At 69.0% G+C, this 57,500-nt stretch carries 53 protein-coding genes (1 of these 53 running past the window's edge); 28 read left to right on the plus strand and 25 right to left on the minus strand.

The annotated features are described in order from the left end of the window. The first annotated feature begins 112 nt into the window (after positions 1-112). Positions 113-1,570, plus strand: a complete 1,458-nt coding sequence (locus LR394_RS37095; protein WP_231449381.1) for a RelA/SpoT domain-containing protein — start codon at positions 113-115, stop codon at positions 1,568-1,570. A 47-nt stretch (positions 1,571-1,617) separates the two neighbouring features. Here the strand turns inward: LR394_RS37095 and LR394_RS37100 are convergent, their stop codons facing one another. Further along, entirely contained in the window at positions 1,618-2,352 is a 735-nt protein-coding gene (locus LR394_RS37100; protein WP_231449382.1) for a DUF7007 domain-containing protein, read from the minus strand. A gap of 535 nt (positions 2,353-2,887) precedes the next feature. On the opposite strand from LR394_RS37100, the gene LR394_RS37105 reads away from it, so the two are divergent. Next, complete coding sequence (locus tag LR394_RS37105) at positions 2,888-3,223, plus strand: antibiotic biosynthesis monooxygenase family protein (protein WP_231449383.1); 336 nt, start codon at positions 2,888-2,890, stop codon at positions 3,221-3,223. A 57-nt stretch (positions 3,224-3,280) separates the two neighbouring features. Here LR394_RS37105 and LR394_RS37110 read toward each other — a convergent pair whose 3' ends face one another. After that, the gene (locus LR394_RS37110) at positions 3,281-4,252 is read right to left on the minus strand and encodes a serine hydrolase domain-containing protein (protein WP_231449384.1); all 972 of its coding nucleotides are present in this window, start codon (positions 4,250-4,252) and stop codon (positions 3,281-3,283) included. 107 nt (positions 4,253-4,359) lie between these two features. Between LR394_RS37110 and LR394_RS37115 the strand changes: the two genes are divergently transcribed. From LR394_RS37115 to LR394_RS37140, 6 genes are all read left to right on the plus strand, one after another. Further along, positions 4,360-5,382 (plus strand): LacI family DNA-binding transcriptional regulator, encoded by a 1,023-nt coding sequence (locus tag LR394_RS37115; RefSeq protein ID WP_231449385.1) that lies wholly within the window; start codon positions 4,360-4,362, stop codon positions 5,380-5,382. 156 nt (positions 5,383-5,538) lie between these two features. Beyond that, complete coding sequence (locus tag LR394_RS37120; protein WP_231449386.1) at positions 5,539-6,870, plus strand: ABC transporter substrate-binding protein; 1,332 nt, start codon at positions 5,539-5,541, stop codon at positions 6,868-6,870. Continuing rightward, the gene (locus LR394_RS37125) at positions 6,867-7,814 is read left to right on the plus strand and encodes a carbohydrate ABC transporter permease (RefSeq protein ID WP_231449387.1); all 948 of its coding nucleotides are present in this window, start codon (positions 6,867-6,869) and stop codon (positions 7,812-7,814) included. The genes LR394_RS37120 and LR394_RS37125 overlap by 4 nt, the downstream gene beginning before the upstream one ends. Continuing rightward, on the plus strand, positions 7,811-8,698 hold the full coding sequence (locus LR394_RS37130; protein WP_231449388.1) for a carbohydrate ABC transporter permease: 888 nt from the start codon (positions 7,811-7,813) through the stop codon (positions 8,696-8,698). Before LR394_RS37125 ends, LR394_RS37130 begins: the two co-directional genes overlap by 4 nt. Positions 8,699-8,701: 3 nt before the next feature. Further along, a complete protein-coding gene (locus LR394_RS37135) occupies positions 8,702-10,012 on the plus strand; it encodes an L-fuconate dehydratase (RefSeq protein ID WP_231449389.1) in 1,311 nt (436 codons plus the stop codon). Further along, positions 10,009-10,845 (plus strand): amidohydrolase family protein, encoded by an 837-nt coding sequence (locus LR394_RS37140; protein WP_231449390.1) that lies wholly within the window; start codon positions 10,009-10,011, stop codon positions 10,843-10,845. The genes LR394_RS37135 and LR394_RS37140 overlap by 4 nt, the downstream gene beginning before the upstream one ends. Here LR394_RS37140 and LR394_RS37145 read toward each other — a convergent pair. Further along, positions 10,830-11,225 carry a hypothetical protein gene (locus LR394_RS37145; protein WP_231449391.1) on the minus strand — a complete coding sequence of 132 codons (396 nt, stop codon included), beginning with the start codon at positions 11,223-11,225 and terminating at the stop codon, positions 10,830-10,832. The two genes, LR394_RS37140 and LR394_RS37145, sit on opposite strands and share 16 nt — an antisense overlap. 88 nt (positions 11,226-11,313) lie before the next feature. Here LR394_RS37145 and LR394_RS37150 point away from each other — a divergent pair, with 88 nt between their 5' ends. Then, positions 11,314-11,769 carry a GNAT family N-acetyltransferase gene (locus LR394_RS37150; protein ID WP_231449392.1) on the plus strand — a complete coding sequence of 152 codons (456 nt, stop codon included), beginning with the start codon at positions 11,314-11,316 and terminating at the stop codon, positions 11,767-11,769. 30 nt (positions 11,770-11,799) lie between these two features. On the opposite strand, the gene LR394_RS37155 is transcribed toward LR394_RS37150, so the two are convergent. Next, complete coding sequence (locus LR394_RS37155; protein ID WP_231449393.1) at positions 11,800-13,107, minus strand: type III PLP-dependent enzyme domain-containing protein; 1,308 nt, start codon at positions 13,105-13,107, stop codon at positions 11,800-11,802. Between the two features lie 256 nt (positions 13,108-13,363). Between LR394_RS37155 and LR394_RS37160 the strand changes: the two genes are divergently transcribed. Then, positions 13,364-13,744 (plus strand): nuclear transport factor 2 family protein, encoded by a 381-nt coding sequence (locus tag LR394_RS37160; RefSeq protein WP_231449394.1) that lies wholly within the window; start codon positions 13,364-13,366, stop codon positions 13,742-13,744. Here the strand turns inward: LR394_RS37160 and LR394_RS37165 are convergent. Beyond that, a complete protein-coding gene (locus LR394_RS37165) occupies positions 13,741-14,448 on the minus strand; it encodes a GOLPH3/VPS74 family protein (protein WP_231449395.1) in 708 nt (235 codons plus the stop codon). The two genes, LR394_RS37160 and LR394_RS37165, sit on opposite strands and share 4 nt — an antisense overlap. An 80-nt stretch (positions 14,449-14,528) precedes the next feature. Then, a complete protein-coding gene (locus LR394_RS37170) occupies positions 14,529-15,962 on the minus strand; it encodes an AAA-type ATPase lid domain-containing protein (RefSeq protein ID WP_407937194.1) in 1,434 nt (477 codons plus the stop codon). A gap of 163 nt (positions 15,963-16,125) precedes the next feature. Here LR394_RS37170 and LR394_RS37175 point away from each other — a divergent pair, with 163 nt between their 5' ends. Genes LR394_RS37175 through LR394_RS37185 form a run of 3 tightly spaced genes read left to right on the plus strand, consistent with a single transcriptional unit; the run spans position 16,126 to position 18,928 of the window. After that, positions 16,126-17,151 (plus strand): amidohydrolase family protein, encoded by a 1,026-nt coding sequence (locus tag LR394_RS37175; protein ID WP_231449397.1) that lies wholly within the window; start codon positions 16,126-16,128, stop codon positions 17,149-17,151. Further along, positions 17,151-17,906, plus strand: a complete 756-nt coding sequence (locus LR394_RS37180; protein WP_231449398.1) for a metal-sulfur cluster assembly factor — start codon at positions 17,151-17,153, stop codon at positions 17,904-17,906. The genes LR394_RS37175 and LR394_RS37180 overlap by 1 nt, the downstream gene beginning before the upstream one ends. Continuing rightward, a complete protein-coding gene (locus tag LR394_RS37185; RefSeq protein WP_231449399.1) occupies positions 17,903-18,928 on the plus strand; it encodes an NAD(P)-dependent alcohol dehydrogenase in 1,026 nt (341 codons plus the stop codon). Before LR394_RS37180 ends, LR394_RS37185 begins: the two co-directional genes overlap by 4 nt. Before the next feature lie 222 nt (positions 18,929-19,150). On the opposite strand, the gene LR394_RS37190 is transcribed toward LR394_RS37185, so the two are convergent. Together LR394_RS37190 and LR394_RS37195 are read right to left on the minus strand one after the other, a co-directional pair. Continuing rightward, a complete protein-coding gene (locus tag LR394_RS37190) occupies positions 19,151-19,681 on the minus strand; it encodes an RNA 2'-phosphotransferase (protein ID WP_231449400.1) in 531 nt (176 codons plus the stop codon). Further along, a complete protein-coding gene (locus LR394_RS37195) occupies positions 19,678-20,526 on the minus strand; it encodes a LysR family transcriptional regulator (RefSeq protein ID WP_231449401.1) in 849 nt (282 codons plus the stop codon). The genes LR394_RS37190 and LR394_RS37195 overlap by 4 nt, the downstream gene beginning before the upstream one ends. A 100-nt stretch (positions 20,527-20,626) precedes the next feature. Between LR394_RS37195 and LR394_RS37200 the strand changes: the two genes are divergently transcribed. Genes LR394_RS37200 through LR394_RS37210 form a run of 3 tightly spaced genes read left to right on the plus strand, consistent with a single transcriptional unit; the run spans position 20,627 to position 21,939 of the window. Continuing rightward, complete coding sequence (locus LR394_RS37200; RefSeq protein WP_231449402.1) at positions 20,627-21,139, plus strand: hypothetical protein; 513 nt, start codon at positions 20,627-20,629, stop codon at positions 21,137-21,139. Further along, the gene (locus LR394_RS37205) at positions 21,117-21,557 is read left to right on the plus strand and encodes a hypothetical protein (protein ID WP_231449403.1); all 441 of its coding nucleotides are present in this window, start codon (positions 21,117-21,119) and stop codon (positions 21,555-21,557) included. Before LR394_RS37200 ends, LR394_RS37205 begins: the two co-directional genes overlap by 23 nt. Positions 21,558-21,615: 58 nt before the next feature. Further along, entirely contained in the window at positions 21,616-21,939 is a 324-nt protein-coding gene (locus LR394_RS37210) for a chorismate mutase (protein ID WP_231449404.1), read from the plus strand. A 13-nt stretch (positions 21,940-21,952) separates the two neighbouring features. Here LR394_RS37210 and LR394_RS37215 read toward each other — a convergent pair whose 3' ends face one another. Further along, positions 21,953-22,840 carry a tetratricopeptide repeat protein gene (locus LR394_RS37215; protein WP_231449405.1) on the minus strand — a complete coding sequence of 296 codons (888 nt, stop codon included), beginning with the start codon at positions 22,838-22,840 and terminating at the stop codon, positions 21,953-21,955. A 132-nt stretch (positions 22,841-22,972) separates the two neighbouring features. Here LR394_RS37215 and LR394_RS37220 point away from each other — a divergent pair, with 132 nt between their 5' ends. Beyond that, positions 22,973-23,488, plus strand: coding sequence for a hypothetical protein (locus LR394_RS37220; protein WP_231449406.1), 516 nt, complete (start codon positions 22,973-22,975; stop codon positions 23,486-23,488). Here LR394_RS37220 and LR394_RS37225 read toward each other — a convergent pair. Both LR394_RS37225 and LR394_RS37230 read right to left on the minus strand, forming a co-directional pair. Continuing rightward, on the minus strand, positions 23,485-24,141 hold the full coding sequence (locus LR394_RS37225) for a response regulator transcription factor (RefSeq protein WP_231449407.1): 657 nt from the start codon (positions 24,139-24,141) through the stop codon (positions 23,485-23,487). The genes LR394_RS37220 and LR394_RS37225 overlap by 4 nt on opposite strands. Continuing rightward, on the minus strand, positions 24,129-25,412 hold the full coding sequence (locus tag LR394_RS37230) for a sensor histidine kinase (RefSeq protein WP_231449408.1): 1,284 nt from the start codon (positions 25,410-25,412) through the stop codon (positions 24,129-24,131). Before LR394_RS37230 ends, LR394_RS37225 begins: the two co-directional genes overlap by 13 nt. Before the next feature lie 146 nt (positions 25,413-25,558). Between LR394_RS37230 and LR394_RS37235 the strand changes: the two genes are divergently transcribed. Together LR394_RS37235 and LR394_RS37240 are read left to right on the plus strand one after the other, a co-directional pair. Further along, entirely contained in the window at positions 25,559-25,813 is a 255-nt protein-coding gene (locus tag LR394_RS37235; RefSeq protein WP_231449409.1) for a hypothetical protein, read from the plus strand. A gap of 87 nt (positions 25,814-25,900) precedes the next feature. Then, positions 25,901-26,944, plus strand: coding sequence for a zinc-dependent alcohol dehydrogenase (locus LR394_RS37240; protein ID WP_231449410.1), 1,044 nt, complete (start codon positions 25,901-25,903; stop codon positions 26,942-26,944). Between the two features lie 63 nt (positions 26,945-27,007). Here the strand turns inward: LR394_RS37240 and eda are convergent, their stop codons facing one another. The 6 genes from eda to manD all read right to left on the minus strand — a co-directional run bounded on the left by eda (position 27,008) and on the right by manD (position 33,895). Beyond that, positions 27,008-27,634, minus strand: coding sequence for a bifunctional 4-hydroxy-2-oxoglutarate aldolase/2-dehydro-3-deoxy-phosphogluconate aldolase (eda, locus tag LR394_RS37245; RefSeq protein WP_231449411.1), 627 nt, complete (start codon positions 27,632-27,634; stop codon positions 27,008-27,010). A 32-nt stretch (positions 27,635-27,666) separates the two neighbouring features. Beyond that, on the minus strand, positions 27,667-28,668 hold the full coding sequence (locus LR394_RS37250) for a sugar kinase (protein WP_231449412.1): 1,002 nt from the start codon (positions 28,666-28,668) through the stop codon (positions 27,667-27,669). 35 nt (positions 28,669-28,703) lie between these two features. Further along, positions 28,704-29,729, minus strand: coding sequence for an L-idonate 5-dehydrogenase (locus LR394_RS37255; protein WP_231449413.1), 1,026 nt, complete (start codon positions 29,727-29,729; stop codon positions 28,704-28,706). After that, positions 29,726-31,102: an MFS transporter gene (locus tag LR394_RS37260; RefSeq protein ID WP_231449414.1), complete on the minus strand. Its 1,377-nt coding sequence runs from the start codon at positions 31,100-31,102 to the stop codon at positions 29,726-29,728. Before LR394_RS37260 ends, LR394_RS37255 begins: the two co-directional genes overlap by 4 nt. Before the next feature lie 112 nt (positions 31,103-31,214). Next, on the minus strand, positions 31,215-32,690 hold the full coding sequence (locus tag LR394_RS37265) for a mannitol dehydrogenase family protein (protein ID WP_231449415.1): 1,476 nt from the start codon (positions 32,688-32,690) through the stop codon (positions 31,215-31,217). Then, a complete protein-coding gene (manD, locus tag LR394_RS37270; RefSeq protein ID WP_331283132.1) occupies positions 32,687-33,895 on the minus strand; it encodes a D-mannonate dehydratase ManD in 1,209 nt (402 codons plus the stop codon). Before manD ends, LR394_RS37265 begins: the two co-directional genes overlap by 4 nt. A 116-nt stretch (positions 33,896-34,011) precedes the next feature. Here manD and LR394_RS37275 point away from each other — a divergent pair, with 116 nt between their 5' ends. Beyond that, complete coding sequence (locus LR394_RS37275) at positions 34,012-34,728, plus strand: GntR family transcriptional regulator (RefSeq protein ID WP_231449416.1); 717 nt, start codon at positions 34,012-34,014, stop codon at positions 34,726-34,728. Between the two features lie 10 nt (positions 34,729-34,738). Here the strand turns inward: LR394_RS37275 and LR394_RS37280 are convergent, their stop codons facing one another. Further along, positions 34,739-35,020, minus strand: a complete 282-nt coding sequence (locus tag LR394_RS37280) for a hypothetical protein (RefSeq protein ID WP_231449417.1) — start codon at positions 35,018-35,020, stop codon at positions 34,739-34,741. Between the two features lie 2,276 nt (positions 35,021-37,296). Here LR394_RS37280 and LR394_RS37285 point away from each other — a divergent pair. Together LR394_RS37285 and LR394_RS37290 are read left to right on the plus strand one after the other, a co-directional pair. Beyond that, positions 37,297-38,217 (plus strand): hypothetical protein, encoded by a 921-nt coding sequence (locus LR394_RS37285; RefSeq protein ID WP_231449418.1) that lies wholly within the window; start codon positions 37,297-37,299, stop codon positions 38,215-38,217. 301 nt (positions 38,218-38,518) lie between these two features. After that, positions 38,519-41,194 carry an Lsr2 family DNA-binding protein gene (locus LR394_RS37290; protein ID WP_231449419.1) on the plus strand — a complete coding sequence of 892 codons (2,676 nt, stop codon included), beginning with the start codon at positions 38,519-38,521 and terminating at the stop codon, positions 41,192-41,194. Positions 41,195-41,256: 62 nt separating this feature from the next. On the opposite strand, the gene LR394_RS37295 is transcribed toward LR394_RS37290, so the two are convergent. Together LR394_RS37295 and LR394_RS37300 are read right to left on the minus strand one after the other, a co-directional pair. Then, on the minus strand, positions 41,257-42,372 hold the full coding sequence (locus LR394_RS37295) for a phosphotransferase family protein (protein WP_231449420.1): 1,116 nt from the start codon (positions 42,370-42,372) through the stop codon (positions 41,257-41,259). Beyond that, positions 42,369-43,757 carry a glycosyltransferase family 9 protein gene (locus LR394_RS37300; protein WP_231449421.1) on the minus strand — a complete coding sequence of 463 codons (1,389 nt, stop codon included), beginning with the start codon at positions 43,755-43,757 and terminating at the stop codon, positions 42,369-42,371. The genes LR394_RS37295 and LR394_RS37300 overlap by 4 nt, the downstream gene beginning before the upstream one ends. 84 nt (positions 43,758-43,841) lie before the next feature. Here LR394_RS37300 and LR394_RS37305 point away from each other — a divergent pair, with 84 nt between their 5' ends. From LR394_RS37305 to LR394_RS37315, 3 genes are all read left to right on the plus strand, one after another. Next, the gene (locus tag LR394_RS37305) at positions 43,842-44,729 is read left to right on the plus strand and encodes a hypothetical protein (RefSeq protein ID WP_231449422.1); all 888 of its coding nucleotides are present in this window, start codon (positions 43,842-43,844) and stop codon (positions 44,727-44,729) included. 118 nt (positions 44,730-44,847) lie between these two features. Further along, entirely contained in the window at positions 44,848-45,816 is a 969-nt protein-coding gene (gene pip / locus LR394_RS37310) for a prolyl aminopeptidase (RefSeq protein WP_231449423.1), read from the plus strand. After that, a complete protein-coding gene (locus tag LR394_RS37315) occupies positions 45,813-47,456 on the plus strand; it encodes a DUF885 domain-containing protein (protein WP_231449424.1) in 1,644 nt (547 codons plus the stop codon). The genes pip and LR394_RS37315 overlap by 4 nt, the downstream gene beginning before the upstream one ends. Before the next feature lie 5 nt (positions 47,457-47,461). On the opposite strand, the gene LR394_RS37320 is transcribed toward LR394_RS37315, so the two are convergent. From LR394_RS37320 to LR394_RS37335, 4 genes are read right to left on the minus strand one after another with little or no spacing between them, the layout of a single operon-like run. Then, a complete protein-coding gene (locus tag LR394_RS37320; protein ID WP_231449425.1) occupies positions 47,462-48,214 on the minus strand; it encodes a hypothetical protein in 753 nt (250 codons plus the stop codon). A gap of 35 nt (positions 48,215-48,249) precedes the next feature. Further along, a complete protein-coding gene (locus LR394_RS37325) occupies positions 48,250-48,774 on the minus strand; it encodes a SigE family RNA polymerase sigma factor (protein ID WP_231449426.1) in 525 nt (174 codons plus the stop codon). Beyond that, a complete protein-coding gene (locus tag LR394_RS37330) occupies positions 48,771-49,802 on the minus strand; it encodes a hypothetical protein (RefSeq protein ID WP_231449427.1) in 1,032 nt (343 codons plus the stop codon). The genes LR394_RS37325 and LR394_RS37330 overlap by 4 nt, the downstream gene beginning before the upstream one ends. Positions 49,803-49,856: 54 nt before the next feature. Continuing rightward, positions 49,857-50,855 carry a hypothetical protein gene (locus LR394_RS37335; RefSeq protein WP_231449428.1) on the minus strand — a complete coding sequence of 333 codons (999 nt, stop codon included), beginning with the start codon at positions 50,853-50,855 and terminating at the stop codon, positions 49,857-49,859. 370 nt (positions 50,856-51,225) lie between these two features. On the opposite strand from LR394_RS37335, the gene LR394_RS37340 reads away from it, so the two are divergent. Further along, positions 51,226-53,949, plus strand: a complete 2,724-nt coding sequence (locus tag LR394_RS37340) for an FAD/NAD(P)-binding protein (RefSeq protein WP_231449429.1) — start codon at positions 51,226-51,228, stop codon at positions 53,947-53,949. Positions 53,950-53,985: 36 nt separating this feature from the next. After that, on the plus strand, positions 53,986-54,639 hold the full coding sequence (locus LR394_RS37345) for a hypothetical protein (RefSeq protein WP_231449430.1): 654 nt from the start codon (positions 53,986-53,988) through the stop codon (positions 54,637-54,639). A 76-nt stretch (positions 54,640-54,715) separates the two neighbouring features. Here the strand turns inward: LR394_RS37345 and LR394_RS37350 are convergent, their stop codons facing one another. Further along, complete coding sequence (locus LR394_RS37350) at positions 54,716-57,040, minus strand: helix-turn-helix transcriptional regulator (protein ID WP_231449431.1); 2,325 nt, start codon at positions 57,038-57,040, stop codon at positions 54,716-54,718. A 238-nt stretch (positions 57,041-57,278) separates the two neighbouring features. Between LR394_RS37350 and LR394_RS37355 the strand changes: the two genes are divergently transcribed. Beyond that, on the plus strand, positions 57,279-57,500 hold the 5' portion of the coding sequence (locus LR394_RS37355) for a hypothetical protein (protein ID WP_231449432.1). The gene runs 315 nt beyond the window's last position; only the first 222 of its 537 coding nucleotides appear in the window; it begins with the start codon at positions 57,279-57,281; its stop codon lies off the right edge, out of view.

Consider the following 57,500-nt stretch of genomic DNA (forward strand, 5'->3'; position numbering starts at 1 on the left):
GGCCTTGACCCTGCGTCGCCGTCTGTACGCCGTGCGGGTAAATCCGAGAACCTGGAGCCGCCAGAATACCGGTTCTCTCAAGCTACTTTGAGCGCCGCCCGAAACTGCGGACATGACCCATGGGACGAGCCCGGACGCCGACACCCTGAGCCACGTCTCCGTCGCTCCCCACGTCCTGAACTACGCGGTAGATCAGCGATTCCTCGCCGACGTAGCCACCGAGACCAAGCAGTATCTCGAAGATCTGGCCAACGACCGTAGTATTCAGTTTCACCTGATCGAGGCACGGGCGAAGACTTTTGATTCGTACAGCGACAAGGCTGCGAAGATTGACGCCGCCGGACAATTGAAGTATCCGGAACCGCAACGTCAGATCACGGACTGCGTTGCAGCCCGGGTCATCGTCTTCACCGAGCGGGCACGAAAGGAGATCTCCGATCTCCTGGAACGCCGTTGCATCGTTTCGGAAATGCAGAATCCCGGTCATTCCAAGAACAACGGCTACGACAGCGATCACTTCATCATCACCGGCACGCAGGATCCCGCCGCGCTGCTGAGGTACTCCAACCTCGCCAAGTTCTTCCAAAAATATCCGGGCCTCGAAATACAGGTTCGTACGGTAGCGGGACACGCCTGGGCCGAGTACGAGCACGATGTCAAGTACAAGTCGAGCGATTACCGGGAACTGTCCCCCAGCAAGAAGGGCATCATCAATCAGCGTTTTGTCGAGTCCGGCGGTCTCCGTCGACTGATGGACCAAGTATTCAACGAGATCGACGACTTACTCTCGCCTGCCCCGGCAGCGGAGGCCACCGATGAGGACCAGGAGGGCTACGCCGCCGAGGGCGAGGATGCTGTAGATCCGGATCATGACCCGGACCCGCAACCGCTGATGCCTTACATGGTGGCCGAGCTGATCCGCAGCCGGTTCCCCGAGGACGCCGCGGACGATGCCGAAGCCATTCAGGAACTGACCAAACATTTGGAGGCGTTGAACGTCACCACGATTGGCCGACTCCGGTTGAAGCTCGCCGGTCTCAAAGAAGGCCAGGTCGCTCAGCGGATGGGCTACACGCCGGCGACCACCGGGATCCGGAAGTTCGACGACGAACTCCTAGCCATCTTCGCCGAGGCGTACGTGGAGCGAGCGGCAAGCGAAGATCGCCGGGAGACCTTGAGAATGAGGCTCCGAAGAGTCAAGGGCCAGTTCGCGATCTATTCGATCGAGGGTACCGCGGGAAGTGGAGCGAGCAACCCGATGACGGCCGCCGCGGCCGTGCGGGCGCTCGCCCGAATCGTCGCTATTCGGCTCGGACGCGAGAGCGCGCAGATTGAGAACGCGATCGCGATCAACAAATCCGCGATCTCGGCGGGCTCCAAAGCTCGCCAGGTCGACACCCCAAAGGGCCGCCTCTTCGTCAGCACGAACTTGACCCGCCAATATGCGGAGTCGCTGATGAGGACGCTGGTCACCAAACTGGCGGGCAGCAACGTCCAGGTCTTCAGGGCCGGAGACCTCATTCTTGAGGCGCCACCTACGCCACCCGTCCCACGCCCCGCCAGCGACTAGTTCATTGGGAATCCCAGCGGATAAAGGTCTTACGGACGACCTAGGGTTCAGGGGTGCTCGGGCCAGGCGCGGTGGCGTTCGGGGTCGACCGTGAAGCGGAATCCGGGGCGGGTGTTGTACTCACCTACCGGGATCAGGTGCCAGGTCAGGTCGTTGGGGTCCGCGTCGGGGGCGGCCTGCACTCCGACGAAGCCGGTCGGGACGCTGTCGTGCCATTCGCCCCAGACCTGGGTGGCAATCCGGCCGGCCTTGCGGGGGCCGATCGGGGTGCGGCGCACGGCTACGGCGGCGGAGGCGGTGGCCAGTTTCGCGGGGCCGGTGCTCGGGGCGGAGGCCGGGGCGAGCTGGGGTAGGCGGCGGGTCGGGAGCTGAGGGGCGGCAGTGACCGAGGTGAGGGCTTGCTCGACGGCTGCGGGGAGATCGGCCACGACGTCGGCGCCCGGGTTCTCGGCCTGGATCTGGCCTTCGGCCACGGCCGTGCGGTACTCGCTCGGGCGGGCCTGACGCTGCAGGGCGTGGGCGGCCTCGACGGTGCGGCGCGGGAACAGTTCGGGGAAGGTGATGACGACGATGGCCCAGTGGCCGTCGCGCTCGCCCTGGCCGTACCAGCCGGTGCGCACCCGCCAGGCGGGGTAGACCTTGTCGTTGGCCTGGCCCGGGATGAAGTACCCCTTGCTGGTGGCGGTACGTACGAGCAGGATGCCGTCCTCGCCCAGTTCCTCGCTCTCCTGGATGCTGCCCCAGGGGCTCCAGGCGGGGGTGAGGGTGCTCGGGCGTGACATGGTGCTGCCTCCTGCCGTCTTCGTAACCGGACCGTTGTGTTGTCCGGAGACCGCCCGGCTGTCCGTAACCGAGCGGATGTAGACGGTAACTGATGTTTGCCCGGAAGGGCAGGGGCTGCGTCCTCCCATTTCGAAAACCGTTCCGGCGTAAGCGCAGGTGAAGAGGGCCCCGTAGCCGCAGGGCGTGACCGAGAGCCCCGTCACGACGCCCGGTTCGGGCCGCTTCGCACCGGATGGGCATTACCGTTCGTGAACGGACCACCCTCGACGGGGCTGTGAAAAAATTTCAGTAGCAATGGACGTTCGGGTAGGCACCCGAGGCGTCCACACCGTCCGTTGCTGGTTCGGACCGAGTGCCGGCGGCGATCAGGCTGGCGCGCCGGTTGATTCGCGCGGGCAACATTCGCGAGAACAGGGCCATCAGCAACGCGAGCTTCGCCGGTGCCGACAACTCGCTGACTGGCGGAAGGACGAGGCCCGCACTTGTATGGCCGCGTTCACAGGCTTTGGGCCACTTCGGCCCTAGCATGACCAGATGCTCATTCAGCAGGTTCAGGTGGCCATCACGCCCGGTCAGCAGACCCGGTTCGAGACCGCTCTGCTCGAGGTCCGCCGGCTGGCCTTCCAGGCCCCGGGCTTCCGCCGCTTCGACGTGGCCCAGGGCGCCGACCAGCCCACCCAGTACCAGATCCAGGTCTTCTGGGAAACCGCCGAGGAGCTGGGCGATTACGTCACCTCGGACGCCTTCGAGCAGACCTGGGCGCCGGTGCACCCGTTCCTGACCAGACCGCTGCTGATCAACGTGTTCCTGGAACGCCCGAGCCTCGACTTCCAGGGCCCGGGCGTGCTGCCCGACGTGGTCGGCTACTGACCCGGTTTCCCGGCATCGCTGCTGACTCGGCCGAGGCAGCGGGAGTGCAGGAGGGATTCAGGCGCCGTGCTCGTCGAGCAGGCGGAAACCGGCCGCGTCCACCGAGGCCGAGGTGGCCGACAGGATCACGGCGCCGATGCCCGCCTCCCGGTCCATCCCCAGCCAGGTACGAAAGCCCCCGGTACCGCCGTTGTGCCAGGTGATCACCCGGCCCTTGTTCTCCAGGGTGATCCACGCGGCGCCGATCCGGGCCCCACTGCCCAGCGGAGCCACCGGGTCCAGGGCGTCCAGGCCGACCGTGCGCTCTTCCAGCAGCGCCCGGGCGAACTCAGCCATGTCACGGATGGTGGAGCGAATGCCCCCGGCCGGCGCCAGCGACTCCCCGGTCCAGGCCTCCCGCTTCCAGCCGCGCTTGGAGTGGCCGAGGAGCGAGGTGGGGCGCAGGTCGCCCGGGCTCGCCGCGATGTACCAGGACTTCAGGCCGAGTTTCGCCGCAATCCGTTCCTGCACCAGCTGCGGGTAGGTGGTGTTCTGGGCCCGGGCCACGGCGTGCCCGAGCAGTTCGAAGCCGAAGTTGGAGTAGCGCGGCCTGGGGTTGCCGACCTTGACCTCGGCGGCCTGCTCGATCGTCTCGTCCAGGGTTTCGCCGTAGGGGTTGCTGCCGTTCCACCACCACAGCGAACGGCGCAGGCCCAGCCGGGCGGGCGGCAGACTGGGCAGGCCGGAACGATGCTTGCTGAGGGCCTGCAGCTCGACACCGGCTACCGGGCAGTTCTTTTCCAGCGGCAGCAGCTCGCCGAGGGTGGTGCTGCCCTTCAGCACCCCGCGTTCCACCGCGTCACGGTAGAGCAGGCCGGTCACACCCTTGCTGATCGAGCCGATCTCGAAGTCGGCCTCCGCGGCGGCGCCCCACCCGCTGATGGCCACGTTGTCCCGGGCAACCGTGGCAACCGCCACGACGGGGTGCTTCTTACCCAGACTGCGCCGAACTCTCAGGGCCAGCGCAGTATCCCCCCACACGTCATTCACGGATACGCCCCCAGGAGACACCGGTCCATGGGCGCAATCCTGGCCGGACGGGCACCTCGCTGTCCACGCGCCACCGGCGAGCCCTCAGCGCGATTACAGTTCGGCGCATGGCCACCTTGGGGGACGTCGCCGCCCGCGCCGGCGTATCCATCTCTTCTGTCTCCAGGGTTCTCAGCAATCACCCGGCGGCCCGGATCAGCGAGGCCACCCGCCGCCGGATCGTCGAGGCCGCCGAGGAATTGCGCTATCGGCCGAATTTCGCCGGGCGGGCGCTGAAGTCGGCGCGCACCCAGGTGATCGGCCTGGTGCTGCCGGACCTGACCAACGCGCTGTCCACCGATCTGATGCACGGTGCGGAGGACGAGGCGCGTGAGCACGGATACACGATGCTGCTGGGGCGCTCGGATGCGCTGAGCCCGGTGAGCGAGGTGATCGCCCGGCTGATCGGTGAGGGCCGGGTGGACGGCATGGTTCTGCAGCTGGCGGACGGAGTGCCGGCGGCCGGGATCGGCGATCTCTTGGACACGGCGGCGCCGGTAGTGCTGCTGAACGAAACTCATCCCGGCCATGTCGGTTCAGTGGCGCTGGACGACGTGACCGGCGCCCGGATCGCCACGCAGCATCTGATCGAGCTCGGGCACGAGCGGATCGCCATGGTCAACGGCCTGCCCAGCTCGTTCACCGCGCAGCGCCGGCGCACCGGCTACCGCACCGCGATGAAGGCCGCCGGCCTGCGGGTACCGCGCGGCTACGAGACCCGGCTGGGCTACTTCGCGCCGGACGGCCGGGCCGCGCTGCGCCGGTTGATGACGTTGTCGCCGGCTCCGACCGCGGTGGTCGTGGCCAACGTCAATGCCGCGGTCGGTCTGCTGGCCGAGGCCCGGCAGGCCCGGATCGCCGTGCCCAGGCGCCTGTCGGTGATCTGTGTGCACGACTCCTGGACGGCCGAGAACACCTGGCCGCCGCTGACCGCGGTGCAGATGCAGTTCTACGCGATGGGCCGGGCGGCGGTGCGCAACGTGCTTGACCGGATCGAGAACGGCGTGCTGCGCGACGACGTGATCCTTGATCCGCCACCGCAACTCATCGTGCGCAACTCCACCGCCCGCCCACCGAGAGCGACCCGCTGACCAGCGCGGACGTCCGCAATCAGGCTCTCCCGGCCAGTCACCGACCGTGGTTTGTGAACCAGATCTCGTCAAACGATTGACCGCTGCCGAGGTCAGATCTAACGTTTGCGCAAGCCGGGCCGTGTGCACAGTGGAGTGCCGAAGGAGTCATCAGCGATGAAGTCCCGAACCCGAAAGCTTGCTCCCCGTACGGCGATCCTGGCGATCGCGGCGCTGGCCACGGCCGGCCTGGCCGCCTGCGGCGGTGACAGCGACAACGGTGACGCCCCCGCCCAGAGCGACTCCGGCGGCAAGATCACCGTCTGGGTGGACCCGCCTCGGGTGCCCGCCGCGCAGGCCTTCGAGAAGGCCCACCCGGAGATCGAGATCGAGATCAACCAGATCGACGGCACGGTCGGCGGCAAGACCTTGCAGCAGCAGTTCGCCCAGTTCAACCAGGCGGGCAAGGGCTGGCCGGACGCGATCTTCTTCCCCAGCAACGACGACATCGCCTGGGCCGCGGGCGCCCAGATCAACTGGGCCGCAGACCTTACCGAGCTTCTGCCCGAGGTGATCGAGGGCTACGACCCGGCCGTGCTGGCGCCCTGCGACATCGACGAGCGGATCCGCTGCCTGCGCAACGACGCCGCCCCGGACGTCTTCTGGTACAACGCGAAGTTCTTCGCGGAGAACAACTACGACCTGCCCACCACCTGGGAGGAGTACGCGTCGCTGGCGGTCACCATCGCCCAGGAACATCCGGGCAAGATCAGCGGCTTCACCGGCGACGCCTACGCCCCCGACCGCTACTTGTGGGCCAGCAACTGCCCGACCAACGCACGGCAGTCCGAGACCGAGGTGAAGATCGCCCTCGACGACCCCAACTGCTTGCGGGCCAAGGATCTGCTGGCCGAGATGTACGACGGCAAGGCCCTTTCCACCCTGGGCATCTTCGACGCGGACGCCGCCGAGGTGGGCAAGGAACTGGTGATGAGCCCGGGCGCTGCCTGGTGGGGCGACTACCTGTTCAACCAGACCTGGAAGATCCCAGCCGGCGAGATGACCGCGATCGAGCCGCTGAAGTGGGCGGGCGGCAGCGCTCCGGCCACCGGCAACGAAGGCGGCGGCCTGTGGGGCGTTTCCAACCACATCACCGGCAAACAACTGGAGAACACCCTTACCTTCGCCGAGTTCGTGGCCACCGACCCGGCCTGGCAGGTGGAACTCTCCACCGGTCTGCCGGCCTACGGCGGCGCCCAGGACGCGTGGGTGGAGAAGCAGTCCGCCGGCGAGTACTTCGCCGACAACGAGACGACTTTCGCGGCGATGAAGGCCGCGATCGGATACGTGCAGCCGGATCACGCGTACATGCTCTACAACACCGGCAGCGTCTGGACCGAGACGGTGGTGCCGGCCCTGGTCGACGGCAAGAGCATGGACGATGCGTGGTCGGCGTTCAGCACTGAACTCGTGAACCAGGCCAAGGCCATGGGGTACACGGTTCAGTGACCACCACGCTGAGCAAGCCTCTCCAGGCGGCGCCCAGCCAAGGGCGCCGAACCCGGGCGTCCTCCGAAACCCTGGGCGCCTGGACGCTGATGGCGCCCTACCTGGTGCTGCTGCTGATCGCCGGGGTCGTCCCGATCGGTTACGCGATCAAGACGTCACTGGAGCGCTCCCCCACGCCGCTCGACCCGTCCTCCGGTTTCGGTGGTCTGGACAGTTTCCGGACCGTCGTCACCGACTTCCGTTTCGTCGACACCTTCCTGAACATCGGTGCGGTGCTGGTGGTCTGGCTGCCGATCATGATGCTCGGGATCGTCGGCCTGGCCCTGCTGATCCACGCCAGCCCGGGTCGTTTCGGCGCCTCGATGCGGTTCGTCTACTTCATTCCCGGGGCGCTGGCCGGGATCGCGAACTTCGTGCTGTGGGTGTACCTGCTCAACCCCTCGCAGTCGCCGATCGAGTGGATCTGGGGCGTTCTCGGCGTGGACACGGTCAAGCAGGCCGTGGCCACGCCCGGGCACCTGCCGTTCGTGCTCGCCGCGATGATGTTCTTCCAGGGGGTGGGCTCGTGGATCGTGGTGGTCAACGGGGGCCTGAACTCGATCGCCGACGAGACCCTGGAGGCGGCCGCGATCGACGGCGCGAACGCCTGGCAGCTGGCCTGGCACATCAAGCTGCCGATCATCCGCCCGTGGATCGGGTACGCCGCCCTGATGAACCTGGCCTACGGCTTTCAGCTGTTCCTGGAACCGCAGCTGCTGGACCAGGTTTCCTCCAACGCCCTACCCGATCAATGGACGCCGACCCAGCTCGGCTATGCGTTCGCGTTCAGCAACTACAACTTCCCCGCGGCCGCCGCCATGTCGTTGATCCTGCTGGTGATCACGCTGGGGATCGGGATGCTGATCGTCTTTCGCAGCGGGCTGTTCGGGGATGAGGAACGATGAACCTGGGACGTCTGGCCCGCGTGGTCACGATGCTGTTCGTGGCCTCGTTCTTCGTCTTCCCGATCATCGGCTTCATCGCGATGGCCTTCCGGGACGCCGACCAGGTGGCGGCCGGCCAGGGCGGCTGGCTCGGTCTGGGCGGCGTCTCGCTGGACAACGTCAGCCACAGCTGGTCGCAGGTGAACGGGTTCGGGCCCTCCGGCGGGCTTTTCGTGCAGTGGATGCAGAACTCGATCATCGTCTCGGTGGGGGGCGCGCTGCTGGCCATCCTGGCGGCGATCCCGGCCGGCTACGCGATGGCCCGGCTGCGCTTCCGGTTCCGCCGGGCACTGCTGATGATCACCCTGATCACCATGGTGATGCCCAACACCGTCCTGGTGATCCCGCTGTTCCTGGAGGTGAACGCGGTCAACGCGATCGGCGAGCTGTGGCCGGTGGTGGTGATCATGGGGTTCTTCCCGTTCGGGGTGTACCTGTCCTACATCCACTTCATGACCAGCATGCCGGGTGAGCTGGTGGAGGCGGCCCGGCTGGACGGGCTGAACGAGGTCTCGATCTTCGCCCGGATCGCGGTGCCGATCTCCAAGCAGGCCTGCGTGCTGGTGGCCTTCTTCGCCTTCGTGGCCAACTGGACCAACTTCTTCCTGCCGCTGGCCCTGCTCTCGTCGAACCAGCAGAACAAGACCGTCTCGATCGGCCTGCAGGAGCTGATCGGCGCCAGCCCGCTGTTCAATCCGACCGTGGCGGCCGGGCTGGACGTCAAGCTCTACATGCCGCAGCTGGCCCTGGCCACGGTGATCGGCATGCTGCCCCTGCTCGCCGTGTTCCTCGGTGCCCAGCGTTATCTGATCCGTGGTGAGACCGTCGGTGCTGTGAAGGGTTGATGAATGACGAAGATCGTCGCCGTCGAGGTGCACGACGTGCGCTTCCCCACCTCGCTGTCGCTGGACGGCTCGGACGCGATGAACAAGGACGGCGACTACTCGGCCGCCTACGTCATCCTGCGCACCGACGACGTGGACGGCCTGCGCGGGCACGGTTTCACCTTCACCATCGGCCGGGGTAACGACATCTGTGTGCTGGCCGCCCAGCGTCGGGCCGAGCCGCTGGTCGGGCGGGACCTGGCCGAGGTGACCGGCGATCTGGGTGGCATCTACCGCGAGCTGGGCGCGGACTCGCAGCTGCGCTGGCTGGGGCCGGAGAAGGGTGTGGAACACCTGGCGATGGCCGCGGTGATGAACGCGGTGTGGGATCTGGCGGCGCGCGAGGCCGGGGTTCCGTTGTGGCAGTTGCTGGTCGGGATGAGCCCGGCGGAACTCGTGGACGTGGCCGATCTGCGTTACCTGAGTGACGTTCTCACTCGGGACGAGGCGCTTGAGCTGTTGCAGGAGATGGCTCCCGGTAAGGCTTCCCGCCTGGCCGAACTCCGGGCCACCGGCTACCCCTGCTACACGACTTCGGCCGGTTGGCTGGGGTATTCGGACGACAAGCTGCGACGGCTGTGCTCCGAGGCCGTGGAGGCCGGCTACGGGCACGTCAAGCTCAAGGTCGGGGCTTCATTGGAGGACGATGTCCGTCGGCTTCGGATCGCCCGTGAGGTCCTCGGTCCGGACCGGCACCTGATGATCGACGCGAACCAGGTCTGGGACGTTCCGCAGGCCATCGAGTGGGTGCAGGCGCTGGCCGGGTTCAGGCCGCTGTGGATCGAGGAGCCGACCAGCCCGGACGATGTGCTCGGGCACGCCGCGATCCGCCGGGCAGTGGCGCCGATCGGGGTGGCCACCGGGGAGCACGGGATGAACCGGGTGCTGTTCAAGCAGCTGTTCCAGGCCGGGGCGATCGACTTCTGCCAGCTCGACGCGGCCCGCCTGGCCAGCGTGAACGAGGTCGTGGCGGTGTATCTGATGGCCAAGAAGTTCGGGGTGCCGGTCTGCCCGCACGCCGGTGGAGTCGGTCTGTGCGAATTGGTGCAGCACCTTTCGGTGTTCGACTACGTGGCGGTGTCGGGTTCCTTGGAACAGCGGGTCACCGAGTACGTGGACCACCTGCACGAGCACTTCACCGACCCCTGCATCGTCAGGGACGGCCACTACCTGCTGCCGGCGCGGCCGGGCTACTCCGCCGAGCTGAAACCCGACTCGGTGCTGGAGTACTCGTTCCCGCACGGCACCTACTGGTCGAAGGGATTCCCTGCGTGATCATCGACGCCCACCAGCACGTCTGGGACCTCGACCGGGCCGACTACCCCTGGCTGGGCCCCGAGACTCCGCTCTGGAACCGCACCTTCACCTTCTCCGAACTGAAACCTGCGCTGGAACGTAACGGCGTGACGCACACCGTGCTGGTCCAGTCCGCCGACAACTTCGAAGACACCCAGCTGATGCTGTCAGTGGCCGACCAGCATCCCGAAGTCGCCGGGATCGTTGTCTACGTCCCGCTCGAGCAGCCCGCGATCGCCGAAACCCGGCTGACCGAGCTGCTTCAGGACCCCCGCGTGGTGGGCGTGCGCAACCTCATCCACAACCAGCCCGATCCCGACTGGATCCTGCGCCCCGAGGTGGACGAAGGCCTCAGCGTCCTCGAACGTGCCGGCGTCACCTTCGACTACGTGGCCGTGCTCCCCCGCCACCTCGGGCACGTGCCCACCCTGGTCGAGCGGCATCCCCAGCTGCGGATCGTGATCGACCACCTGTCCAAGCCACCCATCGGCGCTTCGGATGTTGAGCCCTGGTGGACGCTGATCGCGGAAGCTGCCGCCGGGCCGACCGTGTTCGCGAAGCTGTCCGGCCTGTATCCGGGCGATGCCCCCGACACCTGGACCGCCACGTCCATCCGTCCGTTTGTTGATCGTGCTCTTGAGGTCTTCGGGCCGCAGCGGCTGATGTACGGCGGTGACTGGCCGATCTCGGTGGCCGCGGGCGGGTACGACCGGGTGTTCGCCGGACTGGCCGAGGTGTTGTCCGGACTGTCCACCGCCGACCGGGCAGCCGTTCTGGCCGGCACCGCGCAACGCTTCTACCGCCTGCCCTGATCGGGCTGTGTTTCAGAGACGCTGGGCCGCAGGAACATCCAGAAGGTCAGCAATACGAACCCGCCGAACAGAGTGATGGACGGCAGGCCGATCGGGTTGAGCAGGAGCGCCGGATCGGCCGTCACCGCGGGCCAGGAGACGATCCAGTTCGCCGCCATGTCGAGGGCCATCACCACCGCGGCCAGAACCGCCCCGGCCCGGCGACGCTGCCAGATCAGGACGACGACCAGCGGGTCGAGCACGATCAGGCTGTGGAAGAAGACCTGGAACGGCAGGGCGTACTCCTGGTAGGCCGCCAGGCCCCCGGTGATCAGGTCGAACAGGTGAGCCAGGGTTCCCTCGCCGAACCCGATCAGGTATACCGCCCGAATCCATCGCACCCTGCGCAGGGTACTTCGCCGCCACTCGGTTGCCCGCCGGCCAGGAGGTCCCGTCGCCGGCCCTGGCGGGTCTGCCATGATCACCTGCATGCACCAGACCAGTTGGCAGCTCAGGCCCGTCGAAGCAAGCGACTACGAACGCTGGCGGGAGCTCTTCGCCGGGTACGCCGAGTTCTACGGCCTCGACCAGACCCCGGAGCAGGTCGACACGGTCTGGTCCTGGCTGCTCGACCCGGCCCACGAGATCGAGGGCATGCTGGTCGCGGGACCGGACGGCCGTCCCGTCGGCCTGATGCACTTCCGACGGTTCTCCAGGCCCACCAGCGCCACGGTCGGTGGGTACCTCGACGATCTCTTCGTGGACCCGCAGACCCGCGGTGCGGGTGCTGGCGACGCCTTGCTCGCGGGGCTGAAGTCGGTCGCTGCAGAGCGGGGCTGGAGCGTCGTGCGGTGGATCACCGCCGATGACAACTACCGGGCTCGCGGCAAGTACGACCAGCACGCCACCCGCACCACCTGGATCACCTACGACATGCCGGTGTAAAGCCGGTTGGGCGGCTTGGGAGCCCAGGGGTCAGAAGAAGGTGTGAATCAGGTCGACCACGTACTCCTCGTCGTCGATCACCGGGATCACCCGCCACTTGTCCAGCGTGGTGCACGGATGCGAGATGCCGACGTGGACCAGGTCACCCGGGCCCAGCTCCGCCTCGGCGGGGATGCTGAGGAAGGCGTGCTGGTCGTTCAGGGCGGTGACGGTCATGCCCTCGGCGGCGTATCGCGTGCCGTCCCGCCGACGGACCTCGCGGGGAAGCGGCAGGCCCTCATCGAATCCGGCGTCCCGGCGGCCTAGAAGCAGCAAGGCCAAGCCAGGTTCGGGGCGGGACAGCACGGGGGCCCAGACCGACAGGGCCGGTCTCAGCAGGGGGCCGTCGGCTCCGCGGCCGGCCGGGGTGACGGAGGCGTAGAAGCCGTCGTCGTGGATGGCGTAGGCACCACTGCGCAGCACTATCACCGGGTCGCCCTCCACCGCGGCCGTCATCAGCGTGGAGGCCACGACGTCGGGAAAAGCGCTACCCCCGGCGGAAACCACGTACCCAGGGGCCAGTAGCCCGGCGGCGAACAAGCTGGCGCCCAGCTCGGCGAGTTCGTGGCACCAGCCCGCCACCCGAGTGTTCTCCTCCGGGAGGCCGTGGTGGCCGAGCGTGCCCTCGTACCCGCTGACCCCCGCCAGATGCAGCTCCGGGCGGGCAGCCACCGCGACGGCCACCGCTCGGGCATCCTCGGGCGAGCGCGCGCCGGTGCGCCCGCCGGGGTGGCCGAGCTCGACCAGAACGTCCAGGGCACGGCGGGCCCCGGCGTGGGTCAGCTCGTCGGCCAGGAAGGCCACGCCCTCGGCAGAGTCGACGTTGACGTAGACGCTCAGCTCGGGCTCGGCCATCAGCCGGCGCGACAGCCAGGTGATGCCCGCCCGGTCGGCCAGCTGGTTGGCCACGACGAAGCGGTGCACTCCGTAGGCGTGGTAGGCCTGCAGCTGCGAGACGCTGGCCACGGTGATCGCCCAGGCGCCGTTCTCCAGCTGCTGGTGGGCGATCTCCGGCGACATGTAGGTCTTGCCGTGCGGGGCGATGCGCATACCGCGTTCGGCACACCAGTTCGCCATCGCGCCGATGTTGTGGGCCAGCGCATCGCGCTCCAGCACCGCCAGGGGGAAGGTGAAGTCCCCGCCGTGCAGCGGTACCGGGCTCTCGCGCAGCCGCTGGGCGCTCACCGTGCCCCGCGAGACCAGGGCGCCCCAGCCCTTCTCGGTGACGCCGACGCGCAGGTCGGCCAGTTCGTGCAGAGCCTTGGCCCGCATCCCGTTCACATCCGCCCCACCGTTCACTACGGTCTCCCCTCGCCGCAGGTCCCGACCGCACCGGGCGCCCGTGAGTTGCTCGTTCTGGCATCCGCCCGCCGCACGACACCGGGCGAAAACAGGCAAGGGACGCAACTGCGCCCGTTTATGAGTCAACACCACGACGTCTCTGCACGCCAGAGACGTGCCGCAGGTGCGAGACCGGTGGCGGTCACCGGGACCGCAGAGGCTCCCGAGGCGCCGGGCGCGGCCGCGGAGGCTCTGACGACATAGAGTCACCGCCATGAGCACCGCCCTGCCGACCGTCATCGTCCAATGGCTGGACCGGATCAACCACCGGGACGCGCAAGGAGCCGGCGAGTGCTTCGCCGAGGACGCCGTCTTCCACTACGCAATGCCGCACCCACCGGTCCGCGGCCGTGACGGCATCCGCGGCATGTTCGCAGGTCAGGCCGCCACCTACGTGAAGATCAGCTGGGAGGTGACGGCCTTCGCGGTGGACGGTCCCCGGGTCTGGATGGAACGCGTCGACCGGTTCTTCACGGCGCAGGGCCGCGAGATCGCGATCGAGTGTGCCGGGGTGGCCGAGGTCCACGACGGCCTGATCACCGAAGTACGTGACTACGTGGACCTCAGCACCTGGGAACAGCGCAGCAAATCCTAGGAACTGGCCGCGCCGCCGGCCGCCCCCGCCGAGGCGCCGGCGGCGATGACTGCGATGATCGTCACCACAGCGTCCTTGACCACCTTGGCGCCCCACTCCCCGTCCTGGATCGCCTTGCCCCGCTTGCGGATCTCGGACGACCAGGGCAGGGGCGGGTCCATGTCCTTCAGCGCGGGCTTGAGCGTGTCGCTGCCGGACAGCAGCGCGATCAGCGCACCCGAGCGCGGGCCCGGCTCGGCCCCGTCCGCCAACACCGCGCGGATCTCACGGCGCACCTCCTTCTCGTGGCTGTCGTTCACCGCCGGGTGCAGGGTGCGCGGAAACACACCGAGAATCTTCGTCTTCTCCTCGCGCACCATCCCGCGCTCGACCAGCCGGGCCGCGACCTTCTTGGGCAGACCCCGGCCGACCTTCTCCAGCACCGACATCCCGCTGCGCGGCTTCTCGGCGATCACGTCGAAGGCCTCCTGCAGCAACGGGTCGGGCAGCGGCCCGTCACCGGCGGTGAGGATCCTGCGGTTGGAGAACATGCTCTTCTTCTCCTCCTGGTCGACCCGGCCGAGCAGGCTCAGCTCGACCAGCAGGGCGCCCCCGAGGATGTAGTTCACAACGGTCTCACCGGCCACGTTGCCCTTCTCGTCGTGCAGCAGGAGCAGCATCAGGTCTTCGACGAGCAGCGTGTCGCCGGACGTGTACTCGGTCATGACGTCCCTTCGGCCGGGTGGATCGGTTCTGTCCGCAACGAATCAGAGTCCGGACCGACGGGTCACGTACCGCAGCGGCGCTACTTGGCCCGTTCAGCCCTGGGTGAGCGAATACCGTACTGGGCGATCTTCCGGTAGAGCGTGGCCCGGCCCATCCCCAGCTGGGCCGCCGCCCGGACCAACGTCATCCCGGGCTCCGCGAGACAGCGGATGATCTCGTCGCGTTCCAGCGTCTCCAGTCGGCTCAGCTTCCTCCCGGAGCTCGAGGCGAACAGTTCCGGCGGCAGATGCCGTACGTCGATCAGATCGGCCCGCGCGGCGGCCTCGCGCACCACCTTCACCAGTTCGCGGGTGTTCCCGGGCCAGTGGTACCCGGTCAGCGCTCGCGCGGCCGCGGAGGTGAAACCCACATCCCGGTGACGTTCGGCCCGAGCCACATGCTGCGCCACTGGCAGGACGTCGTCGGCTCGCGAACGCAGCGGCGGCACCTCCACGACGGTGTCCACCAGAACGGCCAACGCTTCCGGGATGGTCGCGTAGTCGGTGGCAGTGAGCATAAAAGCTTGAGGACGCTGGTCCGGCCGCAGTGCCCGGTTGAGGCATACGGCGAGCTCCTCGGCCGTCCACGTGGCCAGCGCCTCGACATCCGAGACGATCACGCAGGTGTCGGCTGCGTTCAGTTCCGGGGTCCACAGCGCGAGCCAGGCTTCGGTGTCATCAGGGGACGGGGGTCGCGCGGCCAGGATACGTTCGCGGCGGACGGTCTCCTGCCGGGCCTGGGTAGCCAGGGTTCGCTTACCCACGCCCGACTCTCCCACCACCGCCACAACCCGTCCCGCCTGGAGGGCCGTGCGCGCCTCCTGCAACGCGGCCTGCCAGACCCCGGAAACGCAGGGGTCCGCGCTGCCCGGCTGCACCCGGAACACCTCTCCCCGCCCAGCCGGCTGCGGACGATGCCCACCGGCCCGCAGCATCATCAGCGCTGAGGTGTTGGCCGCGGCGGCCTGGGCCAGCGCCAGCAGCAACCCCGACGAACGGTCCGACCAGGTGGTCAGGTTGACGCTGCCGGCCAGGTCCCCGCTGATCGGATCGAGCACCGGCACGGCCGCGCAGGTGTAGCCGTACAAGGCGGTGCAGAAATGATCGTGCCCCTGCACCAGCGTGGCGGTGCGATCGGCCAGGGCCAGCCCCAGGCCGTTGGTACCCGCGGTGCGCTCGCCGTAGGAGAAGCCGGGCGCCAGGTGCACCCGGTCCAGCGAGCGCACGATCGAGCCGTCCTCGCACAACCGGCTCAGCACCAGCCCGTCCGGATCGGTGATCATCAGGCTGAGCGGCTCGTTGGCCAGCGTGGCCTGCAGCCCGGTGAGCACCTCCAGGCCGCACTCGTAGAACAGCGAGCCGGTGTCCACACTGCCGGTGAAGGCCGGCTCGATGCGCTCGGGCGAGACCCCGTACCCCTCGCTCCGGCGCCAGGACGCCTGCACCCTGGGGGCAAACCTCCGCATGTCCGACATGACACCTCCGCGCTCCGTTGCGTTGGGCCCAACCTACGCCGTGCAGCGGGGTTCTCAACAGGTGTCTCGAATTGAGACACGAGGGGGCTGCCCAGCCGAGCACCGCGTCTCTAGTTTCGAAAAACGAAGCCGGACAGACTCTCCGACGATGTGGAGGACGGGCATGTACACCAAGGACGGCGAAAACTATTTCATCGTCGACGCACACGTCGCACTCTGGGACGCCTCCCCGGCCAACCAGCGCAACATCCACGGTAAGCAGTTCATCGACTGCTTCTACGACTACCACCGCAACCTGAGCCCGGAATCCGAGCTCTGGGCCTACGAGGAGTTCATCAGCTACACCGGCGAACGGCTGATGAAGGACCTGTTCCAGGACGGCTACGTCGATCACGCGATCTTCCAGCCGGCCCTGCTGGGCGCCTTCTACAAGAACGGTTTCGGCCAGACCGAGGCGGCCTTCGAGCTCACCCGCCAGCACCCGGGCAAGCTCACCTACAACCACGCCTACGACCCGCGTTTCGGCGAGGACGGCCTCAAGCAACTGCGTGAGGACGCCGCCCGGTTCAACCTCAAGGGCGTGAAACTCTATACCGCGGAATGGTTCGGCGACTCCCGCGGCTGGAAGCTGGACGACAAGTGGTCCTACCGCTACCTGGAGGCCTGCCAGGAACTCGGGATCGACAAGATCCACATTCACAAGGGCCCGACGATCCGCCCGCTGGACCGGGACGCCTTCGACGTGGCCGACGTGGACAAGGCCGCCACCGACTTCACCGACCTGACCTTCGTGATCGAGCACTGCGGCCTGCCCCGGCTGGAGGACTTCTGCTGGATCGCCACCCAGGAACCGAACGTGCACGCCGGCCTGGCGGTGGCGATGCCGTTCATCCACACCCGCCCGCGCTACTTCGCCCAGATCATCGGAGAACTCCTCTACTGGCTGGACGAGGACCGCATCCACTTCTCCAGCGACTACGCGATCTGGACGCCGCGCTGGCTCGTCGAGCGCTTCGTGGACTTCCAGATCCCGGCCGACATGGACGAGTACGCGCCGCTGAGCGTGGATCAGAAGAAGAAGATCCTCGGCCTGAACGCCGCTGCCCTGTACGACATCCCGGTGCCCGAGCACCTGCAGCTGGCCCAGCCGCCGCGGCCCGACCGCCAGCCCGCCGTGGCGGTGGCCTGATGGCTGCGCCGAACGAGTTGGAGGCGCGCGCCTGGAGCGCTCTGGACGCGGTGATGGACCCGGAACTCGACGAGCCGATCACCGATCTGGGGTTCGTCCGCTCGCTCAGCGCTTCGGATCAGGGCGATCTTCTGGTGCACCTGCGCCTGCCCACTTCCTTCTGCTCACCGAACTTCGCGTACTTGATGGCGAGCGATACGAAGGACGTCCTCGGCGGGCTTGCCGGAGTCGGCTCGGTGGTGGTGGAACTGGACGATCACCACGACTCGGATCTGATCAACGCCGGCCTGGCGGCAGATGCGGGATACCAGGGGACGTTCGGGCCCGAGGCGGAGGAAAGCCTGGACGAGTTGCGGCTCACCTTCCGCAAGAAGGCGCACACCGCAGCCATGGAACGTGCCCTGACCGCCGCGCTGAAAGCCAGCCCTGGCCTGGAACTGAACGCGACGCTGGCCGACCTTCCGGCCTCACCGGCCACCGAGGCCCTCAAGCGCCGCCGCCACGACCTGGGCCTGTCCCTGCAGCCGGACGCACCGGTCCTGGTCAACGAGGACGGCACCCCAGTTCCCCGTGAGCAGGCCGAGTTCCGGCTGCGCCGGGCCCGCTCCACCCGCATCTCGATCGACGGCAACGCGCACTTCTGCCGCGGCCTGCTACGCACCCGTTACCCCGGATCCGACGCCGACCAGAACCCGTGCGCGCACGGCGACACCGACGGCCGTCCGCTCCTCAGCTTGGAGGTCAAAGCATCATGAGAGCAGTCCAGGTCACCGGCTACCACCAGCCCCTGGCGATGACCGAACTGGCCCAGCCGGAGGTCACCGGCCCGTTCGACGTGATCGTGAAGATCGGCGGCGCCGGGGTGTGCCGCACCGACCTGCACATCCTCGAGGGTCAGTGGGCCGAGAAGTCCGGCGTGGCGCTGCCTTACACGATCGGGCACGAGAACGCCGGCTGGGTGGCCGCGGTCGGCAGCGCCGTGACCAGCGTGGCCGAGGGCGACCCGGTGATCATTCACCCGCTGATCACCTGTGGCCTGTGCCGGGCCTGCCGCTTCGGCGACGACGTGCACTGCGAGAACTCCCAGTTCCCGGGCATCGACACCAACGGCGGCTACGCCGAGTACCTGAAAACCTCGGCCCGCAGTGTGGTCCGGATCGACCCGTCGCTGCAGCCTTCCGACGTCGCCGCCCTGGCCGACGCCGGCCTGACCGCCTATCACGCCGCCGCCAAGGCCGCCCGCCGCCTGCGCGCCGGTGACCGCTGCGTCGTGATCGGCGCCGGCGGCCTGGGCCACATCGGCATCCAGGTGCTCAAGGCGATCAGCCCGGCCGAGCTCATCGTGGTCGACCGCAACCCGGACGCCACCAAACTGGCCCTGAGCATCGGCGCCGACCACGGCGTCACCGCCGACGGCACCCAGGTCGAGCAGATCCTGGAGCTGACCGACGGCAAGGGCGCCGAGGTGGTCCTCGACTTCGTCGGCGAAGGCGGCTCCACCCGTGAGGGCCTGAGCATGCTGCGCCGGGCCGGCGACTACCACGTGGTCGGCTACGGCGAGAACGTCGACGTGCCCACCATCGACATCATCTCGGCCGAGATCAACATCGTCGGCAACCTGGTCGGCTCCTACAACGACCTGGTCGAGCTGATGGCCCTGGCCGCCCAGCAGAAGGTCACCCTGCACACCAGCAAGTACCCCCTCGACCGCTTCCAGGACGCCATCGACGACCTGGACGCCGGCCGGGTCCGGGGTCGGGCGATCCTCGTCCCCTGACCGGCGCACGGCGAGAAGGCCCCACCTGTGGTGGGGCCTTCTCGTACGCGGCGGCTACTTCTTCTTCTTGCCCGACTTCTTGTTCTTGCCGGACTTCTTCTTGTCCTTCTTCTTCGCCATGGCTGTCCTCCATGATCGTCACGGTTGATTCAGAGCCCATCGGCGCCGAACGCCCCCGACTTGAGAACAAGCGCAGCCTGACTGGAGCGCATCGACGCGTGACTAGCGCTGTGCCAGGGTGGACAGCAGTGCTGGAGGTACGTGGTCGGTGAGCCAGACGCCGTTGGCCGCGCGGTAGAAGGGGTGACCGCCCTGGTGGGCGGCTGCGGCATCTACTTGAAGGACGACGGGGTCGCCTCGGCGGGCACCGACGGTTCGGGCGGTAGTCACGTCGGCGGACAGATGAACGAAGCGGCGGCCCATCGGCAGGAGCCCTTGGGTGGTGATACCGAGCCGGGCGCCTGGGTGCGTGCCGTGGTAGAGGACGGCGGGTGGGGCCAAGGGCTCGAGGCCTAGGTCGACGTCCAGGGAGTGGCCCTGGGCAGCACGAATCCGGTTGTCCCGCAGTTCAAAACGTTGCTTGTCCGAGGTGGCGACCAACTGTTCCAGGTCCTCACGGTTACCGACGCGACCGTGCCGGCCAAGAGCGTCTACAAGCTCGGTGACGTCCACCCAGCCACCGGCGTCCAGGTGCAGACCGATCGCTTCCGGGTGATGCCGCAGAAGGTAGCTGAGGTAACGGCTTTCGATCACGGGACACTCAGGTGATGGAGGACGTCGGTGGGCAGGTCGGTGCGCTCGGGTCGCCACACTGCCCAGTATCGGACGTCGGGCAGGTCCCGGATCGGTATCGCGACGACGTTCTCGGGAGCGGACACGCAGCCGTTGACCACGGCGGCGCCCAGGCCGAGGGCAACGAAGTGGGTCATCAGGTCCCAGCCGTCGACCTCGGCGGCGACCGCGATGGAGACGCCCGCGTCGAGCAGGGCGCGGGCGAGTTCTTGGCGGTGGGGACGTTCGGGCGGCGGCAGGAGCAGCGGCAGACCTGCCAGGTCCTTGAGCGTGCATTGGGCTTGCGCGGTGAGTGGGTGACCGGCGGGCAGCATGAGAACCTGGGGGTAGCGGGCGATCTCGGTGCTGGCCAGGTGCGGCGGGGGCGGCCGACTGCCGAAAACCCCGACGTCGGCACGGCCTGCTGCGACCTCCGTGATGGCCTGTTCGCGGTTGGCGGTGCGGACGTGGAGCTCGCGGCCGCTGTTCACCAGCCCTCGCACCCCTTCGCCGATCACCCAGCGGAAGGTTCCGTGGCCGGCCGCGATGGTCAGTGAGGTCGGTCGGCCGTCAAGCTCGGCGATGAAATCCTTTGCCCGCCGAACGTTCTCCTGGGCAAACCAGGCCAGCTTCTCCCCCGCCGGGGTCAGCCGCAGGCCGCGTCCGTCCCGTTCGTACAACGGTGTGCCCAGTTCGCGGGCGAGCTTGCCGATCTTGGCGTGCAGGGAGGGCTGGGCCAGGTGCAGTTCGGCCGCGGCTGCGGTCAGGTTCAGGTGCCGGGCGAACACAGCAAAGGCCCTGAGCCCGTCCGACTCCAACGCATCCATAGGCACAAACTAGCGGCGAACGTCCATTTGCTAGTTCCGCTCTAGATCTCATCGCGCCACGCTGGCTGCCATGAACAAAGATCGACAACCTCGGCTGGGGGTGGACATCGGCCGCGTGATCATCGACGGTACGGCGCATCCGGGCGGCGGCGACACCGCGTTCTTCTCCGGCGGCGAGGCGGTCATGCTGGCAACGCCGCAGGTGCCCGGGGCCATTGAGACGATCGCCCGGCTGAGCGAATGGTTCGGCGGACGGGTGTGGCTGGTCTCCAAGTGCGGGCCGAACGTCCAGGATCGTTCCCGGCGCTGGCTGGCCGCTCATGACTTCTACGCCCGCACGGGGGTGCCGGCTGAGAACCTGCGGTTCTGTCGCGAGCGCAAGCACAAGCGCAGGCATTGTGTGCAACTGGGTCTGACGCACTTTGTGGACGACCGACCGGACGTTCACGCGGCGATCACCGACGTCGTCCCTCATCGGTATTTGTTCGGGCCCCAGCGCACGGGGGTCGCAGTGGATGCCGTCCGCGTCCCGGATTGGGCGGCCGTAGAGGCCTTGATCGTGGGTCAGTTGCGGGGCATACCGTTGGGGGATGGAACACCAGGACGACGCTGACTGGCCGGCCCGACGACGAGAGGCTTTCGAGGCGCACGAGCGGGCCCGGGAACGAGCCGAGGCAGCGGAGGAACTGCAGGCCAAGGCGCTGGTGGCGGATTTTGTGGTGCACGTGCGGGAGCTGGGGCTACCGCCGGAGCCGTTGCGGGCACGCGCGTACAACGGCTCGGCGACCTTCCGGACCGGTCTGAGTGGGTGGTATCTGCAGCCCAACGGCTCGCTGGGGATCGGGGAGGACGGCCTGTTCTACGTACTGATCACGCCCGGGGGTCTGGCGACCTGGCTGCGTGGGGCGCAGATCGCACCCTCGGCGCCGCCGCTGGCGGTGGGGCGGGGTGCGCGGGACGGTGAGTCGATGTCGTTGCGGGAGCTGTTGGACCGACGTCTGGCAGCCGGGCTGAAGTTCCGTCGCGTCTGATACCGGATATCGTGGCCCGACTCGCGAACAACCGGCACCGAACTGTGAGGAACCACGTTTGACCAGCACCGACCGGCCGGATGGCCAGCAGGACGTCTCGGCCACCCTGCGCGAGCTCCGCGAGAGCATCGACAACCTGGATGCCACGCTGGTGTTCCTGCTCGCCGAGCGATTCAAGATCACCCAGCGGGTCGGGCACCTGAAGGCCGAGTTCGGCCTGCCGCCGGCCGACCCGCAGCGGGAGACCGAGCAGGTGCGCCGGCTGCAGCGGCTGGCCGAGGAGGCCCACCTGGACCCGGTCTTCGCCGAGAAGTTCCTGAACTTCATCATCGCCGAGGTGGTCCGTCACCACGAGTCGATCGCCCGGAGCGTCAATTCCTGACGTCCGGCAGGACTTACGAGATCAGGCGGACGGCCCGGGATTCCAGATCCCGGGCCGTTTCCTCGTCGCCCAGGCTGCGCAGCACCGAGGCCAGGTTGCGTAGGTAGGTGTCGATCACGCCGTGCCCGCTGCTCTCACCCAGGGTGAGCGCCTGACGGGCCAGCGGACGGGCGGCGATCGGGATGCCGAGGTGGGCCGCCAGCATCACGGCCAGGTTGTTGCTGTAGGCCGCGGATTCCGGCCGGCGGATGTTGTCCTGCCGCTCCACCAGCTGGGTGGCCTTGGACAACGCCGTGCGAGCGCCTTCCGGGTCGCCGTTCAGCAGCCGGGCCTTGGCCAGATTGCTCAGCACCGCCGCCAGCTCCGGCCCGGCCGAGCTCTCCTGCTCGGCGATCGCCCGGGCCCGCTCCAGCATCGTCTGCCCGGCCTCGAGTTCCCCCAGCCGCAGCCGCACCAGGCCCAGGTTGTTCAGGTGCCGGGCCACCCGCAGGTCCTCCCGGCCGAGCGCGGCCACCGTCACGCCCAGGGCCCGCTCCAGCAGCTCGGCCGCCTGCTGCCACTCGTTCACCCGGGCCAGGGCGATGGCCAGGTGGCCGAGTTGGGTCGCGGCATAAGGGTGATCGGCGCCCACGGCCTGCTCGGTCAGGGCCACCGCCCGCGCCGCCAGCGAGCGCACCCGGGCGCCGTCCTGGCGCAGGAACATCGCGAAGGCCACGCCGTTACCGCGCAGCACCACGCGCGGGTGGGCGGGCAGGCCGGGCTCGTGCACCTCGACCAGCACGCGGGAGCTGAGGGCGCGGTCGTCGGCCGCGTCCCACACGTCCAGCAGCAGCACCGCAACCGCCCGGGGCAGCGTGGGCGCGCTGCTGTGCAGGCGGAGGATCTCGGCCGTGTCTTCCATTTGCACAGTGAACCATCAGAAAGTGTCCAGCGGTCGAACTACCCCGGCGGCCAGGGGCAGACGCAGGAGTTCCTTGAGGCCGGCGGCGGCCCGGCCGACCGCGAAATGAGGGCAAGGCCATACTTGGCCGACGTGAGCACTCCTGGGCGTTTCTTGGTGTTGCACGATTACGGGATGGGCGGGCTGTGGTGGTGGGTTCACGCTCCGTCGGCCGAGGCCATCCTCGAAGCGGTGGCCGAGGTTGAGGTGATCACCGACCCGGAGACCGTCGAACGAGTCTCGACCTGGGACGATGTCGCCGAGGTGAGCCTGGACGCGTCGGGCGACTCGGCGTGGAAAGGCCTGGTGGCGCAGCGCACGGCCGAACGCCAGGATCCGGACTACGGCAAGCTGATCGGCCAGGGAACGGTGTACCTACGCAGCGCTGAGGACGGCATCACCTACCTCACGGAAGTGAATGCTGATGGCATCCGCACCCGTGAGGTGGGCATTCTTCCCGACGGCCGGCAACAGCGCAGCGACGACTGGCCGCTGAACCCGGCCTTTGACCTGCGCAGTCCGGAACTCGCACGTCAGGCGCTGCTTTCGGCGGCCGACTTCGAGGCGCACTGGCAGCGGGCCGAGCCGGTGCCCGATCACTGGGACTAGCGGCGGTCGCCGTCCTCCAGGTATTTCAGGACGGCGACCACGCGCCGGTCCGTGTGGTCGGTGGGGGCCAGGTCCAGCTTGGCGAAGATGCTCCGGATGTGCTTGTGCACAGCCCCTTCGGTCACCACCAGTTTCTCGGCGATCGCGGTGTTGCCCAGCCCCTCGGCCATCAGGGCCAGCACGTCGCGCTCGCGCGGGCTGAGACGTTCCATTCCCGGGTCGGGCCGGTTGCGGGTCATCAGCTGGGCCACCACCTCCGGGTCGATCGCGGTGCCGCCCTCGGCCACCCGGTTCAGCGCGACCAGGAACTCCTCGACCCGGCCCACGCGCTCCTTCAGCATGTACCCCAGCCGGTTGGCCCCACTGGTGAGAAGGTCGGTGGCGAAGGACTGCTCGACGTAGGCCGACAGCACCAGCACCGACAGCTCCGGGTGCCGGCGCCGGGCCTCGACCGCCGCCACGATGCCTTCGTCGGTGTGGGTGGGCGGCATCCGCACGTCCACGATGGCCACGTCGGGCTTCTGCTCGTCCACCGCCTCGAGGAACTGCTCCGGCCCGGCCGCGGTGGCGACCACGTCCAGCCCTTCGGCCCGCAGCAGCGACGCCAGTCCCTCCCGCAGCAGCGCGTCGTCCTCCGCGATCACGATCCGCACGGCAACTCCACTTTCAGCATCGTCGGTCCACCCACCGGGCTGCTGACCGAGACGCTGCCGTCGTGCGCCTGCACCCGCCGCCGCATCCCGACCAGACCGGAACCGGCACTCTCGTCCGCTCCCCCGCGCCCGTCGTCCTCGATCTCGATCAACAACCGCTCGTTACGGCGGCGCAGCCTAACAGCGGCCGCCGACGCTCCCGAGTGCTTGGCCACGTTGGTCAGCGCCTCGGCCACCACGAAATACGCGGTGGCCTCGACCGATGCGGGACAGCGGCCCGGCACCTGGACGTCCACGACGGTGGCGACTGCGCAGTTCGTGGCCAGGCCCGACAGCGCCCCCGCCAGCCCCCGGTCCTCGATCACCGGCGGCAGGATGCTACGCACCACCCCCCGCAGTTCCTTCAGTGCCTCCTCAGCCGCGTCCTGTGCCTGGGCGATGATCTGGTCCACCGTGGCCCGGTCCACGTTCTCCCGGGCCAGGGCCCGCCGTGCGGTACCGAGCAGCATCGTGACGGCCACGACCTTGTTCTGCGTACCGTCGTGCAGCGAGCGCTCGATCCGCCGCAGTTCGGTGGCGTGCGCATCCAGCGCCGCCGCCCGTGACGACGTCAGTTCCGCGATCCGGCCGCTCAGGTCGACCCCGGGCGGTGGGCTCAGGAACCGCCGGCCGGGCCGGGCCTGCAGCCTGGCCATCGCCGGGCTCAGCCCCAGCAGGATCGCCGTCCAGCCCACGCCCATCATGAACACGATGAACACCTGCGGCCAGGTGTCCACCACCCACACCCCGATCGAGGCCGAGCCCATGCCGTCGGGCAGGAACGGGTACCAGAGCGGGAACGACAGGTCGCGCACCGCCAGCAGTGGCAGCATCAGCCCCCAGAAACCGAGGAACAGCCCGCCCAGGCCGTGCACGGGCAGCCACTTCAGCTCACCCCGGGTGGACGGATCCCGCAGTGCCGCGCGCAGATTCGTGACCCGGTGCACCGGACCGAGCACCGGGGTACCCCAGCGGCCGAGCCGGGCCCGCTCGCGGGCAGCCACGCTGTGCACCATCTGCAGGGTGACCGGGACCAGGAGCAGCCCGATCCCGACCAGGCACAGCAGCGCCGTACCGAGCACCATGAAGCTGGTGAACAGCGCCAGCAGTGCGGTGTTGACTCCGCCGCCCATCTCTTCCAGCGCCGTGATGGCCCGGTTGGAGGCCTGCCCCAGCGCCTCCCTGGGGCTGAGCCGCTCCCGGGTGGGTTCCATCCCCTGTGCCTGATCCACACCACGAAGGTAGCGGCCGCCCCCGACAACCTTGATCGTGGCGAGGACACCCCCGAAAAGGTGACCCGATTCTTTTCGCCATTCCCCCACGATCTTGAACCTTCACGGGCCACAATCTTTCCGTGAACGGGGGGAACCATCAGACCATGAGAGAAAACACCCAGGGCCCGGATCGAAACCGGATCGTCGCCATGGCCGCCAGCCGTGAAAGCTGGTACCTGGCAATGGCTTACGTGCGGCAGGAATTTCCGCAGCCAATTCCGGTGGCCCAGACAGCCCGGAATACCGAAAGCAAAGCCGACCACGCCGACAGGAAAAGGAAGCGAACCCTTTTCCGGGGACTTCGGCGCCGCCGGGCCGGCCTGCCGGTCGGGCTGAATATCATCCGCCCCGCCGACTGACGGCACGATCGCGACATAGCCGACACCTGTAGCCCATCTGAGGACCCCGGCTCCGGCCCGGCCTTCGCCAGATCTACAGTTGAGCGCGTGACTACCTCATATGCCAAGGTCAACGGCGTATCCAGCCTCACCGTCGTCCAGGAGGAAGCGCCCACCGCGCTCGCGCCGGGCATGGTGCAGGTCGGCATTACTTATTGCGGCATCTGCGCCACCGACACCCACAACTACACCAGCGGCGGCCAGATCCCGGCCGCCGTGTTCGGTCACGAGTGGACCGGCGTGGTCGAGGCCACCGCCGACGACGTGACCGACCTGCCGGTGGGCACCCGCGTCATCGCCAGCGTCGGTGCGGCGTGCGGGATCTGCGCCCAGTGCCAGGCCGGCCACCCGGGCCACTGCGACCTGGCCTTCGCCGAGGCCAACGGCGTGGCCCCGGGCTCACCGGTGCACGGCGCCTTCGCCCAGACCCTGGTGGTCTCCGCCCGCCGGGTGATGCCCGTGCTGGACGGCCTCAGCGACATCGAGGCCGCCCTGGTCGAACCCACCGCCGTCACCTTCCACGCGGTGCGTCGCACCCACCAGGAACTCGGCGCGATCGTGGTGGTGCAGGGCGCCGGCCCGATCGGCCTGCTCGCCGCCCAGCACGCCCGCCACGCCGGTGCCGGGCACCTGGTGGTGATCGAGCCCAACGAGCGGCGCCGCGAGGCCGCGACCAAGCTCGGCTTCACCGACGTGCTGGCCCCGGGCGAGGCCGCCAGGGCTCGCGTACTGGAGCTGAGCAACGGCCTGGGCGCCGACGTCCTGTACGAATGCACCGGTGTGGCCGCGCTTCTGCAGCCCTCGGCCGAGCTGGTCCGGCGCGGCGGCACCCTGTCGCTGCTGGGCTTCCCGATGACCGATTCCACGGTCAGCTACGGCGACTGGCAGATCCGCGAGCTCACCGTGATCGGCTCGCTGGCCTATACCCGCGACGACTTCCTCGGCGCCCAGCGGGCCATCGCCGACGGTTCGGTGCGCGTGGCCGACCTGCACACCGGCACCATCGGCCTGGGCGAACTGGCCGCCATGCTCGACGAACTCGACTCCGGCAAGACCGACCACGCCAAGGTCCTGCTCGACCCCCGACGCTGAAGCCTCCGATCAACAGACGCGGCGCGCGCCCCGGACCAGGACGCGCGCCGCAGACAATCAGGCTCAGCCGGCCGCGCGAGCGGCAGCCACCGCCTCGGCTGCCAGCCGGGTGATCTCGGCCCAGTTACCGGCGTTGACCAGCGACTTGTCCACCATCCAGCTCCCGCTGACGGCCGGCACGCACGGCAGGGCCAGGTACTCGCCGAGGTTGTCCAGGCTGACCCCACCGGAGGGCATGAACGTGATCCCACCGAACGGCGCCGACAGGGCCTTGATCATCTTCGGCCCGCCGAGCAGCCCGGCCGGGAAGAACTTGACCTCACGCAGCCCCAGCGAGACCGCCGTCATCAGATCGGTCGAGCTCGAGATCCCCGGCAGCGCAGGCACGCCCAGCTCCTGCGCCCGTCGCACCACGTCGGCGTTGATCCCGGGGCTGACCACGAACGTCGCGCCCGCCGCAACCACCTCGTCGACCTGAGCCGGGGTCAGCACCGAGCCCGCGCCGACCGTCATACCCTCGAGCTCGGTCAGCCGCCGGATCCCTTCCAGCCCGGCCTCGGTACGCAGGGTCACCTCCATCACCGCGATCCCCCCGGCCAGCAGGGCCTCACCGAGCGGGACGGCCTGATCCGCCTCGTCGATCACGACGACGGGGACGACCGGGTGAGCAGCGAGCAGCGGGGCGCTCATAGCGTTGGTTCTCCTCAGTTCAGCAACAGATCTCAACGACGGACGTCGGTGCTGCCGTGGTCGGCAGCCTCGAGTTCGCTCCGGGTCGGCAGAGCCTCCCAGTCACCGATGGCCTGGCAGACGATCCCGCCCAGACGGTTGGCCCGGGCCAGGCATTCGGGCATGGAACCGCCGTCCAGCAGAGCGGAGAGATACCCACCGACGAACGCGTCCCCCGCCCCGACCGCGTCGGTCACCTGGACCGGAGTGGTCGGGCTGCGATGAAGGACGCCGCTCTGCTCCAGGCCAAGGGCACCGGTGGCACCCAGCTTCAGGACGGTCGACCCACCCGAGTGCAGATGCTCCGCCAGCGCCTCCCCGGCCTCGAAGCTCTCGCCCACCTCGCCGACGAAATCCCGGCGGGAAGCGAGCACCGCCTCTTCGGGCCCGGCGAACACCAAGTCCGAGAAGTGAGCCAGCCGGCCCAGGGCCCCGACGGCGTGCTCCGGGCCGCCCCTCCACAGCGTGGTCCGGTAGTTCACGTCGAAAGAGACCAGGGTCTGGTTCTCCCGAGCGATCTGAATGGCGTGGCTCAGCGCCGTGAAGGTCTCGTCGCCCTCCCCCAGCGCCGGGGTGATCCCGGTCAGGTGCAGGACCGCGGCCCCAGCGATCACCTCGCGGTACGCCTCGACGTGTTCGCTGGTCAGCTTGGACGCCGCACTGCCGGCCCGGTAGTACCGCACCCCGACCGTGCGACCGCCGCGCGCCTCCTTGACCATCAACCCGGTCGGGGCAGCCTCATCACGCTCAGCCAGCACGGTGACACCCTCGGCCCGGATCTCGCGCTCGACCAGCGTCCCGAAGTCGTCGTTCCCGAGCCGGCTGATCCAGGTGACCGGATGCCCCAGGCGGGCCAGCGCGATGGCGACGTTCGACTCCGCGCCCCCGATGCCCAGCGTCATCGGTGCCCCGTCCCGCAGCCGCGGGGCCGCGGGCGGCGTCAGCAGCGCCATCGTCTCGCCGATGGTTACAACGCCCTCACCCTGCAGTGCCATGCCACCCATCCGTCTTCCTCGACCGAGCGAAACCCTCACCCAATATGCAGCATCACCTTGCTGCTCCCGCTCGCAGGGTCGAGCGCCACCCGCAGGGCCTGCCCGGCCTGCTCCAGTTCGAAGGTGTGGGTGATCAGCGGACCCACGTCCAGGCCGTCCCGCATCGCCTCGATCGCATCGGTGATCTCGTCCACGAACCGGTACGAGCCGATCCAGGTGATCTCTCGCGTCACCAGATCGCCCAGCGCCGCCTGCACTTCCGAGCCCGGAAGATTGCCGACCTGCACCAGCGTGCCGCCGCGGGCCGTGGCCCGCAGCACCGAACCCAGCGCTCGCGGCGAACCGGAGGCCTCGAACACGATCTCGACGTCCTGCGGCAGCTCACCGCCGGTGGCCACGTTGACCGTCGCGTCCGCACCCATCTGCTTGGCGATCTGCAGGGCGCTGTCGCTGACGTCCGAGGCGATGATCGTGTCTGCCCCGCAGTACTTTGCGGCCGCCACGACCAGCGAGCCGATCGGTCCGGCGCCGTTCACCAGCACCGTCTTGCCGTGCAGGCTGCCGACCCGGCCTACGGCATGGAAGGCCACGCCCAAAGGCTCGGCCAGAGCGCCGTGTTCGGTGGTGACTTCTGCGGGCAGCACCCGGATCTGGTCGGCCCGGGCACTGCGGTACTGGCTGAACCCGCCGTCGGTGTGCGGGTCGAACGCCGCCGAGCCGAAGTACCGCGAAGGTGTGTACAGGTTGGTCCGGCCCTTGAGCCGTTCGGGCATTTCCCCGTCGCCGACCAGCGTCGCCGGGTGCACGGTGACCGCCTGTCCTTCGGAAAGGCCGCTCACTCCAGCACCGAGACGGGCGATGCGCCCGGCGATCTCGTGCCCCAGCACCAGCGGATGCTTCAGCTGGGCGGTGCCGGATGCGCCGTTCTTGAAGTAGGAGGTGTCCGAGCCGCAGATCCCGCCCCATTCCACGGCGATCAGCACCTCGCCCTCGCCGGGGACCGGGTCGGGCAGTTCGTCGATCCTCAGGTCCTCAGGACCGTGCACCACGGCGGCTTTCACGCAGCGTCCTCCAGGGCAGACAGGTCGCGGTCGGCCACCTCGGGCATCAGGTAGGCGGTGACCAGGGCGATGAACGAGTAGACGATGAGCATGGCGGCGATCGGCCACCAGCTGTTGAAGGCGGCGGTCAGGCCGGCCGCGATCACCGGGCCGGCCGCCACGGTGGCCAGACCACCGAGTTCCTTGGCCAGACCGACCTGGGTGAACCGGTTGCGGCCGCCCAGCAGCTCGGACATGGTGACGTTCTCCAGGGCGAAAAGGCCCACCACGGCGACGTTGTAGCCCAGGATCATGCCGATCACCAGGCCCGGGGTGCTGCCGCTGGTGACCAGCAGGAGCATCGGGAAGGCCAGGAGCATCGACAGCGTGCTCATCACCATGTACATCGGGCGGCGGCCGAACCTGTCGCTGAGCATGCCGATGAACGGGACCGTGGCGAAGCCCAGGACCGAGCCGATCAGCAGCGAGTCCGTGGCCACCGACTTGTCCAGGCCCAGGGTGGTGCCGATGTAACCGACCAGGAAGGTCTGCACCAGCCCGGAGTTACCGGCCTGACCGATCCGCAGGCCCAGCGCCAGGAAGAACGCCTTGCCCTTGTTCGCCTTCAGCCCGGCCTCGAGCTTGCTCTCCTTCACTTCCGCACGGTCCAGCGCCACACCGTCGACCACGTCGTCCCGGGCCTCGAAGACCGGGCTCTCCTTGACGTTACGGCGGATCCAGAGCGCCAGGATCAGCAGCACGAAGCTGGCCAGGAACGGGATCCGCCAGCCCCAGCTGTGCAGCTGCTCCTCGCTCAGCACGGCCAGCAGCAGCGCCCAGATACCGGTGGCGACCAGCGTGCCGGAGTTGGTGCCCAGCGCGATCAGCGAAGAGATCAGTCCCCGGCGGCGTTTCGGCGCGTACTCCACCAGCATCACCGTGGCTCCGGCGATCTCGGCGCCGGCACCGAAGCCCTGCACCAGCCGCAGCACCACCAGCAGGGCCGGGGCCAGCAGGCCGATCTGCGCGTAGGTCGGCAGCGCACCGATCAGCGTGGTCGAAACACCCATCATCGCAATGGTGATGAACAGGACCCGCTTGCGACCGAGCTTGTCGCCCATCCGCCCGAAGTAGACGGCACCGGCCAGCCGGGCCACGTACCCCACGCCGTACGTCGCCATCGCGGCCAGCAGGCCGATCGCCGGGCTGACGTCGGGGAAGAAGATCTCGTTGAAGACGATCGCGGCAGCCAGCGAGTACAGCTGAAAGTCCATGAACTCCATGGCGGTGCCGAGCCAGCCGGACACCGCGGCCTTCGACAGGTCCTTGGTGGACCGCTCCGGCACGCCCCCGGGTGGTGGCGTGTCGTTCAGGGCCGAGGCCTCTGCGCTCATCGATTGCTCCCTTGCTCATCGACGGGCCCGTCCATGGGGCCCTTGTGTGGCAGTTGAAATATACAAGCCCTGTCGCGAAGGGCAAGACCCGGTTCGGAAACTGGTCGACCAGCTACTGCAGCGGTACGTGACCGGCCGCGAGGTCCGGCAGCAGAGCCTCGGCCGAGCGCGTCAGATCGGCGTCTTCGGCCAGGTCAGCAGCACCCAAGACGTTCAGCAAGCGCGCAACGACCCCGCTCGGCGAGCCCCGCCAGCAGCCCGCCAGCGCTGCGGTGGCCGGATCCGTAGTACCGAAGAGCTGACCACCGGAGGACGCGTCGGGCCGGGTTGCGTGGGCCCACGCGGCTAGCGCAAGGGTCTGGTTGGGGCCAACTGGGGACGCTTGCTCCCGTAGGTCGCGCAGCACGGTCACCCAGCGCTGGGGCAGCTTGAGCGATCCGTCGGAACCGATCTGCCGTAGCTCGTGATGAATGGCGTTGTTACTGAACCGGGCAACCAGGCTCTCCGCGTACCGCAGCGGATCAGGGCCACCGTTCGGAAGGGTCGCGGCAACTTCGGCCGCGTACCCCCGCACGAACGTCGCGCCCCAGTCGGTAGCCAGTACGTCGGCGATGGTGCGGCATCCGGCAGCGAGTCCTAGGTAGGCCAAGCCGGAGTGACTGCCGTTGAGCAGCCTCAGCTTGGTCAGCTGGTACGACGCTACATCGTCCACAAACTGGGCCCCGCCGTGTTCCCAGGCCGGCCGGGCCGCACGGAATGCGTTCTGCAGTACCCACTGGCTGTACGGCTCCCCCGCCACTGCGAGGCCGTCCTGCACACCGAGCCGGGCTGCCGCCTCGGCCAGGTCCGCCGCACTTGTCGCCGGGACGATCCGGTCGACCACGGTGGACGGGAAACCTACGGACGTGTCCAGCCAGTCGAGCACCTTGTCGCTGTCGGCCCAACCAGCCGCGGCGACGAATTCCCGCACCACGCCGGCCAGGACCGAACCGTTGCCGTCCAGATTGTCACAGGAGACGACATCGATCGGCGCGCCAATCGTCCTCAAGCGGTTCGCCAACGACACCGCCAGGCGAGCCACCACCGTGCCGACCACCGCATCAGCCGGGTTCTTACGGCTCAGGTCCAGGTCGGCGGCAATCCGCGGGTCGGCGAGGTTCAGCCGTCCGCTGGCCGGATCACGGTGATAGCCCTTCTCCGTGACGGTCAGCGTGATCGTGCTGACCTCGGCCGATCGGATCAGGGTGTCGAGCGCAGCCGCGTCATGGCTCAGGTGCAACGCGCCGGACAGCGCCGCCACCACCCGCGGCTGCGAACCGCCCGGTGAGCGCGTGGTAACCGAGAACAGGTAGTCCTGCTCGCGAGCGCGCTGCACCACCGAGGCATCGCGCGGCGCGACCGCCACGATCCCGGTCGCCTGCCCCGTGGCCTCCGAAGCCGCCTCGGTGTAGACGGCCTGGTGAGCCCGGTGAAAAGCTCCCAGCCCGAAATGCACTACCTGCGGCCGTAGCTCACGAGGATCGACCAGTGGGCGCGCGTTCTGATCCAGTCTGTTCAGGCTCGCCAGGCCGAGAAGTTTTTCGCTCACCAGTCGTGCACCGACCCGTCCAGACGCCGCGCCACCGGCAGGTACTTCGGGTCGTAGGGGAAGCGCTCGGCCGCCTTCTCGTCGTACTCCACGCCCAGGCCGGGTTCGTCGGACAGGTCCAGCATGCCGTTCTTGAGCGTGACGTTGGTCCGGAACACCTGCATGGTCTCGGCCACGTGCGGCATGTACTCCTGGATGCCGAAGTTCGGCACGGTCAGGTCCACGTGCACGGCTGCGGCCAGCGAGATCGGCGACAGGTCGGTGGCACCGTGCGATCCGGTGCGCACCTGGTACAGCGCCGCCAGATCGAAAATCCGCCGCAGGTGCGTGATCCCGCCCGCATGCACCACGGTCGTCCGGACGTAGTCGATCAGCTGCTCGGTGATCAGGTCCTTGACGTCCCAGATCGAGTTCAGGATCTCGCCGGTCGCGATCGGCGTGGTGGTGTGCCGGCGGATCAGCCGGAACGCCTCCTGGTTCTCGGCCGGCGTCGGGTCCTCCATCCAGAACAGGCGCAGGTCCTCGACGCTCTTGCCGAAGCGGGCGGCCTCGATCGGGGTGAGCCGGTGGTGCACGTCGTGCAGCAGGTGGAAGCCGTAGCCGAACTTCTCGCGCACTTCCCGCAGATAGGTGGGGGCGAAGTCGAGGTAGGCCTCGGTGGACCAGGGCTGCTCGTCGGGCAGGCTGCCGTTGGCGGGCTCGTAAACCTCCCCCTTACGCACGCCGTAGCTGCCACCTAGGCCTGGAACGCCGGTCTGCGCGCGGATCGCCTGGTACCCCTGGTCGCGGAACTTGGCCACGTCGTCGAGCAGTGAGGGTACGTCTGTGCCGGAAGCGTGGGAGTAGACCATCACGCCGTCGCGGGAGCGGCCGCCCAGGAGCTGGTACACCGGAAGACCGGCCACCTTGCCCTTGATGTCCCACAGCGCTACGTCCACGGCCGCGATCGCCGTCATCGTCACCGGGCCGCGCCGCCAGTACGCCCCCTTGTACAGGAACTGCCAGATGTCCTCGATCCGGGCGGGGTCGCGGCCGATCAGCAAAGGGACGAGGTGGTCACGTAGGTAGCTGGCGACGGCCAGTTCCCGCCCGTTGAGCGTCGCGTCGCCCAGCCCGGTCACCCCGTCGGACGTGGTGATCCGCAGGGTGACGAAGTTGCGGCCCGGGGAGGCGACAAAGACCTCCGCGCGTTCGATCGTGCTCACTGACCCATCTCCTTCGGCGGCTCCAGCTCCAATGCAAGCGCTAATATACAAGAACATGTTCATCAGGCGGGTGTCGCGGCCCGGTCCTGGCGAGGAGGTCGATTACGATGGCCGGTATGTCCCCCCGAAAAGCCGGTGGCAGCAGCCGGCAGGCCGTCTACGACTCCCTTCGACGGCGCATCCTCGGACTCGAACTGGCCCCCGGCACCGCGCTGTCCGAGAACGACCTCGCCGCCGAGCTCGGGGTCTCCCGCACCCCGGTGCGCGAGAGCATGATCCTGCTGTCCGAAGAAGGCCTGGTGCAGGTCTTCCCCAAGGTCGGCACCTTCGTCTCCCGGGTCGACGCCACCAAGGTCGCCGACGCCCAGTTCCTACGCGAGGCCGTCGAACTCGCCGCCCTGGACGACGTGCCGCTCACCCCGGACGACGAACTCGTCGCCCTGCTGCGCGAAAACCTCACCCAGCAGCAGACCCCCGGCATCGACCGCGAGGACTTCTTCCGCCTGGACGAGGAGTTCCACCACCTGCTGCTGCGCCTGAGCGGCCACGGCAACTCCTGGTCCACCGTCGCCTCGGCCAAGGGCCACCTCGACCGCGCCCGCCGCCTCGGCCTGAACGAGGTCGGCTCACCCCGGCCCTTCATCGACCAGCACGCCGACGTGCTCGACGCCGTGCTCTCCGGCAACACCGAGGCCGCCCGCACCACCCTGCGCCACCACCTGCGCGCCGTCTTCGAAGACGTCGAACGCGTACGCCGCCGCTCCCCCGAACTCTTCGCCGCCGACCCCGACGCCGTACCCGTGCGCCGCAGCGTCGCCGTGTGGGGCAACTAGGACTGAGACGTCACAGGCGGTCGGCGCGTCTCCAGAGGTCGCGGAGCATGCGCGGGAACACCACGAACCAGCAGACCACGCCGACGAAACCGAACGGAACGAGCCAGTAGACGAACCACAGCAGCGGCAGGGTCACCACGACGGTGCCGATCAGCCGTCCGGCCAGGCCGTAGGTGACCACGGTGGCGTCCCACTTGCCAACACCGATGTGGCTGCGCTCGCGGGCCTTACGGGCGTCGGCGGCTGCGGACGTGAAGTGCTCGGGGGCGGGCTCTTCGGCGTCTTCGCTCACGGGGGCGTAGCAGCGCAGGCACCAGTCCACCTCGTGGGTAAGCAAAGCTCCGCATGCACAGCGGGGTTGGGGCACGTTCAGACTCCGCCTGGGCTGGACACCGGGTTGCTGTAGTTCGGTCGTGGGCTCACCTGATAGGCCAAGTTGGGACGTTCGGGGGCCATGGGTGCCTGAGGAGCCGGTGGTCTCGGGGGTTCGTTGACGGCAGCGGGCGGGCTTGGCGTGTTGGGTAGAGATGAGGGCTTGGCCAAAGGGGGCGGGGAAGAGAGCGCCGGAGGTTGGGGCATGGGCTGGACGGTCTGAGCGCCTACCGAACCTGGACCGTTGGCCGGAAGGTTTGCGGCGGTGGGCATTCCGGGTGCGCCAGCTCCGGGCATGGTGCCGGCGGTCGACAAGGGACCCGCGGCTAGAAGCGCGCCGGTGCTGGAAGCTGCTCCCGGTCCTGGCAGTGCGGGACTGACGCCAGACATGGCGCCCGCGCTCGCCGCTGACAGGACACCGGATGTTGCACCGGCCAGGCCGACCGACCCAGGCGTGCCGGCAACTCCGGCGCCGTTTGCCCCCGGTACGGCGCCTGCCAGTGCTCCAGTAACGCCTCCGGCGCCCAAGACACCACCTGGCATGCTGACTGCCCCAACACCAGCTCCGGCTGCAGCCCCTGGCCCGCCGCCCGCTCCAGCAACACCCCCAGCGCCAGACCCCGCACCCAGCACACCACCTACCCCTGCGCTGCCAACGCCCGAAGGGCCACCCAGTCCACCAACACCCGGTAGACCACTCATCCCGGCTCCAGGTAATCCGCGCGCCCCCGCAATTTCGCCAGTACCTGGTGAGCCACCCACTGCGGCAGCGCCGCCAACTCCCGGCGCGCTTCCTGCGCCGGAAAGACCCCCAACGCCAGGCAGCCCAGCAGCACCACCAACGCCCTGGGAAGCATTTACTCCGGCCATGCCACCAACGCCAGGCACGCCGCCGACTCCCCCGGGCATTCCGACTACCCCAGAAACGCCGCCTGCCCCTGGCAACGAACCTGCACCCGGGACACCCGCTCCAGCGGACGTATCACCTCCCGGCGCAGCCCCCGCCCCTGGCAAGCCAATCGACCCAGCCGTGCCTCCCGTGCCTGCAGCACCCGCCATACCCCCACCTGGCAGGGCTCCCGCCAGCGGACCAGCGCCAGGCAAGCCCCCGCCGACAACCCCGCCCGGCGCCGCACCAGTGCTCAGGCCCGTGGCCGCGCCGGCATCGCCACCAGGATTGGCCGCTCCCCCGGGCCACCCCACCGACCCAAGCTGAGCCGCATGCCCCACCACCCCGACGGCATTGCCCTCGTAGGCCGAAAGCAACACCGCACGCAAAGGATTCGCCCCCGCCGGAGCAGCCCCCGGCCCAGAAGCGGCCGATCCAGCCCCAGCCGAGCCAGCACCGGTTGAGCCAGCAGCAGTTGAGCCAGCGCCGCCCGAACCGGAACCAGCGGCAGCCGAACCAGATGCCGCCGAACCTGGGCCAACCAAGCCACCGGCAGAGTCATTCGTCCCACCAGCAGACCCTGAGGCCCCTGATCCGCCCACCCCAGAAGCAGACTCACCCCAACCCCGCGCACCCGAACCCTCGACCGAGCCCGAAATCAGATTCATCACCGCGGCATTCGCAGCCGTCATCCGCGCGTTCATGTCCGGCGAAACCGGCGCGGCCGCACTACCCAACGGTTGCGTAACCGCAGCCACCGACTGAGGCTCCTGCTTCTGCAGGCCCAGCTGCAACAGAGCCTGCGGCGGCGGGACCGGGTCCACCGGCGCGGCCGGCATCTGGTCCTGGGCCGAGCGCTTCCCGTCCGAACGCGGCCCCGCAACCCGTTCTTCGTCCGGCACCGGAGTCTGCTCGGTCAGGTCTACGCCGCAGTACTCGCAGAACTGCCAGTCGTCATGGATCAACAGGTCGCAGTTCGGGCATTTCAGCTTCGCCGCCAGCTGTTCCCAGGGCGCACGCAGCCAAGGAGAATTGTCCACGCGCATCCTCCCGTCACCCGAACAGGCGCGCTCCACCCGACCCGTCCATTGCTCTTAATCTCGACCCCACCGCGCCGGATGTGCGCAAGCTCGTACTCGTTCCCTCCAATGGGTGAAGGCGGTCGCCGACCGCGCCGACTAGGCAAAGATCCGCAGGACGAGCCCTTGGCAACCCGACGGATGGAACGCCTGCGCCAGTACCCGCGTCCTAGATCTGGGGTGGCACGAGGACGCGAAGCGAGAAGATCGTCGAGGGGGCGACCACTCATGCAGGACAACACCGACCGCAAGCGCACCAACCCAGCGAACACCAGCCGGCGTCAGCAGATCCTGATGACGGCGATGGCGGTGACCGCGATAGTGGCCATCGTGACCGTTGTGGTGGGGCCGTGGCGAGGAGGCGACGTGAACCAGGACGTAACCCCAGGGCGACCGGAACTGCTGGTGCCCCAACCGCCCGAGACGGACACGAGCCGTCCGCACATCATCGTTCGCCCGCAGACCGTGCCCGTGGACGGCGCCGACGTGGCCCTGATCTTGGCCAACCCCACCCCCGAGGAGGCCTTCTTCGGTGTCTCCGGCCTGCTGCAGCGCTGGAACGGATCCACCTGGAGCGACCACCGTCAGGTGGTCACCGGGACCGGCCCCGATCAGTCCCCCGGGCGCCTGCACAGCCTGGACGAGCAGGTCATCGTCCCGATGATCGCCCTGAGCGCCCCCGCGAGGGGGTTCGCGCAGCCGGTCTGGACCCATGTGCAGGACATCGATGCCGGCTGGTACCGCTTCAAGTTCAACACCGCCACCGGCATCTTCCAGGTCAGCGACACCCCGTCGGAGAAGATCGTCCGCTCCACCACCCCGATCGGTTTCAGCGGGATCTCCGTGGTCCAGGCCGGCAGCGCGGCGAAGCTGGAGCTCGAAGCCTTCCCGCGCACCCCGATCAGCGGCAGCTTCGATCTTGACCAGCACGTCGGCGACTACACCAGCACGGCCAGGATCGAACGTCTGGACGGTGATCGCTGGGTGGTGATCCCCTCGGACACTGTCCAGACCGTCAACGGCACCCCGGCCAACGGGTCCTTCGTGGTGCAACTGCCCGAACTTGAGACGGGTGTGTACCGGGTGAGCAGAGAGGCGAGCGTGGCCGGACGGGTCGAGTCGCTGTTCTGGTCGCTGCCGCTGTCCTGAGGTCTTCACGGGAGGTGCCCGCCCGACGATCAATGCGATAACGAAGACCTACCCATGAGTCGGACAGCCCGGATGACCTGCCCGAACGTGATATCAACGGATCCAACTACGGCGTTTTCACCGCGATCCGGAGAGCATCATGGGTTTCCTAGACAGATTTCGTATACGCCGCGCAGGGCAGCCTGCACGGTCGGTGGAGGAAACAACCTCCGACTCCGGCGTTCCCACCGATCAGCCCAGATACGCGGTGATAGCGCTCCAATCGTCCGCCTTAGGGGCGAATCGGCCTCAGGTCACCGAGATGGCGGTGGTCACAACCGACCTGTGGGGACAGGTGGTCGACGAGTGGCAGAGCGGTAGCCAGACACTGGCCGATGTCATCACTGAGGTGAACCAGCGACTGGCGGGCGCCGCGATCGTCGCGCACAACGCCGAGTTCGACCTGGCGCTGCTGCGTGCCGAGTACCGGCGGGCCGGCTGGAAGCTGCCGCAGGTGCCCACCCTGAGCACCCTCGAAGCCTCCGCGTACTACCTGCCCGCGCTGCAGCGTCGTCGTCTGGCCGATCTCTCCTCGGCCCTCGACGTCCCGCAGGGCAAGTCTGGCTCCGCGCTCGAAGACGCCCGCACCACCGCAGCGCTGCTCACCGTGTTCATCAGCCCGAAGACCGGGAAGCCCCCGCTGCCCGCCCACCTCGACGGCCTGCCTGCCCAGGCGCAGAACGTCGCCTGGCCGACCGAGGCCACCCTCGAACCACGCACCGAAACGCCTTCCTCACCGAGCGTTTCTGCTGTCCCGGCCGTAAGCCCGGCCCTGGTAGAGCGTTTCTCGCTGCTCGACGCCCTGGACGAAGGCGCCAGCGTCGCCACGTTCGCCTACCTCGAGAAGCTCGCCGAACTCCTGCAGACCGGCACCGCCACCGCGCAGCACACCGCCGACCTGGCCCGTGTTGCCTCCGCCGAAGAGCTCACGCCGGAAGAAGTGGCCCGCGCCGACGATGCCTTCGTCCGCGCGCTCACCAATGCGGCGCTCGACAACGGAGCGGTCTCGACGACTGACCGCACCGAACTCCTCGCGCTGGCCGATCTTCTCGGTCTGGGCCAGCACGTGGTGCTGCAGATCCTCAATGCTGCCGGGGACGCCCGTCACGCCCGCGAAGCAGTCGGCGTCAAGAAACTGCCCACCGACTGGAACTTGGGCGAGCCGCTGCGGGTGGGCGACAAGGTCGTCTTCACCGGCGGTGATCCGGACGTACGGGCGCAGCAGGAGACCCAGTCTCAGGAGCTGGGCGTGCGCGTGGTCGGCGTGGTCTCCGAAACCACGGCGCTGCTGATCTCGGACCAGACGGTAGACGGAACTCGTGCTGCCCGCGCTCGTGAACTCGGAACTCGCACGGTCAGTCCCAGTGACTATGCGCTGCTGCTGGCCCACCTGCAGCCGTCGGCGCCTTCGGTCGAGGCGGTCACCTCCAAGCCGGTCGCCGAAGAACCAGAACTTGAGGACGCTGCCCCGCCCGTTCCCGAGGTGAAGTCGCCTTCGGGTGCGGTGGAGTCAGCAGACAAGGACGCGGAAACTGGCGTTCCGGCCCCAAAACCGGCTGCCGCTGAGGTCGAGTCAGGCGTCGGGTCCGGCACTGACGAAGTCTCTGCGGCTGCGGGTCCGAACTCAGCTGCAGACACTGACGTGGCACCGGCCGAAGACAAGGCGCCCGAAGCTTCGGCTGCGCCCGAGACTTCGGCTGAGCCCGAGGCTGAAGCCAAGGCCGGCGATGAGGTGACCGAACCCGAAGCTCTGGTCGAGGTCGGCGAGGCTGTGGTCGCAAACCCGAAGCCGGAAGCCAAGGCTGACGAGCCCGAAATTCAGTCTGAGGTCAAGGTTTCCCCGGAACCTGCTGCCGCCGAACCGGCCCAGGCGGAACCCACCCCGTCTGCCGAACCCGAGGCTCCCGCTGCGGAATCTTCTCCGGCCGAAGCATCCACGAAAACCCCCGCCGCGGAGACCAAATCCACGACCGGTCCGGAAACAAGCGCTGCGGAAGCAGCTTCGGCTCCGGCGTCGGAAGAGCCCGCCGCTGCAGCAACCGAACCTGTCGAAACTGAGGCCACCGAAGCGCAGACCTCGGAAGCCGAGCCCGTAACCCCGGCCAAGCGGACCACCCGCAAGCCGAGGACCACAACGCCGCGCAAGCCCCGGACGTCCATGCCGAAGATCACCGGCCCCAACTCAGCCGAACCGCAAGCCCCGGCCCAGGAACCGAAGCCCGAACCCGAGGCAGCTCCCACCCCCGAGGCCACTCCGGCTTCCGAGGCAACCCCGGTGCCCGAGGCAGCCTCGGTGTCTGAAGCAGCTCCGGCGGCGAAGGCCGCGCCCGAGCCTGAGGCGGCACCCGAACCCGAGGCAACTCCCGCTCCTGAGGCAACTCCGGCGGCCGAGGCAGTGCCCGAGCCCGAGGTAGCACCCGAAACCGAGGCAGCTCCCACCCCTGAAGCAACTCCAGAGCCCAAGGCCGCGCCCGAGCCCGAAGCGGCACCCGAACCCGAGGTAGCACCTCAGCCCGAAGCCGAGCCCGCCCCCAAACCGGCCCGCAAACCCCGCGCATCCAGGGCCAAAGCAGCGCCCCAGCCGGAACTCCCGGCCGAGGAACCGGAGGCCGCGCAGCTCGACTTCATCACCCCCGAGCCCGCACCCGCACCCCGTACTCGGCGCAAGGCAACCGCCCCCAAACCCGAGCCGGTCGAGCCGGAAGCCGAGGTAGTCGTCCCCAAGAAGGCGACTACCCGGAAGACCGCTGCCACCCGAACCCGAGCCGCCGCCAAGCCCGCCACCTCCGAACCCGAAACCGAAGAAGCCGCGCCCACCCCGCCCAAGACCGCCGAAGTGCGCGCCTGGGCCCGGGAGAACGGTCATCAGGTATCGGTCCGCGGCTCTCTGCCCAAGGAATTGATCGCCGCCTACATCGAGGCCCACTCCAAGAGCTGAGCCTTGTCGAGCCCGCGGCTGGATCTGCCCCGTCTAAGAGCAGATCCAGCCGCGCTTGGTGATCACCCGGCCCAGACCGTCTCCAGATCGATCTCCGTCACCTCGAAGACCCCGTTCTCCGGATCGACCAGCATCGGATGCCGGAAGATGCCCGGATTGAACAACGCCTCCCACTGCTCGGTCATCGCCTCCGGATCGTCCAGGATCGGCAATTCCCGCAGGGCCTCGAGCAGGTGCGACGGCCCCCGCCCGGCATGCATGATCGAGAACGCCAGGCACACCACCTCCCGGGCCCGGCCAACCGCGCAGATCTGTTCCGGTGAAGGCGTTTTCCCAGGACAGACTTCTTCATATCCCGTTCTTGCCTCGTGTATGGCGTGCGGCGAAGCACCGTAACGAGCTACGGCCACCTGCAGCCAGGAGAAATCATCGCTCCGGCTCCCCCAGCCTGCCTCGGCCCAGTCCAGCGCCACCGCTCCTCGGGGTCCGGCCACGCAGTTCAGCGGATGCAGATCACGATGAACCAGCAATGGACGCGGATCGGCCTCGAGCGCGCCGGTCACCCGATCTTGGAGCGCCTTGATCAGAGCCGCGACCACGGCCGGGCGCGCATGAAAGGGGTGAGTGGGTGAAGCCAGGGCGCGGGCCAGCAATGCGGCATCCAGACCACCCAAGGAGGTGGCGGGTCGACCATCAAGCAGGGCCAGGGCCGCCTCGCTGGATCCGATGTGGTGCAGCGTACCGATCAATTGCCCCAGGGAACGCGCCGTCAGGGGCTCGAACACGTCAGGCACGAACCGTCGAACCGACACCACGACCGACTCACCGTTGAGCGGGAACTCAAGGGGAACGTCCAAAAGCGTTTCTGGAATCGGGTTGTAGGAAATCGCGTCGCGGGCGAGGCAAACGTCCGCAATGCCATGGAGGGCCACCGTGACCTGATGTTCCCAGCGCAAGTTCGCTTCCTCCGCCGGAGTCGGCGAAAGGCAGAACTTGAGAACGATCTCGCCCGGCCGACCGTCGGTTTCAAACACCGGAGCGCTCAGAACCGTGCGGTGGCGATGACCCGGACCAGTCGGCAGGATTCGGCCGGCCCCGCGTGGCCGTAGCCCCAGCAGGTAGAGGCTGCGCCCCAGCACCGCAGCGCACTGGGTGCCGTTGAGCGCCGGCCGGTTCACCGGCGATCCGTGCTTCGGCGGGCCAGCTTGTTCAGGTTGGAGTCCAGATACAGCTGCCGGAGCAGGCTTTCCCCCTTGGAACGTTCCCGGGGGTGCCGCAGGTAGGCCATTTCGTCGCTGAAGTCGGTGAAATGCAGCCAGGCCGACGGGGTCAGGTCCAGGACCGCGAACGAGTCCTCGGCCGAGTGCCAGCCGCTGTGATGGGCCAGCGCCGCATGCGCGGCCTTGGCGAACTCGGCCTCGCCCAGCCGGTCCCAGCGCATCAGGTGCACGGCGGTCAGCGGCGAGGGATTGCGCCAGCGGATCGAACCCATCTGGAAGGCGTCGGGCTGTGACCAGTTGGCCAGCATGAGCTGATCGGCGCCGCGCTCGAACGACAGGCTCTCGGTACCGGCGAGCGCGGCCAGGTGCGTGTTGGAACCGGTTCCGGCCCCGATGCTTCCGCAGATCCGGGGGTCGGCGAGCAGGGCGGCGTACCCGCGCAACGTGATCGAGTCGGCGCCGCGCAGTTGGGTCACTCCGGGCACGGCGTGGGCCACTTCGTGCAGGCAGTCGATGTTGGCCTGGTCGGCGGGCTTGACCGGGGCGGCGACCAGGATGTCGTGCTCGTGCACCTGCTCGACGATCTTGCCCAGGACGGCGGCGTGCTGCTCGGAGGTGAGGGTGTTGTCGACCTCCTTGATCGCGTCGGTCTGGCGGGTATACGGGTTGGAGGCGGTCGGGTTGTAGATCAGGACGGGACGCCGGCCGGGCAGAAGATCGGCGAGCAGCTGGGCGGCAGCTTCCTGCTCGTCGGGGGTGAAGCGAAACTGTGTTCCGCTGCAGTCGGATTCGCCGTCTCCAGGGAAGACCGTGCTGGGGTGAGCGGCCCGGAAGTAGTTGAGCACTTTCTTGCCGCCGTCGGCGATCCGGCGCCCGAAGGCGTGCAGCGACCAACCCGCGTCCCAGGTTTTCAGGTACCGCCGCACTCCCGGATCGGGGCGGGTCAGCGACGGGAACGACGAGGGCGCAACCACGAGGTCGTAGCGGCGCAGCTCGGTGCGCTCGAGCTGCGCGATGTCGATCAGGGCGTCGAAGCGGCCGTCCCCGTACAGCGGCAGGTAGGCCGGGTGGCCGGCCAGGTCGATCGACGCCTGCGGGAAGTTCTGGTGCAGCCAGTCCAGCCAGGCGGCGTGCCGGAGGAAGTCGCCCAGGTACCAGCGGTCGGTGTCGTGCAGCCACAGCACCCGGGCGGCCGCGCCCACGTCCGGCACCAGCCCGGCCGGGGCCGTCCGGATCTGTTCGAGCACCGGTTCCAGCTGCGAGTGCAGCGGGGCCGACGGGGCCGGGGGCCGGATCGGCGCCTGCTCCTTGACCGACGCGCAGAGTTCAGCATGAGCCGTCATGGCTACGGTTATACCGCTAAGATTTGGGAAAATCCCAATTCTTCAGCCGGGCTGAGCTTCGTTCAACCAAGGAGAAGGCCGCGCATGACGTCGACCCACCACGAAGATCGAGATCCCCCGGAGGAGCCCCGCCCGACCGAGGCTCTGCGCCTGATGACCTGGGACGTCGCCGGTGCCCGGGAGGAGGTCAGCCGGCGGCAGGCCAAGTGGCTGGCTGCCTCGCCCTACGACGTCATGGTCCTGACCGGCGTCGACGCCCGCCACCAGGCCCTCGACGAGGCCCTGCGTGAGCACGGCCTCGAGACCCTCGCCCCGTCACGCCCTTCCAGCACCGGCAACGACCACATCGTGATCGCCGCCCGCCACCACCACCTGAGCCCGCTGGACGTCCCACCCCCGCGCGAGCAACCCCATCGCTGCGTACCGGCCCAGCTCACCCCGCTCCAGCACGCGCCCCTGCCCCCGACCCCGCTCGTCATCGCCGGGGTCTATGTGCCCGGCCACGGCGGACTGTCCCGGCGCCACGCCGACAAGCGGGCCTTCAAGCACGCCGGCAAGGTCTGGCTGCCCAAGGTGATCGCCGCCGCCGGTGAGCAGCCGCTGATCGTCGCCGGGAGCCTGAAACTGCAAGAGCCCGGCGAATTCTCCCGCTTCGCCGAGCTCGCTCCCTGGGAGTGCGACTTCTACTGGTCCTGGGCCCGGATGGGCCTCACCGACCTCTACCGCGCCACCCACCCCGACCAGGTCAGCCCGGACTCGCGCTGGTTCGGCCTGGACGACCTGAAGGTGCAGCGCTTCGACCAGATCTGGATCAGCGACGGCCATCTGCCCGGTTCGGGCTGCTCCTACGACGACCAGCCCGGCCGCGAAGGCCTCGGCGAATTCCCCGCCCTGACCGCCGAACTGGACTACGGCCCCCGACCGCGAGGCCACCACGCCGATCGCTCCTCGGGAAGACAAAGCACGTCATAGCGTGGCTTTGCCTTCCCGAGTCTTCCCGATCCGCCCGGTCGGGCGGGGAGCCTGAGCGCGGGCCCGGGCGGTGAGGCAAGATCGTGCCCATCGCTTGACGAACCTGGAAGGACAGCCCATGCGCGAGCTCTACCCACCGATCGAACCCCACGCCAGCGGTCTGCTGGAGGCTGGTGACGGCCATTCGGTCTACTGGGAGGAGTGCGGCAACCCGCAGGGCAAGCCGGTGGTGTTCCTGCACGGCGGTCCCGGGGGCGGGGCCTCGGCCCGGCACCGGCGGCTGTTCGACCCGGCCAAGTACCGGATCGTGCTGCTGGACCAGCGTGGCTGTGGGCGCAGCCGGCCACTGGCCAGTGAGCCCGAGGCGGACATGAGCGCGAACACCACGTGGCATCTGGTCGCGGACCTGGAGTTGCTGCGCCAGGAGCGGGGCATCGAGAAGTGGCAGGTGTTCGGCGGTTCCTGGGGATCGTCGCTGGCCCTGGCGTATGCGCAGAAGCACCCGGAGCGGGTGAGCGAGCTGATCCTGCGGGGCATCTTCACGCTCCGCCCCAGCGAGCTGACCTGGTTCTACGAGGGCCTGGCGGGCAACATCGCGCCGGATTCGTGGGAAGGTTTCGTCGGGGCGCTGCCCGAGGCCGACCGGGTGCCCGGCCGGCTGATCGACAACTACGCCAAGTTGCTGTTCGACCCGGACCCGGCGGTCCACCAGCCGGCGGCGGTGGCCTGGGCCACCTGGGAATTCACCAACCTGACGGTGCAGCCGCGGCCCGACCTGATCGCCACCGCGCAGAACCCGGTCAGCTCGACGGCGTTCGCCCGGATCGAGAACCACTTCTTCCGCAACGACGGCTGGTTCACCCCGGAGCAGCTGATCAAGGACGCACCGAAGCTGGCCGGGATCCCGACCGTGATCGTGCAGGGCCGCTACGACATCTGCACGCCCGCGGTCACCGCCTGGGATCTGCACCGGGCCTTCCCGCAGGCGCAGTTCCATCTGATCGAGGACGCTGGTCACGCCTACGACGAGCCGGGAATCCTGGACGTTCTGATCACCTCCACCGACAAGTTCGCGGACCGCTCGTGAGCACCCCGCTGAACGACCTCGGCGAGCGCTACTTCCGCACCCAGCACACCCTGGAGCCGTTCAACTCGACGCTGCTGGGCCTGTCGGAGTTCGATCACCTCGCCGGTGACCCGAGTCTGGAGGCCGGGCAGGAGGCCGCCGAGACGTTCGCCGGGATCCTCGACGAGCTCGGGGCGATGAAGACCGACGAGCTCACGGACGACGAACGCGTCGATCATGGGGCCCTCACCGAGCTGGTGCAGGGCTCCCACGGGGATGCGACGCACGCGTTGTGGGCGGCCAGTTTCTCGGCCCTCGGGTACGTCTCCCGGCAGGGCCTGATCTTCCAGGCCGTTCCGGCGATGACGATCACCGACGAGGACGGCGCCGACCGGTACCTGCAGCGCCTGCAGGGCATTCCGCGGGTGCTGGACGCGCTGGGCCGCAGGGTGCAGGACGAGGCCGGGCAGGGCCGGCCGAGCACCCAGGTGGGTCTGGAACAGGCTCTGGCGCAGATCAATACGGCGATCATGGCCGATCTGGCGCAGGACAGTCTGCTGGATCCGGCGCGTTCCGGGGCCGGGGCGGCGGTGCTGGAGCAGGCTTCGGACGTGGTGCTGATGCGCATCCGCCCGGCCCTGGAACAGCTGAGCCGGGCCTACCGCGGGGTGTTGCGCACGGCCCGTAGCGACGAGCAGGTCGGGATCAAGTTCACCGAGGGTGGCGAGGCCGGCTACGCCGACGCCGTGCGCCGGCACACCACCACCGAGAAGTCGGCGGCGGAACTGCACCAGCTCGGCCTGGACCTGATCGACGAGCTGAAGGGCCGCTGGGCCGAGATCGGCGGCCGGGCCTTCGGCCTGAGCGACCTGCCGGCCATCGCGCAGCGGCTGCGTGAGGATCCGCAGCTGCGCTACTCCTCCCCCGAGGACATGATCGCCCGCTGCCAGGCCGCCCTGGCCAAGGCCGAGGCGGCCGCCGGTCAGGCGTTCGACCTGGCCACGATCCCGCCGTGCTCGGTCGAGTCGGTCGGCGGCGCTGCCGCGTCCGGCGCCACCGCCGCGTACTACCGGCCGCCCTCGCTCGACGGCTCCCGGCCCGGCGTGTTCTTCCTGGACACCTCCGGCGCCGCTCAGACCCCGGCGTACGACTGCGAGGCCCTGACCTTCCACGAGGGTGTGCCGGGCCACCACCTGCAGCTGTCCATCGCGCAGCAGATGAACGTGCCGCACTGGCGGCGCTACATCGACACCGAGCTCGGCGCGTACACCGAGGGCTGGGGCCTGTACGCCGAGCGCCTGGCCGAGGACCTCGACCTGTACTCCGACGACGTGCAGCGCCTGGGCATGCTCTCGCTGTCCGCGCTGCGGGCCGCCCGGCTGGTGGTCGACACCGGCATGCACGCCTTCGGCTGGTCCCGCGAGCAGGCCGAGACGTACCTGCGCGAGAACACCACGGCCACCGAGCACGAGATCAGCTCCGAGGTGGTGCGCTACATCAACTGGCCCGGCCAGGCCCTGGGGTACGCCACCGGCCGGCAGGAGCTGCTGCGTCTGCGGGAGGCCTCCGGCCTGAGCCTGACCGAGTTCCACCGAGTGGTCCTGGGGCACGGCTCGCTCCCGCTCACCGTGCTCGCCGGCTTGTTCACACCTGCCCGGTGAGCCGCTCAGCCCTCCGGTAGGACGTAGCGGAACTCCAGCGGCTGACCGGTCAGCCGCTGGAGAGCCGTGTCCATCATCTGGTGCAGGTTCTCAGTGTTCTCAGCGTCCTGCTGCTGGTCGCCCGGGATCAGGCTGCGGACCATCACGAGCGTGTTGCCGAGTTGGGCGAAGCCGACGGCCTCGTTGTCGTCGCGCCAGTGATTGCGCGCCGTGAAGAACGCCGACACTTCCTGAGCGCCGTCGGGGCCGGCTACCTCGAGCATCCGGATCGGGCTGTCGCCGTCGTCGCTCTCGGCGGCGGCGCAGTCCGGCAGCTGCCCAGCCAGGTCCTCGAACACCAGGCGGGCTTGCTGCGGACCGGACTTCCAGGCGAACACCTGCTCGTAGGCGCCCGGCGAGATCCCGGCCCCGTCCGGGTCGTACCACGCCTGTTCCCAGGCCTGGTCCGGCTTTTCGCCCTCCTGCAGGTTCGATCCCTCATTCGTCGGGCAGACCCCCAGCTCGATCGCCTGCCCGGACAGCTCGACCGGCTCGGACTCCCCGGTCTCGCGCACCGCCGCAACCGGCAGATCCGTCAGCTTGAGCAGGTGTCCCGCCGTCGGCTCCAGCACCAACTCACCCACCTGCGGTTCAGCCGCCGAGGCAACAGCCTCGTCCTCGGCCGAGCACGACGAGATTCCCAGCGCCACCAAGCCCGCTACCCCGGCCGCCACCATCAGTCTGCGCCGGCCACCGACGTCCTTTGCTTTCATGGGCACCAGACACTTCCATACGCCCGGTCTGTGGCGAAATATCAGACCCGGGCGCTGAGCAGACCCGCCTTCCGCAACGCCGCCAGCCCACGGGCCGCGTTGCTCCGGACGCTCGCGTGGGCCATGCCCAGGGTGGCGGCGATCTCGTGGTCGTTCAGGCCCTCGTAGTACCGCAGCACCAGCACCGCCCGATGCTTGGGCTTCAGGGTGGCCAGCGCCTGCAGCAGGGCATCGCGCTCGGCCAGGGCCCCGCTGGAGTCCTCGACCGGGCGCTCCCCCAGGATCGTGCTGTCGGTGGGCGATTCACGCTGAAAGCCGCGCCTCCAGAAGGAGGTCGCGGCGTTGACCAGCATGCGGTTGACGTAGGCGTTGGGGTCGTCGGTGGCGCTGACCAGGTCCCATTTCAGCAGCACCTTGGCCAGCACGTCCTGCACCAGGTCCTCGGCATCGGCCGACGACCGGGTCAGGCCGCGAGCGATGGCCATCAGCCGGGGACTGCGCTCGCGGACGAAGTCCTCGAAACCGGGCGCCCTTTCAAGACTCGGTTCCTGCCAGGGCCGCCTCACTGCCCGTCCCCCGTCCGGCTGTCGGTGCCGGTCGGGACCGGCAGATCGGTCGCGCTCGGGTCGGTCTCGTCCACCTCAGACACCGGTGACTGCAGGCCGGACGGCGAACCGTCACCGGGAGTACGGCCCTTGAGCCGGTAGATCGCACTGTCCAGGACCTGCATCGCGCCGGTGTAGGCCTCGTCCTCATTGCCCACGTACACGTCCGGGCCGCCGTCGGAAGCCGGAACGCTGATCCGGACCGAGATCAGGGCGTCGCCCCACAACACGAACGCCTGAGCCTGCGGGATGTTCTGGCCGTCCTCAAGAGTGGTGGCCAGGTGCGGCACCACCAGCTCGGCGTCGTCGGTGCGGTCGGTGGTCACGCTCAGGCCTTCCATCCCCGGGCCGGAGGTGCACTCGGGCAGGTCGGCGCGCAGACCGTCCAGAACGGCAGCCGGCTGGTCGGGCTTGCCCGGCCACTGCGCGATCCGTTCGGTCACGGTGTAGTCCGCGGGCACATTGCCCTCGCCGGAGACCCAGGTCCGCTCCCAAGCACTCTCGGGAGCAGCAGTCCCGTACGTCTCGTCCACGCACACCCCGCCGGCCCATGGTTCCCCGGACAGGTCCTGCGGGGGCCCCTCGGCCACGAGCCGCTCCACGCCGACGACGCTCCAGTTCTCGTCGGACAGGTCACCCGTGTGCAGCAGCGACGACTTGGTGACGTCCGGAATCGAGGTGTCCAGCGGAGTCTGAGTGACGGAGGGCGTGGGCCCGGCCGGAACCCCCTCACCTCCTGTGCCCGTCGACCACGGGGAGATCACCACCGTCACGGCCGCGATGGCCGCTGCGGCGCTCACGGCGCCCGTGGCCAGCGCCTGGCTGGTGCGGTGCTTCTTCCTGGCCCGGCGCTCGATCGCCCGCAGGTCGGCGCCCGGGCCCGGCCGTAGACCGGCCCGGAAGAGCGCCGTGACCTGGGCGTCGCCCGGGTCCGGCTGGTCCAGGTCGAGGTCCGGGCGCTGGTTGCCGCCGCCGTCCTGTGCGTTCATGGCACCAAGACGCTGCCACGCACACCGGTTGTGGCAACTTTGCCGAAGGAATCCTCAGACCTGGTCGCTGTAGGAGATCACGGCCTTGCTGGTGAACATGTCGACCGCGCCCGGGTAGGTCTCCTGGCAGGGCGTGAACCGGATCTCGTACACGCCGGCCGGGGCCGGGGGCAGCTCGATCTCCGCGTTGCGGCCGCGGTCGTCCACACTGATCTGCTCCAGCGGCTGGTCGCGCTCGCTGTTCTCCTCGGCGTCGATCGGGCGCAGCACCCAGGTTCCGCTCAGCCCGACGCCGGTCACCCGGATCTTGGCCCCGGCCGAGCGCACCACCGAGCGGGTGATGCCGGTGATGCCCGCCGCGTAGCCGACCAGGATCGGTGCCGTGGTGATGCCCTGACCGCAGAGCACCACTTCGGCGCTGGATCCCGGGTGGCCGGGCGGCACGGTGATCTGGGCGGTGGTCTCACTGAGCCATCTGAGCTGGACGATCTGGCCGTCGACGGTGGCCGTGGCCTGAGCCGGGCCGCAGCCCAGGTCGCTGGCCCGCAGCACCACCGGGCCGCCGGTCGCCAGAACCCATGCGCACCGCCGGGCCGTGTGCGAGGCCAGCGCGATCCCGGCCTCCGGCACCGGTTCGGCCGGGCTGACCTTGTCCCGGTACGAGACCACGGCCCAGCCGACCACGCTGCCCCGCCGGCGAATCTCCAGCAGCGCGGGCGTCCCGCCTTCACCGGCCGGCAGCGCCAGCTTCATCCGGTTGCTGTCGGCCCAGGTCGGGATGATGCTGCGGCGGTTGTTCAGGATGACCACGAACCGGTTGAAGCGGAACTCCGAGGCGTTCAGGCCGAGGTTGAGCCGGCTGGTCAGGATCAGCGCGGGATTACCGGAAGGCGGCTGCAGGCCGGGCCCGACCACGGTGAACAACTCGGTGTCGCGGCGCTCGGCCGGCAGCGCCCAATCGCCGGAAGGCAGCTCGTGCACCGCCTGCGATCCCGACGGTTCGGGCCGGTCCGGCACCTCGGCAACGAAGGCATCCACAAGTTCGGAGGACATGGAGCCAGACCCTTCGTCGCCGCAACAGCTCCCCGACGACAGCCGCCGCGAGCCCGATCACCCAGGGCACTCACTGCGAGCACCCATCAGCCTTTCGAGGACGGCTGGAAGGGTGGCCCCTTGAGGCAAATCAGAGTTTCAGCGCCCGGGAGGGTGATGACCGCTCCACCGGGAAGCCGCCCCGAAGCCGCCGGAAAGCTCTCGTTGGGCAACCCCCAAGCGGCCGTTGGCCAGCAAGGACCCGGCCGGGTGGCGGTGTGGCAGGCCTCCGGGCGACCCTCTACCGTTCGCCTCGGGGAAGGCTCCCCGAGAGCAATCTCTAGTTTGTTAGTCTGAAAACTCAGCTTTCCAGCACGAGGAGTACGCGGGCATGGCTACCACCGGCGCGAGGCCGAGCATTCTGATCGTCGGTGGCGGGGTGGCCGGCACCCTGGTCACGCTGCACCTGGCCCGCCTGGCCGCGCGCCGCTCCACCGGGATCGACATCGTCGTCCTGGAGTCCTCCGACCTGCTCGGGCGCGGCGTCGCGTTCGGCACCCCGGAAGACCGGCACCTGCTCAACGTGCCGGCCAGCGGCATGAGCGCCCTGCCCGAGGAACCCGGCCACTTCGTCGCCTGGCGCGCCGAGGACGACAGCCGATCGAGTGACAAGCCGACCCACCCGTACGACTTCACCTCCCGCCGCGAGTTCTCCCGCTACGTCCGCCAGTTGCTCACCGAGTCGCTCCAGGCCGCCGGCGAGTACGTCTCGCTACGCCACGTCCAGCAGCAGGCCGCCACCGTGCGCCGCTCCGGGGCCGGGGCAACCGTGACCACCGCGGCGGGGCGCCGATTCCAGGCCGACGCCGTGGTCATCGCCACCGGTCTGCCCGCCGCAGGCTGGGACTGGGCACCCGAGACCCTCCGCAACTCGCCGTTCTTCGTCCCCAGCCCGTGGGCCCCCGGCGCGCTCGACGTGATCCGCCGCGACCGCAGCGGCCCCGCCCCGGTGCTGATGGTCGGTGCCGGCCTGACCATGGTCGACGTTGCGCTGTCGCTGTCCGGTGAAGACGCCGGCCGCGACGACCGGGTGCTGCACGCCGTCTCCCGCACCGGACGGCTCCCCCGCACCCACGCCCGCGTACCCAAGCTGCCAAACATCCCCGATGTCAGTGAATGGGGGACGTCGGTGGCCGAGCTGCGTAAGCACGTCACCCGCCACTTCGCGGACGTGGTGCACGCCTCGGGCGACTGGCGGCCCGCCCTGGACGGCCTGCGCGTACAGGTCCAGACGCTCTGGGGCCGGATGAGCGACGAGGAACGCCTCAGCTTCGTGCGCGAGGAGTCGGGCTACTGGAACGTGCTGCGCCACCGCATGCCACTGTCCAGCTCCGACCGGCTGCACGAACTGCGCTCGCAGGGAAAGCTGTTCCTGCACCGCGCCGAGGTCGCCGACGCCCAGCCGCTGAGCCAGGGCGGCCTGCGGGTCACCATGAAGGACGGCAGCACCCAGGAGGTCGGCTGGGTGGTGAACTGCACGGGCCCGCGCACCGATATCCGCGAGCTCGGCAACCCCCTGCTGAACGACCTGCTCACCCCCGCGCACGGCGTCGCCGCGGCCACTGTCGCGAGCGGCGGCATGGGCTTTCGCACCGTCAACGGCCGCCTGATCGACTCGGCCGGCAGCCCCGAAGCTCCGCTGTGGACGCTGGGCGCCCTACGCCGCGGTGAACTGTGGGAGACCACCGCCGTGCCGGAGATCCGCACCCAGGCTCTGGCTCTGGCCACCACGCTGCTCGACACCCTTGCTCCCCTGCCGCGCCGCCTGGCCGACGGCCGCATCGTCAGCGGCCACCACCCCGTCGCCCGCCCCCGGGACCTGCTCGGTCTGCCTCTGTCCACCACCGCCGAGGCTGCCGCCACGTTCAACGCCGGGCTGGAGCGCGTCATGCGCCTACAGGCCGGCGCCGAAGACCTGCTGCGCGAAGCCACCGAGCACGACCCCGACTTCGCCCTGGCCCACGCCGCCCTGGCCATGCTCGGCCACGAAGCCGGCGCCACTGCCGACGTGCAGGCCTCCCTGGCCGAGGCCAAGCGCGCGGTCACGATCAAGGGCGACGACCGCGAGCGCAGCTTCGTGGACGTGATCGACCGCCGGGTCAGCGACGTTCGCCGCTCCGGCGCGCAGGCCCTGATCAACCACATCGCGATCTACCCCCGCGACGTGCTCGCCGTCTCCGCCGCCGTTCCCACCATCGCCTTCTCCGGCGTCACCGATCTGCAGCAGGAGGCCTGGGCACTGGTGGAGGGCCTTGCCCCGGCGTACGGCGACCACTGGTGGTACATCTCCCTGCTGGCCTTCACCCGCCAGGAACAGTCCCGCTTCGAAGAGGCCGCCCTCCTGGCCGAGAGTGCCCTGGCCTGCGAGCCGTCGTCCGGGCACGCCGTGCACGCGCAGACCCACGTGATGTACGAGACCGGACAGCACGACGAGGGACGCGTGTGGCTGGACCACTGGGTCACCGAGACCGGGCGCTCGGCTGGCTTCCGGGCCCATTTCGCCTGGCACGCGGCCCTTCACGAGCTGGCCCTGGGCGACCTGGACGCCGTGCGCAAGCGCTACAAGGCGCACCTGGCACCCCCGGCCGTGACCGGCGTGCGGGCCCTGATCGACTCGGCCTCGCTGCTGTGGCGCTGGCGCCTGATCGGCGACCAGCCGCCCTCGGCCGCCCCGGTGATCGAGGCGATCGGCCCGGCCCTGCTGAAGTCCCCGCAGACCCCGTTCATCGCGCTGTACTCGGCCATCGCCCTGACCGCCAACGACGACCAGGCCGGACTGGAAGAGCTCAAGCAGTACGCCCTGGGTTCCGCCGAGGCCTCCATGCACACCCTGGTCGTGGCCGCCTGCGAGGCCCTGACCGCAGTGCTGCAGGAACGCTGGGCCGAGGCCGCGCGTATCCTCGAGGACCTCTACCCCAAGCTCGACCACATCGCCGGCTCTGCCGCCCAGCGCGAGGTCTTCCAGGACACCCTGATCCACTGTCTGGTCCAGGACGGCCACGAAGCCCGCGCCCAGGAACTCCTGGCCGCCCGCCCCTCCCGCCGCAGCTGCTGAGTCGCCCCTCAGGCCAGGCCTTCTAAGATCGCGCGCATGGAGCACGCCATTGCCGATCTTCCGCGTTTCGCCACCCTGCAAGAACCAGTGACAGTGGGCGAACCGCGGGCCTGGACCCGCGGAACGGTCCAGGAACTGCCGGAACTGTCGGCGCTGCTGATGGCGGCCACCGTGATCCCGGTGACGGCCGACGGCACGGACTACGAAGTCCTGCTCTGGGGAGAGGGCGAGGAGCGTCGGGGCTGGCTGTGTCTGCCACCGTCCGCAGACGCTTCGGCTCTCGCGGTAGCACCGGTCCAGCAGAGCTTTTGGACACTGCTGGGCGGCATTGTCGAAACGGCCGGCCAGGGTGAGTCCCGGCTGGACAACCAGGACGCGGTGCTGACCGTCGAGGCAGCACTCGAACCGTTCGGCGAGGCGCTGGAGGCCTACGCATGGATCTGGGAAGAGGCCGGCCAGGAGGTGCCGATCCAGACCGAGGACTACTACGTCGCCGCGATCGAGAGCAACTACGACCTGACGCTGGCCCGCCGCACCGACGGCAGCCTGCTGCTGTTCGCCCCGGACAGCGGTTTCGACGACATCACCCCGTTCGCCGGCTCGCCGGAGCAGTCGCTGTACACCTTCGACGACCTGCCCGACCTCACCAGCTGGATCGAGGACTGGGCCGCCGCCTGGCGAGCAGCCTGAGGTCGAGCCCGTCCGGACGTCAGATCGAACATCAAGTCGTTCGTCCTGTTCTCCCACCCGCCCCTCGGCCACTATTTCACCCCGGAGGTACTTCCCGAGGGGCAAGGGGGAGGTCGGCAAATCGTTTGAGAACGGCTGCGGTGTCGGGATGGTTCTGGGCGCGGAGAAGATGCAACGCCTGCTGATAGGTGACGTCGGCGGCGGCCAGATCTCCGACAGCGGCCTGGGAGTCGGCCAGGCGGGCGAGGGTGGATCCCTCACCGCGGGGGCTGGCCAGTTCCCGGAAGAGGTCTGCCGCGCGGCGGTAGCAGTCGATCGCCGTGGGGTAGTTGCCGAGGTGGTGCTCAGCCAGGGCGATGCTGTCCAGGATCATGGCCTGCGCGCTGCGGTCGGCGGCTTCCTCGGCCAGGGCCAGCGCCTGCCGGCAACTCAGCACGGCCTCGGCGTGCTGCCCGGTCAGCGTCAACCCCCAGCCCACAGCGTTCAGCGCGAACATCTCACCGTCGCGATGTCCGGCGGCCCGGTAACCAGCCAGGCTCAGACGGACGTGGGCCAGCGCCTCCTCGTGCTCGTCCCGCAACTCGTGCACCCAGCCGATCATCCGGTGGGTACGGGCCTGACCCAGCTGGGCCGGGCGCTCGCCCGCCCGGGCGTAGCGTTCCAGGGCCTCGCGCAGGTGGGCGTGCGCTTGTGCGAACTGACTCAGCTCGGCCGCCGCGGTAGCCATCACCAGCTGCGAATAGCCCTGGGCGGCAGGGTTGCCCAGGCGTTCGGCGGCGCCGAGCCCGACGTCGGTGACCGCCCGCAGATCGTTCCACCGGGCCTGGCGGCGTAGGTAGGACTCCAGGGTCCAGGCCAGCTGCCAGGCCAGATCATCCAGACCGGCCTGGGCCGACAGGTGGACGGCGGCGAGCAGGGAGGGGAGCTCGCCGCCGATCCATTCCAGGGCCTGCTGTTCATCGGTGATGTCGATCGGGCCGGCCTCGGCAAGCGCAGTGCCGAGGGGGATCTCGATCGGGTCGTGGGTAGGGTCGATCATGCGCGCGGCGCTGAAGGCGGTGTGCGTGTAGTGCTGCAGCAGGCGGGTTATCGCGGTTCGGCGTTCCTCCAGGGCTTCGGACAGTTCGCCGGCATAGACGCGCAGCAGGTCGTGCAGGTGGTAGCGGCCGGGTAGACGTTCGCCGAGCAGGCTGGCGCGGGCCAGTTCGGTCAGCAGCCGGCCAACCTCCGCGGTGGGCCGGCCGGAAAGCGCAGCGGCGGCGGGCAACGAGATGTCCGGGCCAGGGTGCAGACCCAGCAGGCGGAACAGCCGGGCCGCCGAAATCGAGATCGCCTCGAACGACCAGGAGAAGACCGCCCGCACGTCGCTGACCTCGTCACCGGCCTCCAGCACGGTCAGTCGCCGGGCGCTCTGACCCAGGTCGGCCGCCAGGACCGCCAGCGGAAAGCTGCTCTGCTGAGCCCGCGCCGCCGCAACCGCCAGGGCCAGCGGGAGCCCACCACACGCGTCCACAATTCTCTCGACCGCATCCGGCTCGGCCGTGATGCGCTGAAGGCCGAGCCGGGCGGTGAGCAGCTCCTGGGCCTGCGCCGTCGGTAACGGTTCGAGACGCAGCAGCCGGGCACCGGAGGTGGCGGCCAAGGAGGTCAGCTGGTTGCGGCTGGTGACCAGGGTCAGGCCACCGGATCCGCCCGGCAGCAGCGCTCTGACCTGGTCGCTGTCGCGGGCGTTGTCCAGCACCACCAGGATCCGACGGTTGGACAGCAGGCTGCGGTACAGCGCGGCCCGCTGCTCGAGCGAGGCAGGCACCGAGCCGGCCGCGATCCCGAGCGCCTGCAGGAATCCGCGCAGGATCTCGCTGGGAGCGGCCACCGTGCCGGAACGGTCGAAGCCCCGCAGGTCGGCGTACAGCTGCCCGTCCGGAAATCGGGAGGCCGCGGTGTGCGTCCAGTTCAGGGCCAGGGTGGTCTTGCCGACGCCGCCCGGGCCCGACACCACCCCGATCACCACGGCATCGCTGTGCGTGAGCTCCAGCAGCTGATCCAGTTGCCGCAGTTCGGCTTTGCGGCCGGTGAAGCCGGGGATCGCGCCCGGCAGCTGGGTAGGGCGAGGAGCCGGCATCAAGGACGCCGGCGCTGAGGGCTCGTGGTCGGCCCACCATTGCGCCCGGGCCAGTTCGGTGAAGGCAGCGAGCTCGTCCTCGGCCAGATTGAGCGCCTGGCCGAGCAAACGCACCGACTCCGGCCTGGGGTAACGCACTTTGCCCCGCTCCAGCTGGCTGACCGAGCGAACGTTCAGACCGGCTTTGGCGGCCAGCTGCTCCTGGGTCAGCCGGGCGGCGACCCGGTGTCGGCGCAACTGCTCGGGGAACGTCGGCGCGGGATCAGGGCTGGAGACCACCCCCGCCATTATGTCCGAAACCCATCCATGTCGGACGCATCGCCGCAGACTGGTCGACAAGTGTCGTAGATGCGCGCTGGGCTCTGCCCCAGAACCGAACGTGATCATGCTGGGCCGAACGGATCACGGCGCACAGACAGGCCCGGATTTCCGGTGCTAGGTTCCGTGCCGTCCAGGGGGGAAACGGCGCCGAAGATCTCGGCGACGGCCTGGGACTTGTTTCACTGGAGGGGTTTTCATGAATCTGCGCCGTTTTGCGCGAGCAGCCGCCACCACGCTGGCCGCGGCTGGAATCGTCACCGTGGGAATGGTTTCACCGGCGCACGCCGAGAGCCCGGGTCGTACCTACGACGACTACCGCGGCAACGTTCCCGTCCACGTGGCCTTCGCGGCCCAGTGGATCAACGCGGGCGACAGCTGGTACTTCGGCAACTCCCGGATGACCATGCAGACCGACGGC

It is taken from the genome of Kineosporia babensis (assembly GCF_021129305.1).
Lineage (GTDB): Bacteria > Actinomycetota > Actinomycetes > Actinomycetales > Kineosporiaceae > Kineosporia > Kineosporia babensis.

Coding starts and splice junctions, on each gene's coding strand:
- LR394_RS37260 (WP_231449414.1), bottom strand. CDS start 31,102: ATGAGCGCAGAGGCCTCGGCCCTGAACGACACGCCACCACCCGGGGGC.
- LR394_RS37285 (WP_231449418.1), top strand. CDS start 37,297: ATGCAGGACAACACCGACCGCAAGCGCACCAACCCAGCGAACACCAGC.
- LR394_RS37130 (WP_231449388.1), top strand. CDS start 7,811: ATGAACCTGGGACGTCTGGCCCGCGTGGTCACGATGCTGTTCGTGGCC.
- LR394_RS37250 (WP_231449412.1), bottom strand. CDS start 28,668: ATGGCACTGCAGGGTGAGGGCGTTGTAACCATCGGCGAGACGATGGCG.
- LR394_RS37205 (WP_231449403.1), top strand. CDS start 21,117: ATGGAACACCAGGACGACGCTGACTGGCCGGCCCGACGACGAGAGGCT.
- LR394_RS37330 (WP_231449427.1), bottom strand. CDS start 49,802: ATGAACGCACAGGACGGCGGCGGCAACCAGCGCCCGGACCTCGACCTG.
- LR394_RS37235 (WP_231449409.1), top strand. CDS start 25,559: ATGAGAGAAAACACCCAGGGCCCGGATCGAAACCGGATCGTCGCCATG.
- LR394_RS37120 (WP_231449386.1), top strand. CDS start 5,539: ATGAAGTCCCGAACCCGAAAGCTTGCTCCCCGTACGGCGATCCTGGCG.
- LR394_RS37340 (WP_231449429.1), top strand. CDS start 51,226: ATGGCTACCACCGGCGCGAGGCCGAGCATTCTGATCGTCGGTGGCGGG.
- LR394_RS37100 (WP_231449382.1), bottom strand. CDS start 2,352: ATGTCACGCCCGAGCACCCTCACCCCCGCCTGGAGCCCCTGGGGCAGC.
- LR394_RS37175 (WP_231449397.1), top strand. CDS start 16,126: ATGTACACCAAGGACGGCGAAAACTATTTCATCGTCGACGCACACGTC.
- LR394_RS37195 (WP_231449401.1), bottom strand. CDS start 20,526: ATGGATGCGTTGGAGTCGGACGGGCTCAGGGCCTTTGCTGTGTTCGCC.
- pip (WP_231449423.1), top strand. CDS start 44,848: ATGCGCGAGCTCTACCCACCGATCGAACCCCACGCCAGCGGTCTGCTG.
- LR394_RS37150 (WP_231449392.1), top strand. CDS start 11,314: ATGCACCAGACCAGTTGGCAGCTCAGGCCCGTCGAAGCAAGCGACTAC.
- LR394_RS37305 (WP_231449422.1), top strand. CDS start 43,842: ATGACGTCGACCCACCACGAAGATCGAGATCCCCCGGAGGAGCCCCGC.
- LR394_RS37335 (WP_231449428.1), bottom strand. CDS start 50,855: ATGTCCTCCGAACTTGTGGATGCCTTCGTTGCCGAGGTGCCGGACCGG.
- LR394_RS37290 (WP_231449419.1), top strand. CDS start 38,519: ATGGCGGTGGTCACAACCGACCTGTGGGGACAGGTGGTCGACGAGTGG.
- LR394_RS37170 (WP_407937194.1), bottom strand. CDS start 15,962: ATGTCGGACATGCGGAGGTTTGCCCCCAGGGTGCAGGCGTCCTGGCGC.
- LR394_RS37160 (WP_231449394.1), top strand. CDS start 13,364: ATGAGCACCGCCCTGCCGACCGTCATCGTCCAATGGCTGGACCGGATC.
- LR394_RS37300 (WP_231449421.1), bottom strand. CDS start 43,757: ATGACGGCTCATGCTGAACTCTGCGCGTCGGTCAAGGAGCAGGCGCCG.
- LR394_RS37135 (WP_231449389.1), top strand. CDS start 8,702: ATGACGAAGATCGTCGCCGTCGAGGTGCACGACGTGCGCTTCCCCACC.
- LR394_RS37180 (WP_231449398.1), top strand. CDS start 17,151: ATGGCTGCGCCGAACGAGTTGGAGGCGCGCGCCTGGAGCGCTCTGGAC.
- LR394_RS37095 (WP_231449381.1), top strand. CDS start 113: ATGACCCATGGGACGAGCCCGGACGCCGACACCCTGAGCCACGTCTCC.
- LR394_RS37185 (WP_231449399.1), top strand. CDS start 17,903: ATGAGAGCAGTCCAGGTCACCGGCTACCACCAGCCCCTGGCGATGACC.
- LR394_RS37105 (WP_231449383.1), top strand. CDS start 2,888: ATGCTCATTCAGCAGGTTCAGGTGGCCATCACGCCCGGTCAGCAGACC.
- LR394_RS37215 (WP_231449405.1), bottom strand. CDS start 22,840: ATGGAAGACACGGCCGAGATCCTCCGCCTGCACAGCAGCGCGCCCACG.
- LR394_RS37165 (WP_231449395.1), bottom strand. CDS start 14,448: ATGACCGAGTACACGTCCGGCGACACGCTGCTCGTCGAAGACCTGATG.
- LR394_RS37115 (WP_231449385.1), top strand. CDS start 4,360: ATGGCCACCTTGGGGGACGTCGCCGCCCGCGCCGGCGTATCCATCTCT.
- eda (WP_231449411.1), bottom strand. CDS start 27,634: ATGAGCGCCCCGCTGCTCGCTGCTCACCCGGTCGTCCCCGTCGTCGTG.
- LR394_RS37345 (WP_231449430.1), top strand. CDS start 53,986: ATGGAGCACGCCATTGCCGATCTTCCGCGTTTCGCCACCCTGCAAGAA.
- LR394_RS37275 (WP_231449416.1), top strand. CDS start 34,012: ATGTCCCCCCGAAAAGCCGGTGGCAGCAGCCGGCAGGCCGTCTACGAC.